The sequence below is a fragment of the Kribbella sp. NPDC058693 genome (genome assembly GCF_042715335.1).
GTDB classification, from domain to species: Bacteria; Actinomycetota; Actinomycetes; order Propionibacteriales; family Kribbellaceae; genus Kribbella; species Kribbella jiaozuonensis.
Genome location: NZ_JBHXSQ010000004.1, coordinates 1,553,726 through 1,609,503 on the forward strand (window position 1 = coordinate 1,553,726; position 55,778 = coordinate 1,609,503).

General features: G+C 68.4%; 54 protein-coding genes and 1 riboswitch (2 of these 55 running past the window's edge). Of the genes, 29 read left to right on the forward strand and 25 right to left on the reverse strand.

Annotated elements, in window-relative coordinates; translation table 11 throughout:
* The 6 genes from ACFWUU_RS33895 to ACFWUU_RS33920 all read left to right on the forward strand — a co-directional run.
* Positions 1-777: the 3' portion of a DNA-3-methyladenine glycosylase family protein gene (locus ACFWUU_RS33895; protein ID WP_380181670.1), read on the forward strand. The gene continues 171 nt to the left of window position 1, outside the view; the window shows 777 of its 948 coding nt (coding positions 172-948); the start codon falls outside the window, past its left edge; the stop codon is at positions 775-777.
* 21 nt (positions 778-798) lie between these two features.
* Complete coding sequence (locus tag ACFWUU_RS33900; RefSeq protein WP_380181672.1) at positions 799-2,046, forward strand: cation:proton antiporter; 1,248 nt, start codon at positions 799-801, stop codon at positions 2,044-2,046.
* A gap of 82 nt (positions 2,047-2,128) precedes the next feature.
* Positions 2,129-2,272, forward strand: a riboswitch (SAM riboswitch).
* A 13-nt stretch (positions 2,273-2,285) separates the two neighbouring features.
* Positions 2,286-3,545, forward strand: a complete 1,260-nt coding sequence (gene thrC / locus ACFWUU_RS33905) for a threonine synthase (protein ID WP_137252685.1) — start codon at positions 2,286-2,288, stop codon at positions 3,543-3,545.
* Positions 3,542-3,817, forward strand: a complete 276-nt coding sequence (locus tag ACFWUU_RS33910; protein WP_371407189.1) for a ubiquitin-like small modifier protein 1 — start codon at positions 3,542-3,544, stop codon at positions 3,815-3,817. The genes thrC and ACFWUU_RS33910 overlap by 4 nt, the downstream gene beginning before the upstream one ends.
* A 46-nt stretch (positions 3,818-3,863) precedes the next feature.
* Positions 3,864-4,244 (forward strand): VOC family protein, encoded by a 381-nt coding sequence (locus ACFWUU_RS33915; protein ID WP_380181674.1) that lies wholly within the window; start codon positions 3,864-3,866, stop codon positions 4,242-4,244.
* A gap of 13 nt (positions 4,245-4,257) precedes the next feature.
* Positions 4,258-5,256: a zinc-dependent alcohol dehydrogenase family protein gene (locus tag ACFWUU_RS33920; RefSeq protein WP_380181676.1), complete on the forward strand. Its 999-nt coding sequence runs from the start codon at positions 4,258-4,260 to the stop codon at positions 5,254-5,256.
* 3 nt (positions 5,257-5,259) lie between these two features.
* Here ACFWUU_RS33920 and ACFWUU_RS33925 read toward each other — a convergent pair whose 3' ends face one another.
* From ACFWUU_RS33925 to ACFWUU_RS33935, 3 genes are all read right to left on the reverse strand, one after another.
* A complete protein-coding gene (locus ACFWUU_RS33925; RefSeq protein WP_380181678.1) occupies positions 5,260-6,483 on the reverse strand; it encodes a hypothetical protein in 1,224 nt (407 codons plus the stop codon).
* A gap of 226 nt (positions 6,484-6,709) precedes the next feature.
* Positions 6,710-7,660, reverse strand: a complete 951-nt coding sequence (locus tag ACFWUU_RS33930) for a dihydrodipicolinate synthase family protein (protein WP_380181680.1) — start codon at positions 7,658-7,660, stop codon at positions 6,710-6,712.
* A gap of 20 nt (positions 7,661-7,680) precedes the next feature.
* Positions 7,681-8,805 (reverse strand): mandelate racemase/muconate lactonizing enzyme family protein, encoded by a 1,125-nt coding sequence (locus ACFWUU_RS33935; protein WP_137252691.1) that lies wholly within the window; start codon positions 8,803-8,805, stop codon positions 7,681-7,683.
* A 95-nt stretch (positions 8,806-8,900) separates the two neighbouring features.
* Between ACFWUU_RS33935 and ACFWUU_RS33940 the strand changes: the two genes are divergently transcribed.
* Positions 8,901-9,869, forward strand: coding sequence for an LLM class flavin-dependent oxidoreductase (locus ACFWUU_RS33940; RefSeq protein WP_380181682.1), 969 nt, complete (start codon positions 8,901-8,903; stop codon positions 9,867-9,869).
* Here ACFWUU_RS33940 and ACFWUU_RS33945 read toward each other — a convergent pair.
* Positions 9,831-10,853 (reverse strand): AI-2E family transporter, encoded by a 1,023-nt coding sequence (locus tag ACFWUU_RS33945; protein ID WP_380181685.1) that lies wholly within the window; start codon positions 10,851-10,853, stop codon positions 9,831-9,833. The two genes, ACFWUU_RS33940 and ACFWUU_RS33945, sit on opposite strands and share 39 nt — an antisense overlap.
* Before the next feature lie 473 nt (positions 10,854-11,326).
* On the opposite strand from ACFWUU_RS33945, the gene ACFWUU_RS33950 reads away from it, so the two are divergent.
* A complete protein-coding gene (locus ACFWUU_RS33950; protein WP_380181687.1) occupies positions 11,327-12,409 on the forward strand; it encodes a hypothetical protein in 1,083 nt (360 codons plus the stop codon).
* 11 nt (positions 12,410-12,420) lie between these two features.
* Positions 12,421-12,891, forward strand: a complete 471-nt coding sequence (locus tag ACFWUU_RS33955) for a hypothetical protein (protein WP_380181689.1) — start codon at positions 12,421-12,423, stop codon at positions 12,889-12,891.
* Between the two features lie 3 nt (positions 12,892-12,894).
* On the opposite strand, the gene ACFWUU_RS33960 is transcribed toward ACFWUU_RS33955, so the two are convergent.
* The 10 genes from ACFWUU_RS33960 to ACFWUU_RS34005 form a co-directional block, all read right to left on the reverse strand.
* Positions 12,895-13,767: a carbohydrate ABC transporter permease gene (locus tag ACFWUU_RS33960; RefSeq protein ID WP_380181691.1), complete on the reverse strand. Its 873-nt coding sequence runs from the start codon at positions 13,765-13,767 to the stop codon at positions 12,895-12,897.
* Positions 13,767-14,582: a carbohydrate ABC transporter permease gene (locus ACFWUU_RS33965; protein ID WP_137252697.1), complete on the reverse strand. Its 816-nt coding sequence runs from the start codon at positions 14,580-14,582 to the stop codon at positions 13,767-13,769. The genes ACFWUU_RS33960 and ACFWUU_RS33965 overlap by 1 nt, the downstream gene beginning before the upstream one ends.
* A gap of 203 nt (positions 14,583-14,785) precedes the next feature.
* A complete protein-coding gene (locus ACFWUU_RS33970) occupies positions 14,786-16,051 on the reverse strand; it encodes an ABC transporter substrate-binding protein (RefSeq protein WP_380181693.1) in 1,266 nt (421 codons plus the stop codon).
* A 90-nt stretch (positions 16,052-16,141) separates the two neighbouring features.
* Positions 16,142-18,163 (reverse strand): hypothetical protein, encoded by a 2,022-nt coding sequence (locus ACFWUU_RS33975; protein WP_380181695.1) that lies wholly within the window; start codon positions 18,161-18,163, stop codon positions 16,142-16,144.
* Positions 18,164-18,290: 127 nt separating this feature from the next.
* Positions 18,291-18,854, reverse strand: a complete 564-nt coding sequence (locus tag ACFWUU_RS33980; protein WP_380181697.1) for a hypothetical protein — start codon at positions 18,852-18,854, stop codon at positions 18,291-18,293.
* Complete coding sequence (locus ACFWUU_RS33985; protein WP_380181699.1) at positions 18,851-20,002, reverse strand: L-histidine N(alpha)-methyltransferase; 1,152 nt, start codon at positions 20,000-20,002, stop codon at positions 18,851-18,853. Before ACFWUU_RS33985 ends, ACFWUU_RS33980 begins: the two co-directional genes overlap by 4 nt.
* 57 nt (positions 20,003-20,059) lie before the next feature.
* A complete protein-coding gene (locus ACFWUU_RS33990; RefSeq protein WP_380181701.1) occupies positions 20,060-20,275 on the reverse strand; it encodes a cold-shock protein in 216 nt (71 codons plus the stop codon).
* Between the two features lie 26 nt (positions 20,276-20,301).
* A complete protein-coding gene (locus ACFWUU_RS33995) occupies positions 20,302-21,441 on the reverse strand; it encodes a Cmx/CmrA family chloramphenicol efflux MFS transporter (protein ID WP_380181703.1) in 1,140 nt (379 codons plus the stop codon).
* A gap of 112 nt (positions 21,442-21,553) precedes the next feature.
* Positions 21,554-21,745, reverse strand: a complete 192-nt coding sequence (locus ACFWUU_RS34000; protein WP_130443947.1) for a hypothetical protein — start codon at positions 21,743-21,745, stop codon at positions 21,554-21,556.
* Complete coding sequence (locus tag ACFWUU_RS34005) at positions 21,742-23,091, reverse strand: PspC domain-containing protein (protein WP_380181705.1); 1,350 nt, start codon at positions 23,089-23,091, stop codon at positions 21,742-21,744. The genes ACFWUU_RS34000 and ACFWUU_RS34005 overlap by 4 nt, the downstream gene beginning before the upstream one ends.
* A gap of 194 nt (positions 23,092-23,285) precedes the next feature.
* On the opposite strand from ACFWUU_RS34005, the gene ACFWUU_RS34010 reads away from it, so the two are divergent.
* The 3 genes from ACFWUU_RS34010 to ACFWUU_RS34020 all read left to right on the forward strand — a co-directional run bounded on the left by ACFWUU_RS34010 (position 23,286) and on the right by ACFWUU_RS34020 (position 26,559).
* Entirely contained in the window at positions 23,286-24,866 is a 1,581-nt protein-coding gene (locus ACFWUU_RS34010) for a PspC domain-containing protein (protein WP_137252705.1), read from the forward strand.
* On the forward strand, positions 24,863-25,504 hold the full coding sequence (locus ACFWUU_RS34015) for a response regulator transcription factor (RefSeq protein WP_137252706.1): 642 nt from the start codon (positions 24,863-24,865) through the stop codon (positions 25,502-25,504). The genes ACFWUU_RS34010 and ACFWUU_RS34015 overlap by 4 nt, the downstream gene beginning before the upstream one ends.
* A 62-nt stretch (positions 25,505-25,566) precedes the next feature.
* Positions 25,567-26,559 (forward strand): ABC transporter permease, encoded by a 993-nt coding sequence (locus tag ACFWUU_RS34020; RefSeq protein WP_380181707.1) that lies wholly within the window; start codon positions 25,567-25,569, stop codon positions 26,557-26,559.
* A 4-nt stretch (positions 26,560-26,563) separates the two neighbouring features.
* Here the strand turns inward: ACFWUU_RS34020 and rpsR are convergent, their stop codons facing one another.
* Positions 26,564-26,806, reverse strand: coding sequence for a 30S ribosomal protein S18 (rpsR, locus tag ACFWUU_RS34025; protein WP_137252708.1), 243 nt, complete (start codon positions 26,804-26,806; stop codon positions 26,564-26,566).
* A gap of 137 nt (positions 26,807-26,943) precedes the next feature.
* On the opposite strand from rpsR, the gene ACFWUU_RS34030 reads away from it, so the two are divergent.
* Complete coding sequence (locus ACFWUU_RS34030; protein WP_380181709.1) at positions 26,944-28,266, forward strand: aminopeptidase C; 1,323 nt, start codon at positions 26,944-26,946, stop codon at positions 28,264-28,266.
* Here the strand turns inward: ACFWUU_RS34030 and ACFWUU_RS34035 are convergent.
* A complete protein-coding gene (locus ACFWUU_RS34035) occupies positions 28,255-28,986 on the reverse strand; it encodes an alpha/beta fold hydrolase (RefSeq protein ID WP_380181711.1) in 732 nt (243 codons plus the stop codon). The genes ACFWUU_RS34030 and ACFWUU_RS34035 overlap by 12 nt on opposite strands.
* Before the next feature lie 40 nt (positions 28,987-29,026).
* Positions 29,027-29,755, reverse strand: coding sequence for a PIG-L deacetylase family protein (locus ACFWUU_RS34040; RefSeq protein WP_380181713.1), 729 nt, complete (start codon positions 29,753-29,755; stop codon positions 29,027-29,029).
* A gap of 43 nt (positions 29,756-29,798) precedes the next feature.
* Between ACFWUU_RS34040 and ACFWUU_RS34045 the strand changes: the two genes are divergently transcribed.
* Positions 29,799-30,869 (forward strand): serine hydrolase domain-containing protein, encoded by a 1,071-nt coding sequence (locus ACFWUU_RS34045; protein WP_380181715.1) that lies wholly within the window; start codon positions 29,799-29,801, stop codon positions 30,867-30,869.
* On the opposite strand, the gene ACFWUU_RS34050 is transcribed toward ACFWUU_RS34045, so the two are convergent.
* Positions 30,866-31,474: a ClpP family protease gene (locus ACFWUU_RS34050; RefSeq protein ID WP_137252712.1), complete on the reverse strand. Its 609-nt coding sequence runs from the start codon at positions 31,472-31,474 to the stop codon at positions 30,866-30,868. The two genes, ACFWUU_RS34045 and ACFWUU_RS34050, sit on opposite strands and share 4 nt — an antisense overlap.
* Entirely contained in the window at positions 31,471-32,070 is a 600-nt protein-coding gene (locus tag ACFWUU_RS34055; RefSeq protein WP_137252713.1) for a ClpP family protease, read from the reverse strand. The genes ACFWUU_RS34050 and ACFWUU_RS34055 overlap by 4 nt, the downstream gene beginning before the upstream one ends.
* Before the next feature lie 98 nt (positions 32,071-32,168).
* Between ACFWUU_RS34055 and ACFWUU_RS34060 the strand changes: the two genes are divergently transcribed.
* The 5 genes from ACFWUU_RS34060 to ACFWUU_RS34080 all read left to right on the forward strand — a co-directional run bounded on the left by ACFWUU_RS34060 (position 32,169) and on the right by ACFWUU_RS34080 (position 37,330).
* The gene (locus tag ACFWUU_RS34060; protein ID WP_380181717.1) at positions 32,169-32,525 is read left to right on the forward strand and encodes a hypothetical protein; all 357 of its coding nucleotides are present in this window, start codon (positions 32,169-32,171) and stop codon (positions 32,523-32,525) included.
* A 41-nt stretch (positions 32,526-32,566) separates the two neighbouring features.
* Positions 32,567-34,897 (forward strand): DNA helicase PcrA, encoded by a 2,331-nt coding sequence (pcrA, locus tag ACFWUU_RS34065; RefSeq protein ID WP_380181719.1) that lies wholly within the window; start codon positions 32,567-32,569, stop codon positions 34,895-34,897.
* Between the two features lie 108 nt (positions 34,898-35,005).
* Positions 35,006-35,566 carry a hypothetical protein gene (locus ACFWUU_RS34070; RefSeq protein ID WP_380181721.1) on the forward strand — a complete coding sequence of 187 codons (561 nt, stop codon included), beginning with the start codon at positions 35,006-35,008 and terminating at the stop codon, positions 35,564-35,566.
* A gap of 17 nt (positions 35,567-35,583) precedes the next feature.
* A complete protein-coding gene (locus ACFWUU_RS34075; protein WP_380181723.1) occupies positions 35,584-36,267 on the forward strand; it encodes a TetR/AcrR family transcriptional regulator in 684 nt (227 codons plus the stop codon).
* 82 nt (positions 36,268-36,349) lie between these two features.
* Positions 36,350-37,330 (forward strand): NAD(P)-dependent alcohol dehydrogenase, encoded by a 981-nt coding sequence (locus tag ACFWUU_RS34080; RefSeq protein WP_380181725.1) that lies wholly within the window; start codon positions 36,350-36,352, stop codon positions 37,328-37,330.
* Here the strand turns inward: ACFWUU_RS34080 and ACFWUU_RS34085 are convergent.
* The 4 genes from ACFWUU_RS34085 to ACFWUU_RS34100 form a co-directional block, all read right to left on the reverse strand.
* Positions 37,320-38,633 (reverse strand): lanthionine synthetase LanC family protein, encoded by a 1,314-nt coding sequence (locus ACFWUU_RS34085; protein ID WP_380181727.1) that lies wholly within the window; start codon positions 38,631-38,633, stop codon positions 37,320-37,322. The genes ACFWUU_RS34080 and ACFWUU_RS34085 overlap by 11 nt on opposite strands.
* Positions 38,597-39,115 carry a DUF6886 family protein gene (locus ACFWUU_RS34090; protein WP_380181729.1) on the reverse strand — a complete coding sequence of 173 codons (519 nt, stop codon included), beginning with the start codon at positions 39,113-39,115 and terminating at the stop codon, positions 38,597-38,599. The genes ACFWUU_RS34085 and ACFWUU_RS34090 overlap by 37 nt, the downstream gene beginning before the upstream one ends.
* A gap of 43 nt (positions 39,116-39,158) precedes the next feature.
* Positions 39,159-40,061, reverse strand: a complete 903-nt coding sequence (locus ACFWUU_RS34095; RefSeq protein ID WP_233714512.1) for a M23 family metallopeptidase — start codon at positions 40,059-40,061, stop codon at positions 39,159-39,161.
* A 218-nt stretch (positions 40,062-40,279) separates the two neighbouring features.
* Entirely contained in the window at positions 40,280-41,134 is an 855-nt protein-coding gene (locus tag ACFWUU_RS34100; protein WP_380181731.1) for an esterase/lipase family protein, read from the reverse strand.
* Positions 41,135-41,269: 135 nt separating this feature from the next.
* On the opposite strand from ACFWUU_RS34100, the gene ACFWUU_RS34105 reads away from it, so the two are divergent.
* The 4 genes from ACFWUU_RS34105 to ACFWUU_RS34120 all read left to right on the forward strand — a co-directional run bounded on the left by ACFWUU_RS34105 (position 41,270) and on the right by ACFWUU_RS34120 (position 45,385).
* Positions 41,270-41,689, forward strand: coding sequence for a cobalamin B12-binding domain-containing protein (locus tag ACFWUU_RS34105; protein WP_137252722.1), 420 nt, complete (start codon positions 41,270-41,272; stop codon positions 41,687-41,689).
* Between the two features lie 357 nt (positions 41,690-42,046).
* Entirely contained in the window at positions 42,047-43,369 is a 1,323-nt protein-coding gene (locus ACFWUU_RS34110) for an ABC transporter substrate-binding protein (protein WP_137252723.1), read from the forward strand.
* A gap of 196 nt (positions 43,370-43,565) precedes the next feature.
* Entirely contained in the window at positions 43,566-44,531 is a 966-nt protein-coding gene (locus ACFWUU_RS34115; protein ID WP_233714661.1) for a carbohydrate ABC transporter permease, read from the forward strand.
* Positions 44,531-45,385, forward strand: coding sequence for a carbohydrate ABC transporter permease (locus ACFWUU_RS34120; RefSeq protein ID WP_137252725.1), 855 nt, complete (start codon positions 44,531-44,533; stop codon positions 45,383-45,385). Before ACFWUU_RS34115 ends, ACFWUU_RS34120 begins: the two co-directional genes overlap by 1 nt.
* Before the next feature lie 189 nt (positions 45,386-45,574).
* On the opposite strand, the gene ACFWUU_RS34125 is transcribed toward ACFWUU_RS34120, so the two are convergent.
* Positions 45,575-47,212: a glycoside hydrolase family 13 protein gene (locus tag ACFWUU_RS34125; protein ID WP_380181733.1), complete on the reverse strand. Its 1,638-nt coding sequence runs from the start codon at positions 47,210-47,212 to the stop codon at positions 45,575-45,577.
* Positions 47,213-47,340: 128 nt separating this feature from the next.
* On the opposite strand from ACFWUU_RS34125, the gene sucC reads away from it, so the two are divergent.
* Positions 47,341-48,513 carry an ADP-forming succinate--CoA ligase subunit beta gene (gene sucC, locus ACFWUU_RS34130; protein WP_137252727.1) on the forward strand — a complete coding sequence of 391 codons (1,173 nt, stop codon included), beginning with the start codon at positions 47,341-47,343 and terminating at the stop codon, positions 48,511-48,513.
* A gap of 14 nt (positions 48,514-48,527) precedes the next feature.
* Positions 48,528-49,418, forward strand: coding sequence for a succinate--CoA ligase subunit alpha (gene sucD / locus ACFWUU_RS34135; RefSeq protein ID WP_137252728.1), 891 nt, complete (start codon positions 48,528-48,530; stop codon positions 49,416-49,418).
* A gap of 45 nt (positions 49,419-49,463) precedes the next feature.
* Here the strand turns inward: sucD and ACFWUU_RS34140 are convergent, their stop codons facing one another.
* On the reverse strand, positions 49,464-50,798 hold the full coding sequence (locus ACFWUU_RS34140; RefSeq protein ID WP_380181735.1) for a hypothetical protein: 1,335 nt from the start codon (positions 50,796-50,798) through the stop codon (positions 49,464-49,466).
* 175 nt (positions 50,799-50,973) lie between these two features.
* Between ACFWUU_RS34140 and ACFWUU_RS34145 the strand changes: the two genes are divergently transcribed.
* The 4 genes from ACFWUU_RS34145 to fes all read left to right on the forward strand — a co-directional run.
* On the forward strand, positions 50,974-52,224 hold the full coding sequence (locus ACFWUU_RS34145) for a DUF6350 family protein (protein ID WP_380181737.1): 1,251 nt from the start codon (positions 50,974-50,976) through the stop codon (positions 52,222-52,224).
* Positions 52,225-52,234: 10 nt separating this feature from the next.
* Entirely contained in the window at positions 52,235-52,861 is a 627-nt protein-coding gene (purN, locus tag ACFWUU_RS34150; RefSeq protein WP_380181739.1) for a phosphoribosylglycinamide formyltransferase, read from the forward strand.
* The gene (purH, locus tag ACFWUU_RS34155; protein WP_380181741.1) at positions 52,858-54,417 is read left to right on the forward strand and encodes a bifunctional phosphoribosylaminoimidazolecarboxamide formyltransferase/IMP cyclohydrolase; all 1,560 of its coding nucleotides are present in this window, start codon (positions 52,858-52,860) and stop codon (positions 54,415-54,417) included. Before purN ends, purH begins: the two co-directional genes overlap by 4 nt.
* 966 nt (positions 54,418-55,383) lie before the next feature.
* Positions 55,384-55,778 carry the start of an enterochelin esterase gene (gene fes, locus ACFWUU_RS34160; RefSeq protein WP_380181743.1) on the forward strand. 805 nt of this gene lie beyond the right edge of the window, so the window shows 395 of its 1,200 coding nt (coding positions 1-395); it begins with the start codon at positions 55,384-55,386; its stop codon lies beyond the right edge, outside the window.

A 55,778-nucleotide genomic window follows, 5' to 3' on the forward strand; every position in this document is an offset into this window, starting at 1 on the left:
CCGTACGGGTCGGAGGTCGAGGCCGAGGCGTGGGGAGCCGGGGCTTCGTGGGCGCTCGACGGGGTGCCGGAGTTGTTGGGGGACAAGGACAGCTGGGACGGGTTCGAGCCGCTGCCGGAGCATCCTGCGTTGGTGGATGCGGCGCGGCGGTTCCCGGATGTGCGGGTGCCGCGGACGCGGGCCGTGTTCGAGGCGATGGCGGCCGCGGGGATCGAGCAGGTCGTCACCGGCAAGGAGGCGTTCCGCGGGTGGCGGGTGCTGCTGCGTGAGTACGGCGAACGCGCGCCGGGTCCGGGTGGTCCGGACGGGCGGATGCTGTTCGTGCCGCCGGCGCCGGAGGACTGGCGGCTGATCCCGTCGTGGCAATGGTTGCGCGCCGGCGTCGAAGGCCGACGTTCGAGGGTGGTGCTGACGGCGGCGACCCGGGCCAAGGCGCTGGAACGGACGCTCGACCTGACCGACTCGGCCGAGATCGAGCGGCGGCTGCGGTCGCTGCCGGGGGTTGGCGTTTGGACGGCGGCCGAGGTACGGCAGCGGGCGCATGGTGACGCGGATGCGTTCTCGTTCGCGGACTATCACGTGTCGCGCGACGTTTCGTACGCGCTGATCGGCGAGGAGCTCGACGACGACGGCTGCGCCGAGCTGATCGAGCCGTACCGCGGTCACCGGTTCCGGGTGCAGAGGCTGTTGGAGATGGCCGGGATCCGTCATCCGCGCTACGGCCCGCGCAAGGCGCTGCCGACCCACACGCCCGGCGCGACGCATCGGCTGCGTTAGCCCGGGCACCGGGACCGCATCATGAAGATCAACGGCGACGGCCTGTATCTCGTGGCGGGCCTGGCGCTGTTGCTCGGCGCGGTCCTGCCGCGGCTGCTCCGCCGGTACGCCGTCTCCGCACCGATCGGCTTCCTCGGCGCGGGCGTGCTCCTCGGGCTCGCGGTCGACAAATCCCACCTCAGTCCGATCGTCGAGCCGGGTCTCACCGAGCACCTCGCCGAGCTGACGATCCTGGTCGCGTTGATGGGCGTCGGTCTGGCGATCGACCGCCCGATCGGGTGGCACCGCTGGAAGGTGACGTGGCGGCTTCTGCTGGTCGCGATGCCGGCCTGTATCGCGGCCGTCGCCGGTGCGGGCTGGCTGCTCGGGCTGGCGCCGGCGACCGCGTTGCTGCTCGGCGCCGTACTCGCTCCGACCGATCCGGTCCTCGCGTCGGACGTGCAGGTGCAGGGGCCGTCGACTGGCGCGGACGCCGAGCCGGAGGAGGACGACGAGGTCCGGTTCGCGCTGACGTCGGAGGCCGGGCTGAACGACGGTCTGGCGTTTCCGTTCGTCTATGCGGCGGTCTTTGGGGCTACCAAGGGTGCGTTGGGTCACTGGGCGCTCGAGTGGTTCGCCTGGGATCTGATCGGGCGGACTGTGATTGGTGTGCTGGTCGGGCTCGGTGTTGGGTGGTTGCTCGGCAAGATGGCGTTCTCCGCGCCCTCGCGGACCTTCCGGTTGGCCGACGCGCGTGAGCCTGTACTGGCACTTGCGATGACGCTGGGTGTCTACGGGCTCGCACAGGTGCTGCACGGGTATGGCTTCGTCGCCGTGTTCATCGCCGCGCTGACACTGCGCGCGGCCGAGCGGCATCACGACTTCCACGAGGACCTGCACGGGTTCGTCGAGCAGCTCGAACACATCCTGACCTGGGGCATCCTGCTGCTCCTCGGCTCGGCGATCACCGCCGGGCTGCTCCGGCCGCTGAGCTTCGCCGGTGTCGCGCTGGGACTGCTGCTGGTCTTGGTGATCCGTCCGCTGACCGCGTGGGTCGCGCTGGCGGGGACGCCGCTGGGGCGGTCCGAGCGCTGGGTGACGGCTGCTTTCGGGATCCGCGGGGTCGGTTCGGTGTTCTACCTGGCGTACGCCGGATCCGACTTCGGCACCGACCTACCGTGGTTGTGGGCGACGGTCGGGTTCACCGTCGTACTGAGTGTGGTCGTCCACGGTGTCGCGGTGACGCCGCTGATGCGGATGCTCGACGTACGCCGGGACGCCGCCGCCTGAGCGTGGTCGCGGCTGAGATCGGCGGTCTCGCATGGTGGGATCACAAGACACAATATGGACCCGATTGGGTAATCTCGGGGGCAGCTCATCCAGAGGGACTGAGGGAAACGGCCCGTTGAAGTCCCGGCAACCCTCCCCGTCGAGCCCCCGCCCGGGGCGTCTCGCGGTGGAACGGTGCCAAATCCGTCCCGCCGCCGAGATCCGGTGTTCGCGGGGAAGATGAGAGGGGAACCTCACTCATGAGCCAGACCGCCACCCACACGATCCGTGAAGGTGCCTTCGGCAACGGTACGCACCTGAGCTGTCGCGCCTGTGGGGCGAAGTCGCCGCTCGGCCCGTTCTACGCCTGTATGGAGTGCTTCGGTCCGCTCGAGGTCGGATACGAGTACCCGACGATCACCCGCGAGCAGATCGAGGCCGGACCCAAGAACATCTGGCGCTACCAGCCGCTGCTGCCCGTCCCCGTCGACGTGGCCAGCTACCCGAACACCGAGCCCGGCTACACCCGGCTCATCGACGCAAAGAACCTCGCCCGCGAGCTCGGCCTCCGCAAGCTCTGGGTGAAGGACGACTCCGGCAACCCGACCCACTCCTTCAAGGACCGGGTGGTCGCCTCCGCGCTGAGCGCGACCCGCGAGCTGGGCATGAAGGTCTTCGCCTGCCCCTCCACCGGCAACCTGGCCAACGCCGTCGCCGCGGCCGCCGCCCGGGCCGGCATCCGCTCGGTCGTGTTCATCCCGCACGACCTCGAGCGCCCGAAGGTGATCACCACCGCCGTGTACGGCGGGACGCTGGTCGCCGTCGAGGGCAACTACGACGACGTGAACAAGCTGGCCTCCGAGATCGCCGGCGAGGAGGAGGGCTGGGCATTCGTCAACGTCAACGTCCGCCCGTACTACTCCGAAGGCTCCAAGACGCTGGCCTTCGAGATCGCCGAGCAGCTCGGCTGGCGGCTGCCGGAGCAGATCGTGATCCCGGTCGCGTCCGGCTCGCAGCTGACCAAGATCGACAAGGGCTTCACCGAGCTCGGCAAGCTCGGCCTGGTCGACGCCACCGACTACAAGGTGTACGGCGCACAGGCGACCGGCTGCTCCCCGGTCTCGCAGGCGTTCCGCGACGGGTACGACGTGGTCAAGCCGGTGAAGCCGGACACGATCGCGAAGTCGCTGGCGATCGGTAACCCGGCGGACGGACCGTACGTCCTCGACGTCGCCCGCCGTACCGGTGGCGCGATCGAGGACGTGAGCGACGAAGAGGTCATCGAGGGCATCCAGCTGCTGGCCCGGACCGAAGGCGTCTTCGCCGAGACCGCGGGTGGCGTGACCGTCGCGACGCTGAAAAAGCTGATCGCGACCGGCCAGCTCGACCCCGAGGCCGAGACCGTGATCATCAACTCCGGCGACGGGCTGAAGACGCTCGACGCCGTGGCCGACCGGGTCGGCCCCAAGGTGACCATCCCCGCGTCGTACGACGCCTTCGTGAAGGCAGGCCTGCAGTGAGTGTGAGCGTTCGGGTTCCGACCATCCTGCGTCCGTACACGCAGGGCGTGTCCGAGGTCTCCGCGGAGGGCTCGACGCTGACCGAGGTGCTCGACTCGCTGGACGCGTCGTACCCGGGGATCAAGGGCCGCGTCCTGGACGAGGCGGGCGAACTGCGCCGATTCGTGAACGTGTACGTCGACGATGACGACGTACGCTTCGCCGACGGCCTGCAGACCGCGATCAAGGACGGCGGCCAGGTCTCGATCATCCCGGCGGTCGCCGGCGGCTGAGCTTTCCGGTCGTTGATCGTCCGGAATCGGCGCTAGCGTCACCTGCATGGCGACGAACTGGACGATCGGCGCGGATGCCGCCGACCCGAAGCGGCTGGCGGAGTTCTGGGCAGCTGCGCTGGATTATGTGCAGGAGCCCGGGTACGAGGATCCGGAGGGAGCCTCGATCGTGGACCCCGACGATGTCGGACCGGCGATCGGGTTCCTCCGGGTGCCCGAGCCCAAGACCTCGAAGAACCGGTTCCACATCGACATCCGGGTGGCAGGCCCGACCCGCGACGACGTGACGGCCGAGCGCATGCGCACCAAGGCTTCGGAGCTCGTGGGTCTCGGCGCGACCCAGGTCCGCGAGGAGTTCTACGGCCCCGACGTACTCGGCCACATCGTGATGCTCGATCCCGAGGGCAACGAGTTCTGCGTCGGCTGACTACGATGCCTTGATGCGCGCTGTCGTCATCGAGGAGTACGGCGTTCTGCCCGTCGTACGAGAGGTTCCGCGGCCCGAGCCGGCGGAGGGTGCGGTCGTCCTGAAGGTCGAGGCGACCGGGCTGTGCCGCAGTGACTGGCACGGGTGGATGGGCCACGACTCCGACATCGTCCTGCCGCACGTACCGGGCCACGAGTTGGCCGGGACGATCGCGGCGGTGGGCGCCGGGGTGACGGGCTGGGAGGTCGGCGATCGCGTCACGACGCCGTTCATCTGCGCGTGCGGCGTCTGCGAGCAGTGCCTGGAAGGCAACCAACAGGTCTGCCCGAACCAGCTCCAGCCCGGCTTCAACTACTGGGGCTCCTTCGCCGAGTACGTCGCCGTCCCGTACGCCTCCGTCAACCTCGTCCGCCTCCCCGACGACATGGCCTTCACCACCGCCGCCGGCCTCGGCTGCCGCTTCGCCACCGCCTTCCGCGCCGTCCACCAGATCGCCAAGGTCCGCCCCGGCGAACGCGTAGCCATCTTCGGCTGCGGCGGCGTGGGCCTCTCCGCAGTCATGATCGCCGCCGCGCTCGGCGCCGAGGTCATCGCCGTCGACACAAACCCTGAGGCTCTGAAGCTGGCAGTTCAGTACGGCGCGGCGCACGCGGCGTCGACGGTCGCGGACTTTGACGGAGTGCGTGTCACCATCGACGCCCTGGGGTCGAACGAGATCGTCCAGCAGGCTCTCCGGGTCCTGCGTCCGCGCGGACGGCATGTCCAGATCGGTCTGCTCCCGTCCGGCGTTTCCCTGGATGTCGGTCGCCTCATCGGGCAGGAACTGTCGTGGCTGGGCAGCCACGGCATGCCTGCCCACGCTTATCCGGAGATGCTCGAACTGGTTGCTGCAGGCAAGCTAAGCCCGTCGAGCCTGATCACTCGCACGATCACCCTCGACGAAACCCCCGCCGCACTGGCAGCACTCTCCGACGGCACACCTGCCGGCGTGACGGTCATCCAACCGAACTGAGTGCTACAGGCGGATCAGGTAGACCGTGGGTGGGCGGCCGGTGCGGCCGTGTTGTTGGGTGCCGGTGGGGGCGGCCAGGCCGGCGCGTTCGAGGCGTTTGAGGACTCGGCGGGCGGTGCGGAGTTGGACGGCCAGGTGGTCGGCTACGTCTTGGGTGGTGAGGCCGTCGGGGAGGATGGCGGTGAGTTCGCGCATGCGGGCGAGGGTTTGGGTGTTGAGGCCTACTCGGCGCGCGAGCAGGGGGAGGCTTTCGGTGCCGCGGGCCGTGGTCGGCTGTTCGCCGGATGGTTCGATGACGATCTCTACGTCGTCGGACATCGAGACGACACCGGCGACCGATCCGATCGACGCGGCTCGGCTGACGGCTCGGCGGGCGAGGGCCTCAGCTTCGGCGGCGGTGCGTCCGACGCCGAAGCCGACGTACGCCGTGGTGTGCCTAGCTGCAAGGTGATCGAGTAGAGGCATCCGGGAGAACTGCTCGGTCGCCTGCTCCAGCAGCCCGCGTGTGGTGACGACCAGATGCCGGCCGTCGGGGAGAGCGGCCAGGCTGCCGCCCAGCGTGATGAGGTCGGCGGCGAGGGCGTCGTCCGGTTCTGGTAGATCGATCACCCCAAGCGCGACCTGCGCATCGCCGACGTGCTGGCCGGTCGTCGTCAGCACCAAAGCCTGCAAAGTAGAGCGGATCGAGTACCGCGACGGCGCGAGCCGCACCGACGGCATCTCGTTCTCGATCAGGTGGAATGCCGAACCCAGGCAGCTGATCGCGACCTTTGTGTCGTGCTTCTCGCGTGCGGTCCGGTGGAACTCGACGATGTCGTCCGACGTCAGCCCGGGCCGGTACGGCAGCACGTGGATGTGCTCCGTCGGCAGCTTCGCCTCGATCAGCGTCTCGATCACCTCGGACCGCCGCAGCGTGTCGATCGAGAACTGCGTGACGTTGTGCCCGAGCCGCAGCAGCTCGACCAGCGCCCGCAGCAGCGTCGCGCCGTCGTACGAGACGTACATCGCCGGCCGGTCGATCACCCCGGCCTCGGTGGCGATCGTGTACGGGACGACGCCGGTGAACAGGAACGCGTCGACGTCGGAATGCGCCTGCTCGACCAGCTCGACGGCTTCGGTCTCGTGCCGGTAGGCCAGCGGGAGGAGGGCGGTCCCGCTCGGGGCGCCGACCGCGGTCACGCGCTGGACCAGATCCTCCGGTCCGACCACGCCGACCGTGAGCGCCATCAGGACACCGGCCCCGAAGCTGAGCTGATCCGCACGGCATCCTCCGACGACTTCTGGTCTGGCCCTCAACTCGCAGAATAGCGCAGCAGAGCCCCGGGCTCTTGACGTTCAGGTCTAGCTCTCTTAGTTTCGGTCAAGACCACAATTGCCGCCACCCCCTGAGGCGGCCCGCGACGGCGGCGGTGTGGTGGAGCGAAGGAGGGAGCGCGCCACCCCACTGCCCGTGCTAGGCGTGGAGCTCCTCGAGGCAGCGGATCACCAGGTCGCGTTCGCCCGGCGGCAGGTCAGGACCGTAGGGATCGTGCGCGGCCTCGGCCGGCACCAGGCCCTCCCATTCGGCTGCCCACAGCATCCGCTGCACGTACCCCTCGATCGGTGCGTAGAACGTCGCCGCCGCGAACCGGTCCAGCCGGTCCGACGCGGTCAGGAACCCGGAGTGGTCACCGGCGGTCCAAGCACGCAGTACGGCGGCCGACAGCTCCACCTGGGCGGACGCGATCCCGACGAGCGCCGTGTCCGCGCCCCACATGAACGACGGCCCGTACATGCGGTCCTCGCCGGTGATCAGCAGCTTGCCGCTGCCACGCCCGGCCCAGATCGCGTCCTGGCAGCCGATGGCCCGGTCCAGCGTCGCCGTCTTCACCCCGAGCATGGACGGCAACGACAGCAGGTCCTTGATCAGCGAAGGCGAGTACGGGTACCCGCCCGCCTCGCCGTGCAGGTAGAACCCGACCAGCGGCAGCCCGCTCTCCGCGGCCACCCGCTCGTGCAATGCCACCGCCTGCGCGTCCCCGTCCGGCAGGTCGCCGAGCGCCGCCAGCGGATAGACCATCACCGCATCCGCTCCACCCGCTGCAGCGGCCAGCGCCATCTCCACCGTCGCATCGGCCGCCTCCTGCAGCCCGGACACCTCGGCAGAGCGAGGTACGCCGACACCCGCCACGATCGGTACGTCGGTGGCCTGCCGCCACGTCTCCAGCACCTTGGCGCGGTCGCCGGGCGACAGGTACAGCCCGCGCCCGGTGTGCGCCCACACCGCGATCCCGCCCACGGACTGGGTCGTCAGCGCACCGGCGTACGCGGTCAGAGCGTCGTACGCGACGACACCGTCGGAGTCCATCGGTGTGACCACAGCGGGAAGCAGTGTGCCGCGCAGTCGCTCTACGAGTGGGTGCATCAGAGACCTCTCAGACAGCGTCAGACGGAGTGCCCGAGACCGGGCCCCTGCGGTACGTCGATCCAGCCGTCGCAGTCGGCGAACACACTCGGCGCCAGCGGGTCCTCGGTGACCATCAGCGGCCCCACCAGGTCGGCCGCGACGGTCGCACCGGGCACGGCGGCGGCCAGGTGTACGGCGGCCAGCGTGGCCACGCCCAGCTCCGGCATCGAGCCTACCTTCACCGCCAGCCCGGCAGCCTCGGCCACGTTGGCGATCTGCAGCGCACGGTGGAGTCCGCCGACCTTGAGGATCTTGATGTTGAGTACGTCGGCCGCACCGCGCCGTGCGATCTCCATGGCGTCGTGCAGCGAGTGCATGCTCTCGTCGACCATCACGCGTACGTCGAGGCGCTCGCGCAGCCGCACCAGCCCAGCCAGGTCCCAGCGGGGCAGTGGCTGCTCCAGCAGGGTCAGACCGGCGGCGCTCATCTTGGCGAGGTACGGGAGGGCTGTGGTCGCGTCGTACCCCTCGTTGGCGTCCAGGCACAGCTCGGCGTCGTCGGGGATCGCAGCGCGGACGGCCCGGATCAGCTCGAGGTCCTTGGCCGGGTCCTGGCCGCCCTTGACCTTCAGGTGCATGAACCCGCGATCGGCGTACTCCGCTGCCTCTGCGGCCATCTCGTCGAGCGTGCCGAGCCCGACGACCCACGTGGTCTGGACGCGGTCGCGGACGCTGCCGCCGAGGATGGTGTGGACCGGCCAGCCGCTCAGGCGACCGGCCAGGTCGTACAGCGCGATGTCGAGGCCCGACTTGGCGACCTGCTGACCCCGCAGCACGGCGTCCATCACCACGTGCGCACCGGCTCGGTCGAGCGGGTCGCGACCCACCAGCGCCGGGGCGAGGTGTTCCTCGATCGCGGCCTGTACGCCGGCCAGCGTCTCACCGGTGTACGCCGTCATCGGTGAGGTCTCGCCGATCCCGACGGCCCCGTCGGCGGTGTGCACCTCGACGACCAGGCTGATGAGCTCGGTGCTGATCCCGCTGCTGATCTGGAACGGGCGGCGGTACGGCGCGCTGACCACGCGGGTCTTGATCGCGCTGATCGGCCCGGACGCCGCCGATGCCCCGTCCGGCAACCCCGCCGGTTGTGCTGCAAGACTCATAACCGGCTCCTAGGGTCGCAATCTGAGCGGAAAGCATTTACGGTCAAGACCGTAAATACCCTGAGCGCTCTCTGTCAACGGAAGGTGGCACCCCGATGCGGCTGGGTCTCTATCTGAACCTCTACGGCACCCCGGACGAGCGGCCCCGGTTGGCCGACGCGGTCGAGCAGGCGAAGCTGGCCGAGCAGGCCGGGTTCGAGTGGGTCGTGCTCGGCGAACGGCACCTGCACCGGCCCGGGTACCACGAGATCCTCACCTCGATGACGTGGCTGGCCGCGCACACCTCCCGGATCGGGATCGCGACGGCGGGGATCGTGGCGCCGCTGTACGACCCCGTCGTACTGGCCGAGACGCTGGCGCATATCGACGTACTGTCCGGCGGGCGGCTGACGGCGGGGTTCGTGCTCGGGTACCGGCCGGAGGAGTTCGCGCTGTACGGCGTGACGCAGTCCGAGCGGGTCGCGCGGTTCGAGGAGGGGCTGGAGATCCTCACGCGGCTGTGGACGTCGGACGAGGTCACGTACGACGGGAAGTTCACGAGCATCCAGGACGCGTACCTCTCGCCGCGCCCGGTGCAGTCGCCGCGGCCGCGGATCTGGAACGGCGGGCGGGTGTCCGCGGTGCTGGAGCGGACCGCCCGGATGTGCGACGGCTGGACGACGTCGTTCAACGAGCTGGACGCGGACCTGCCGGCGAAGATCGCGGAGTACCTGTCGTATCGCCGCGGTGAGGGGACGCTGGGGCAGGAGGTCATCCTGTGCCGGGAGGGGTACTGCGCTCCCACGTCGCAGGACGCCCGGGCGGCACTCGAGGAGCCGTTGCGGGACCTGTACGACGCCTACACCGGGTGGAAACGGACGTCGACGGATGTCAGCCGGTACACCCAGGGCTGGGACGACATCGTCGACCGCAGTGTGATCGGCTCGCGCGCCGAGTGCGCTGAACGGCTGGCGTACTACGAGGAGATGGGCGCCGACGGGATCATCCTGCGCATCCAGCCGCCGGGTATGTCGCAGGCAGACGCGCTACGAGCCATCGAGTCCTTTGGGGCCGTCGTTGCTTGAGATCAGGCCGTTCACCCAGCGGGTGGACGGGTCTGCGTCCAGGAGCAGGGCCTTGGCCAGCAGGGAGAGGGGGATGGCGAGGATTGCCCCCAGCGGGCCCAGGACCCAGCCCCAGAAGACCAGGGACAGGAACGTCAGGGTGGTCGACATACCGACCGCGTCGCCGACGATCTTGGGTTGGATGATCGACTGGAAGACGAAGTTGATCACGCAGTACGCGATGATCACCCACAGGAGCGTGGTCCAGCCGTTGTCGAGCAGGCCGAGCAGCGCCGGCGGGACGACGCCGATGATGAAGCCGATGTTCGGGATGTAGTTGGTGATGAACGCGAGCAGGCCCCACAGCCACGGCAGCGGGATGCTGAGCAGGTAGAGCACGCCGACGTCCACCACGGCGACGATCAGGCCGAAGATGGTGGAGACGACGAGGTAGCGCGTCGTACCGCGGGCGAAGCTGGTGAGGGCGCGGGCGATTCCGGGGCGGTGTTTCGCGGCCTCGGTCAGGCGTGCGGTGAAGCCGTTGGCGTCCATGCCCATGAAGAACAGCAGGATGATGATGAAGCCGAGGTCGGAGAACACTCCGAGCAGCTTGGTCAGCCAGGTCTGAAGGATCCCGAGCGCCTTGCCGAGGTCGAGCGCCTGCAGTACGCGCTGGATCTCCTGGTTGCCGATGCCGCGGTGCGCCAGCCAGACGCGTACGTCGTTGATGAGCTGGCCGAAGGTGTCCTGGTACGTCGGAAGCAGCGTCGCGAGCCGGGCGAGCGAAAGGGCCAGGGCGGCGGCGAGGCCGAGCAGGAGAGAGATCACCACGACGAGGGCGACCAGGGCGGCGATCCAGCTGCGGACGCCGCGCCGGATCAGGAACCGGCGGAGCGGGCTGACCGCGATGGTGAGGATCAACGCGAGGAACACCGGCCCGGCGATGCTGGAGAACCCGTGCAGCCCGCCGGCGGTGATGATCGCGCCGGCAGTCCCCAGCAGCACCACGACACCCCGCGGAAGCGACCACGAGCCCGCCGTGGCCCCCTCCGGCGGCGGTTCGTGCGAGCCAGCAGCAGCTTCCGCCTGCGGCGGTTGAGGGGAGGGTTCAGCCGCAGGTGGGCTGGTTGGCGAGGGGGCGGGCGTGGCCGGGGCGGGTGGTGGTGGAGTCTCGGGGGAGTTGGGCATGGTGTCGCTCTCCTCCGCGTCGGACCAGGGGTTCGAACATGTCGGACATCCGGTCAGGCGGCATCACGCGTGTCGGAGGAGGCGGCAGCGGGCGTCGTACCTAAAGGGTGAGCCGGTCCCGCCGGTGCCGCAGACCCGGTCGGCCACCGCCCACCCCCGGATGAGCCCCGGCCCGCGTCATCCGCCCTGGATGACCCCCCGGATCGTGCCGATCGGAAACCCCCGGGTTGAGGTGAGGCCCTCGAGACGGTTCCGGTCGTAGCCTGAGTCGGACGGGATGGGGGTGGCGGATGGACGTCCAGGTGGTGTTCTGGGCCGTCGTACTGGCGCGCTTCATACTGCCGTTCTTCATCCTGAAGTATCCGTTGCCCGCGATCATCGCCTGTCTGCTCCTGGACGGGGTCGACCAGACGATCTTCCAGCTCTTCGGCGTCGACCCGCCGAACTACCAGAGCTACGACAAGGCGATGGACGTGTTCTACCTGTCGATCGCCTACCTCGCGAGCCTGCGCAACTGGACCAACCCGGCGGCGGTCAAGATCAGCAGGTTCCTGTTCTTCTACCGCCAGGTCGGCGTGGTGCTGTTCGAGCTGACCGGTCTGCGGTTCCTGCTGCTGGTGTTCCCGAACACGTTCGAGTACTTCTTCATCGCGTACGAGGGTGTGCGCGCCCGGCGGAACCCGAACCGCTACGGGTTCCGGTTCTGGGTCAAGGTCGCGGCCGGGATCTGGATCTTCATCAAGCTGCCGCAGGAGACCTGGATCCACATCCTGAAGCTGGATCTGACCGACACGATCCGCGACGTGCCGTGGTTCCTCCCCGCGCTGATCGTGGCGTTGCTGGCACTCGCGGCGGTCGTGTGGTTCGTCGTACGGCCGCGGCTCCGGCCGCCCGACTGGACGTTGCGGCTGAGCGCCGACCCGCTGCCCGAAGAGATGGACGAGGCGAGCGAGCGGATGGCGTACCGCGCGGCGCACAACCGGGTGTTCGACTGGGCGGCGTTCGAGAAGATCGTGCTGATCGGGCTGACCAGTGTGATCTACGGGCGGGTGCTGCCCGGCGTGGAGACCAGCGACCTCAGGCTCTTCCTGGGTATCGCGTTCTTCGTCGTCCTGAACTCCGCGATCGGGCTGTGGAGCGCGCGGCGCGGGTACGGGTGGGACTCGGCGACGTTCTCGTTCGTCGTCCTGCTGGCGATCAACATCGCGCTGGTCTTCGTTGCGGACCTGCTGCTGACGCGGGGGAACGGAGACCTGTCGCTGCCGGACACGCTGTTCTTCGTCTTCCTGGTGACCACGCTGACGATGCTCTACGACCGCTACCACCCGGTCAGCGAGTACCGCGCCACTGCGGCGACCAAGGCCGCGAGCTGAAGGAGAGCACCATGCCGGAGCCCGACGAAACCCCTGGCGGTACCCATCGACGGCCCGGCGAGGTCGAGGTGCCGGAGTGGCCGAGCCGCTGGGTCGGCTGGATCCTGTTCGCCGGCGTGATGATGATCGTGCTCGGCATGATCCACGCGTTCCAGGGCTTCGTCGCGATCTTCGACGACACGTACTTCCTGGTCCGCCCACGCCGCCTGGCGATCCACCTCGCCTACGACAACTGGGGCTGGATCCACCTCGGCGTAGCCGTCTTCGTCCTGATCTCCGGCATAGCCCTCCTCAACGGCCGCGTCTGGGGCCGGGTCGTCGGCGTCATCGTCGCCATCGCCAGCCTCATCCTCAACATGGCCTTCCTGTCCGCCTACCCCATCTGGTCCACCATCACCATCGCCATAGACGTCCTCATCATCTGGGCCCTGACAGTCCACGGCGACGAACTCCACCAAATGCTCAACAAGCCCAAGCCGTGAGGCTCAGGCTTTCAGGCCGGACATGGCTATGGAGTCGGTGAGGTAGCGCTGGAGGAGGCCGAAGACCAGGAGGCTGGGGACGACTGTGATGGTGGCGCCGGCCATGACCTGGTTGATGGGGACGGCTTGGGTTTGGAGGGTGGCGAGGCCGACGGTGAGGGTTTGCATCTTGCCGGACTGGCCGATGACCAGCGGCCAGAGGAAGTCGTTCCAGTGCCAGAGGAAGACGAAGATCCCGAGCGTCGCCAGCACCGGACGGATCAGCGGTACGACGATCATGGTGAAGATGCGCCACTCGGACGCCCCGTCGATCTCCGCGGCTTCGAAGAGCTCGTCGGGCAGCTGCATGATGAACTGCCGCATCAGGAACACCGCCTGCGAGTTCGCCAGCGTGGGGACGATCAGCCCCCAATAGCTGTCCACCCAGTCGAGCCGTGAGACCAGGATGTACGACGGAATCAGCGTCGCCTGGAACGGGACCATCAGCGTCGCCAGGAACGCCCAGAACATGATCTCCCGCCCCGGGAACTTCTTCTTCGCGAACGCGTACCCCGCCATCGACGCGAACAGCAGCACGCAGACCACCGAGATCAGCGAGTAGAGCAGCGAGTTGACCGTCCACCGCGGGATGTCCGAGCTCGACAGCACCCGTGAGAAGTTCTGCAGCGTGAAGTTCGACGGATTCAGCGCATCCGGAAACGTCCGCCCACTCGGCGGCGCGAACGCGACCAGCACCATCGCCGCGAACGGCACGATCGTCACGATTGCGGTCAGCGTCAGCAACGTCGGTAGCGTCAAGCGGGCCGCCGTACGCCGTCCGACCGCCTTGGTCTCGCTGACAGCCCGCACCGGCGGGCGTTCGAGCACGTTGACCATCAGTCGTCCCTCCCGACGAGCCGGCGCTGTACGAGCGAGACGATCAGCACGATCAGGAACAGCACCAGACCGATCGCGCTGGCGTAACCGAAGTCGAAGAACTTGAAACCGCTGTCGTACAGGAAGTACACGAGCGAGTAGCTGGACCGCACCGGCCCGCCGCCGGTCATCACGTACATCGCGTCGAAGACCTGGAACGACCCGATCGTCTCGATCACCAGCACGAAGAACAGCACCGGACGCAGCTGCGGCAGCGTCACGTACCGGAACCGCTGCCACGTCCCGGCGCCGTCGATCATCGCCGCCTCGAGGTACGACTTCGGCACCGCCTGCAGGCCCGCGAGCAGGATCAGCATCGAGTACCCGAAGCCCTTCCAGGCCGAGGTGACCGCGATCGACGGGAGCACCGTGCTGGACTGGCTGAGGAAGTCGATCGGGCCGATGCTGACCAGCCCGAGTACTGCGTTCAGTAGGCCGTCCTGGGCGTCGTAGATCCACTTCCAGATGACCGCGGCGAGCACGATGCTGGTCACGTACGGGAGGAAGAAGACGCCCCGGAAGAACCCGCGCTTCCACACGACTTGATGGAGCAGTACTGCGGTGCCGAGCGAGAGCAGGACCGTCAGGGGCACGAAGATCACCGTGTAGGTGACGGTGACGAGCAGCGCCTCGTGGAACACCTTGTCCGACAACAACCGCGTGTAGTTGTCGAGGGCAATGAAGTCCCACTTGCCGCTGATCCGGTAGTCGGTCAAGGACAGCAGAAACGCGCCGATCGCCGGCAGGAACCGGAACACCAAGAACAGCAGCAGCATCGGCGCAACAAACAGCAGCCCCACCCATGGTCGACGGCGCGGTCCGCCCCGCCCTGCGGGCGAGGCGGACCGCGAAAAGGCGGAGTGGAGGCGTGAGCCGAAGCTGCGGGGGTCGGGGGAGGTATCGCCGGCGGCGACCGACTGCACCGGCTGACCGGGCACGGGTCCCGCCCGACCCGTGCCCGGCACCTGGCGTGCCTCCGTCAACGTTGTCTCGACAGGAGGTCGTTGGCCTGCTTGGCGGCGTCGTCGAGGGCCTGCTGGGGCTGCTTCTTGCCGGTCAGCACCGCCTGGATCTCGGTGCTCAGCATCGACATGATCTGGCGCGCCGACGGGTTCGCCTCACCCGGTACGGCGTACTGCAGCGCGTCGTGGAACTTCGCCACGGTCGCGTCCGTCGACTCGGACTTGGCGTCGTTCCGCGGCGAGTAGAACCCGGACGCCTTGCTCAGCCCGTCCAGCTGCGCCGACTGCTCCATGAACGACAGGAACTTCTTCGACGCGTCGACGTTGTCCGACGCCGCGTTCAGCACCAGACCACCCGGGATCCCGTACCCGACCTGCTTCTTCCCGGTCAGCGGTGAGCCGATCTCGACATTCCCCGCGCCCCAGGTCTTCGTGACCGTCGCCACGTCGGCCGGCACGCTCGTCATCGCCATCGCGACCTGACCCTTGCCGAACGGCGAGTCGGCGACCACGTTGCCCGCGGTCAGCGCGGTCTTCGGGATCGCGCCCTGGTCCCACAGCGACTTGAGGAACGTCAGCGCCTCCAGCCCCGGAGCCTGGTTGAACGTCACCGACTTGCCGTCGTCGGCGAACACCTTCCCGCCCGCCTGCCACAGCAGCGGGTAGAAGTTCAGGTTCAGCGTCGCCTCCGGCGAGGCCGAGTAGTCCAGCGTCGAGAACCCGGCTGCCTTCAGCTTCGGAGCGGCCGCCTTGATCTCGTCCCAGGTCTCCGGTGGCTTCGCGATCCCGGCCTTGGTCAGGACCGTCTTGTTGTACATCGTCGTCGTGACCGTGTGATAGATCGGTACGCCGTACACCTTGCCCTCGACGGTAAGGCCGGGGATCGCGGCCGGCAGGAACTTGTCCTTCTCCGGCTCGACCACGTCGTCGACCGGCTCCAGCGAGCCGCTCTTCACGTACTGCGGGATCTGGTCCGGGATCATCAGCAGGACGTCCGGGCCCTTCTTGCCCGAGAACGCCGCCGCGACCTTCTCCTCCCGGTTCGCCCACGGCTGCGCCTCGATCTTCAGGTCGATCCCGGAGTTCGCCGCCTCGAAGTCGGTCTCGACCTTCTTCCAGTAGGTGTCGCTGGCCGCCTGGTCGGCGATCACCGGGTACATCCAGAGCGTGACGCTCTTCTTCGAGTCCGAGGAGCCCGAGTCGCCTCCGCCGCAGGAACTGAGCGCGGCGGCGAGAACGAGCGCCGTGAGTGGTGCCGCGATGCGGCGGACGGTCGATTTCATCGCACCCCCAGGGTGTCCGGAAGTCAGGGCCGGAAGTAGTTGCGGCGAATAACGGTCAGGACCGAAAGTAGCCGGGGTGAAATTCTGCTGTCAACGGCTGATATCAATCCGGAACAGCTCGGAACCGCTCGTCATCAGCAGTTGGTGGTCTCCCCGGACCCCGAGCCGCCGGTGCGCGTGCTCGACGAACAGCGTCGGGACGGCCTTCTTCCCGGGCTCGATCCGGTAGATCTTGTTCAGGTCGATGCTCACGTACACCGCCTCCCGCGTGGACACGATGTCCCCGCTCGAGGTCGTCGTACCGAGCGTGAAGGACTTCTTCAGCTTGCCGCTGTCCGGGGCCAGCGCGAACACCGTCTTGCCGGCCACGCCCCAGAGCAGCCCGTCCGGGCCGATCGTGACCGACGAGACCGTCGCCGCGCCTGGCACCGGCACGGTTTCCCAGAGCTTCTTCTTCTTGGCCACGTCCCACGCGAATACTGTGCCCGCTTCCCGGGTCGGCGGTGTGGTGGTCAGCCCGCCGGCGATCGACGTGCCGCCGTACACGATGCCGCAGTTCGCGGTCAGCCCGAAGACCGACTCGTCCTGTACGACGTTGCGGTACTTCTCCGCCGTACCGGTCTTCGGGTCGTAGATGACCAGCGCGCCGCCGAGCCGGTCGCCGTCCGGGACGGTGCCGACCGCGATATTGCCGTTCACCTCGGCCAGCGCGCGGGCGCGGGTCTGGAACAGGTCCGGCTTCAGGTTGAGCGCCTGGACCGGGTTGTCCGGCGTACCGGGCGGTCCGGGGGAGTACTCCGGACTGCTCCACGGCTTCGACGTGTCATATGAGTAGAGGCGGGCCTCCGGATAGGCGCCGACCCAGACCTTGCCGTCCGAGCCCTCCATCAGCGCCTCGACCTGGGAGAACCGGTTGAACGTCGCCGCGCCGGTGTCCGGGTTGACGACCGACACGCCGCCGTTGAGGAACCCGCCGGCGTAGATGTTGTTCTTGCCGCCGGCGACGGACAGGATCTCGATCGGCTCGCGCCGTACCTTGGTCTGGAAGATCTCGGACTTCCCGGTCTGCGGGTTGTACCGGAACTCCTCGCCGCGCCACAGCGTGCCGACGACGCTGGTGCCCGGGTAGTCCGGCAGGTTCAGGTCGGCGTACCCGATCGAGCGGGCGTTCTGGATCCGGCCGGTGAAGGTCAGGCCGGTCCCGGTCAGCGTCTTGGTGGCCGGGTCGTACTTCTTCAGCTCACTCGCCTGGATCATGTACAGCGAACCGTCCGCGCCGATCGGCGAGATGTCCAGGCCGTGCTCGTTCGCGATCTCGTCGACCCAGGTCCGCGACGCGATGTCCCACACGTACATCGGGCCGGGGAACGCCGTGCTGACCCGGGTGTAGACGCGGCCGCCGCGGACGTTGAGGTCGTAGACGACCTTGTCCTTCGGATCGCCCATCGTGGGCGGTGCCGGGATCTCGGTGACCGCGCCGCTGGCCACGTCGACCTCCTGGAAGTACGCGTCCGGCTCGGTGCCGGTGTAGAGCTTGCCGTTCGCGTAGTCGATGCTCTTCACGTACCCCTGGCCGGCCTTGATCGTGCCGTAGTCGCGTACGGCGCCGGTCGCGTGGTCGTAGCTGAACACCCGCCCGTGCGGGTAGGTCCCGCCGTACACGTTGCCCTGCTCGTCGACGGTGATCCGCAGGATGAACGTCTCGGCCGCCAATGGCCGACCCAGGTCCTCGGCGGTGGTCGCGCCAGGCTTCAACCGATAGAGATGGCCGTTGTTGTACGTGCCGGCATAGATCGTGCCGTCCGGCGCGGCCGCGACCGCGTAGCTGCCGTCGGCGCCGGGCAGCGCCGCGGACAGCAGGCTGTCGCCGGTGGCCGGGTCGATGGCGTTCAGGTACGCCGGGCTGCCGCTGGACACGTTCCAGATCGCGGTCTTGCCGTTCGGGCCGGGCGCGACCGTACCGCCGATCAGGAGTACGTCGGACAGCGGGACGCCCAACGAGGTCAGGGTCGCTGTCGGCGGCTGATGACCTGCCTCGGCAGCGGGAGTGGTCAGAGTCGTGACGAGTACGGCGGCGAGTGCCACCGCGATGAGCGAGCGGGCTGATCGCATGCGATGCCTCCGGGGTGCCGTATTTACGGTCCTGTCCGAAAGTGAAGCTCTGACCGCATCGCGAAGTCAACGTTTCGGGACAATTTGCCACTACTGGCAGCAGCAGCTCCGGTTTCGGCCTCGGCCGTTAAGGCTGCGGGATCGCCGCGAGCAGGTTCTGCAGCTTCTCCCGGGTCGCGGCGAAGTAGCTGTTCTCGCGATGCAGCGCACGATGGAAGGCGGCCAGCTCCGCGGACGAGATCGTGTTCGAGAACGTGCTGATCTCGGTCAGGTCGAGGCGCCGGTTGAACAGGTGCACGGTGTCCCGCCAGCGGTGCAGCAGCCCGACCAGGTCGGCATCGCGGTGAAGCCCCAGCGCGCCAGACACCAGCGCGAGATCGACCGCGGACACCACCAGCCGCGGGTACACCTGCCGACTCGTGGGTGCGTCAGGCGAGAACCGCTCGTCGTTGAGCAGCCGGGTGTTCTCCTGCAGTTCGTCCACCACAGCCCGCAGTACTTCGGTACGCCGCTCCGCCTCGGCTGTGAGCCGCTCGACGAAGATGCCGCTCAGCCCGGCGACCAGCGTGAGGGTGTTGACGGCCGGTTCCCAGCGCGAGTTCCCCGGCCAGAAGAACCAGATGATGCCGAGAACGAACGCCACCCCGAGCAGCCCGTACGTCACCACGGTGACGACGGTGCGCCGGGTCATACTGCCCAGATGTCGTCGGCGAGGCTGTGTGCCGCCTCGCCGGCCGCGTCCGGTGCGAGCAGGAGCAGCTCCAGGCCGAACGGGTTCGGACGGCGGGTGTACCGGAACTGGGACTGGATCGCCTCGACCGGTGTCAGCTGGCAGGCCTCGGTGAGCCGCTTGAGCCGGGTGGTCGAGTACTTGCGGGTGGTGTAGAGCCGGATCGTGTCGCCGATCGGCAGCACCACCTCGGTGTGGTCCGGCAGCTCCATCCGGATCTCGCTGTCGGTGTCGTTCTGCCAGAGGATCTTGACCAGTAGCGCGTCCTCGTCCTCGACCTCGCCGATGAACTTGACCCGGTCGTTGTTGATCTTGAGGTCGGTGTTGTACCGCAGGGCGCTGGTGACGAACTCCGCGAACGCGCGGGTCTGGTGGTACTCGTCGGCCGCCGCGTCCGCGGTCTCCTGGTCGAGTCGGGTGGTGCTGGCCACCTCGAGCAGCAGCCGGTCCTGCGGCCGCAGTACGCGGGTGAGGGTGCTGAGCAGCTCCTCGTCGCTCTCGAAGTTGGCCAGCGTGTTGCCGGTGAGCGTGAACAGGATCGGATCGTTGCCGACCAGCCGGGCGAGCATCTGGGCGAGCTCGTCCATGTTGTCGGCGATCGAGAAGTCCAGTTGCACGGGCAGCACGTGGGAGACCGGGAAGCGGGCGCCGCGGACGGGCTCCAGCGTGCCCATCCGCAGCATCTCCGAGCTCATGTCGACCGGGATGTAGTACATGCCCGGGTTGTTCCGGCGCATGTCGCTGAGGATCGTGCGGTCCTTCACGCCGGTGCCGACGCCGAGGCTGACCAGGTGGAAGCCGCCGTCCTCGACGTGCGGGCGGACCTTGCGCCAGTGCCGCAGGAACGACTCGGCACCCGCCTTCATGACCAGGTAGAACGGGTCGTTGGTGGCGTTCGCCCAGGCGATCGTCGGACCGATACCCCAGTACGAGAAGCCGGACGTGATCTGCTTGCCGTCACCGGTCGTCGAGACCGGCCCGCGCAGGTCACCGGTCAGCGTCGCGAGCTTGTCGGTCTGATCCTCGCCGACGAGCAGCAAGGACCAGGCGAAGTCGTCGTCGGCCAGCGCATGCTCGAGCTTCCGGATCACGGGTACCGGCTCTGCCACGTCTCACCCCTCACACGATGAGACGTCAGGCTATCGGTTGCCGGACCAGACCGCTGGTCAGATCGGCGTGACTGCGTCTGCTTCCCGGCCCTTGGGGCCGTCGACGATCTGGAACTCGACCTGCTGGCCGTCCTCGAGGGTCTTGTACCCGTCCGACACGATCTTGCTCCAGTGCACGAACACGTCGTCCACCTCGCCGCCGCCACCGGTCTCGACGGCAAGAAAACCGTAGCCCTTGTCGGCGTTGAACCACTTCACGGTGCCGCGCACCATCGGAACTCCTCGACCACGGAACCCACTTATCCGGGCCCCTCGCGATGAACAAGCCTAACCGAGCCCGCCGCCACGCAGAGCGCGGTGCCCACCAGCGCGGCGCTGACCCACAGCGGCCCGCGGAACCCGGCGGCCCCGATCGCCAGGCCGCCGAGGACAGGCCCCGCGGCCGCTCCGACGTTGAGCGCGGCGGTCGCGAGTCCACCGGTCAGGACTGGGGACTCGGCGCCGGCGTACAGGACGTAGGCGATCAGCGTCGAGCCGATCGCGAAGGACAAACCGCCTTGCAGGAAAGCCAGAACGACGGTCGGTACGACGTGCGCGGCGGTCAGTGCGAACGCACACCAGCCGAGCAGCAAGATGCCACCGGCAACCAACACGAGCAGGTGGTTGCCGCGATCGGCGTACCGGCCGGCGACGGTGACGCCGGCAAAGGATCCGAGACCGAAGAGCGCGAGCATCAGCGGCACCCAGCCCACGCCGAGACGGGTGACTTCGGTCACGACCGGCGCCAGATAGGTGAACGAGCAGAACGTCGCACCGTTGACGAGCGCCCCGAGCAGCAGCAGTACGCCGAGCCGTCGGCCGACCCGGAACCGCCCGATCGTGGCCGGACCGGTCCCGCGGGCCGGGACCGAGCGCAGGATCGCGATCAGCGCAGGCAACGAGATGATCGCGACCGCCCAGAACGCGGACCGCCAGCCGAAGGACGAACCGAGCAGAGCACCAGCCGGTACGCCGACGATGCACGCGAGCGTCGTACCGCCGAGCAGAACCGAGGTCGCACGTCCCTTCGCGTCCGGGCGGACCAGACTGGTCGCGGTCGCGAGCGCGACGGCCAGGAATCCCGCGTTCGCGAGCGCGGCCAGGATGCGGGTGATCAGCAGTACGACGAAGCTGGTCGTCAGCGCGCCGACCACGTGGACGGCGAGGAAGACGGTCAGTGTCACCAGCAGCGTCCGCCGTCGCGGCCAGCGGGCGCCGAGGACCGCGATCGCCGGAGCGCCGACGATCATGCCGAGCGCGAACGCCGAGGTCAGCCAACCGGCGGTGGGAATCGCGACGCCCAGGTCCTGGGCGATGTCCGGGCCGAGCCCGGAGAGCATGAATTCAGAGGTCGCCTGGGCGAACACGGCCAGGCCGAGCAGGTACAGCACGAAAGGCATGGAGATACTCCCGTAACCATCGATGGAATGCGTCATCGGTGGTTACGGTCTGTCGGCCTCCGGGCTGGACATGCCGCGAGCCTAGGGAACGGCGGGGAAGCCGTCCATCGAGTTAACCGCGGCGGGAGGCGGCCAGGCCGAGGACGCCGGCTGTGACGAGGAGGAGGGCGCTGGTGACGCCGAGGTCGTCGGTCTGCAGGACGCCGTTCTCGGTCAGCATCCAGATCGTGGCCGCGCCGGTCAGGACCGCGCCCGTCACGACACCGGGAACGTCCGGCTTCGTCTTGCGTGGCTGCTGGCTCATCCGCGCTCCACCTTGATGCTGCCCAGCCTGACATCCAGGTCCAGGGTGACCTGCTGCGGGCCGGCTTTGCCGTCCGTGCCCAGGTCGTTGAGGTTCAGCTCGGCATTATGTCCGCCCTGGTGCTGGTTGAGGAAGGCAACGTCTCCCATTTCGGCCGACAGGTTGCCGGTCACGTCGACGTTCGAGGGCAGCTTGACGATCACTTCGCCGGCACCGCCGTGGACGTCTACCTTCGCGCCCGGGCCGAACTTCGCCTTGGTCAGGTCCAGATGCACCGACCCGGCGTCGAACTGGTAGCTGGTCCCGGTCGCGGTGATGGTCTGGCCGACCGGCGCGACGTAGTTGGTGTCGGCGAAGTTGCGCGGCACGTTCGGGAACACCGTGCTCGCCACCGCACCGGCCGCGAGCAGGATGCCCAGCGGCAGCAGGGCCAGCGTGCGGCCGACGAACCCGCCGAGCAGCATGCCGGCGCCGAGCGTGGCCAGGCCGATGACCAGCATGGTCGCCGTGGAGGCGCCGGCCAGCGCGGCGATACCGATCGCGAGACCGGTCAGTACGACGACGATCGACTTGATCCCGCGCATGCCCTTGGCGGGCGGTCCGGCGGGCTCGGTGCTGACCGGCGGGGTGGTGCCGGCCGGCTCGTCGACGTACAGGCCGAGAGGGTCGTCCTCGGTCCACACAGGCTGGACCGGTTCGACGGTGCGGTCCTGGGGTCGCTGTGTGGCCGAGGACGACGGACCCGCCGGGGGAGCTGACGGGTCGTACTGGGTGGTGCCTTGAGGAGACGCGTACGCCGAAGTGGCCTGCTGGACGGGCGTGGTGTCCTGCGGGCGACCGGTCCAGTTGGTGTCCTGGCCGGTCCAGTTCGCGTTCGGACCGCCCATGTACTGGCTGCGCCGGCCGCGGCCGATCCCGCCGTTCTTACGCTGCTTGGCGACCACGAAGATCACCGCGAGCACGATCAGCGGACCGGGAACGAACCGGCCGAAGTCGAACGAGGACATCATCGCGATCGCGGCGAACACACAGGCGCCGATCACGACCGGCCACAGCCACGGGTGGTCGGGACGGACCCGGTCACCGAGCAGACCCTGCGCCGCCGAGCGGTCGCTGCCCTCGTCGGGCATCAGCACCCAGGCGGCGATGTAGAAGATGATCCCGGGACCGCTGAGGATCAGTACGGCCATCACCACGCGGATCAGCACGGGGTCGATGTTCAGCGCGCGGCCGATGCCGCCGCAGACACCGGCGACCCAACGGTCCGACCTGCTGCGCCGCCACGTCTGCGGGTTCTGCAGGCGGTCGCGGTCGAACCCACCGGGTCCACTCTGGTTCTGCTCCATGTCATCGATACTCACACCACACGCGGGCGCGGAACATCGGGATGCACCCTGACGATCCCCCGAGTCCGGCCGGGGCGGGCGGGGGCTTCAGGGTTATCCCCGAGCCGCCCCTGAGCCAGGCGCGCGGGCGTTGAGGAGGCGGCCGGGGACAAGCCTGCTGGTGTGCGGCCCGTCCACATGTGACGATCGTTGTGATGAGCCAGCCAGCAGCCGCGCCGCCGGGCGGGACCTCCACGAACGGAGGCCAGCCCGAGCAGCCGCCTGCCCAGTCTGCACAGTCCGGGCAAGAGCAGTGGCGCTACAAAGGCTGGGGTCCCGAAGGCCCCGGGCAGTACCAAGGCCCGTACGCCGCCTACGCCGCCCGCATGGCCGCGGAGCAGGCCGCCGGCACCCACCACGCCGGCAGCCACCAGTACGCGCCGGGAGCAGGTGGCGCGTGGACGCCCCCGCCGTACGGCCAGTCCGGATCGGCCGGTCCCGGGGCGGCGCTCCCGCCTCGGCAGCCGACGGACCCGCCTCGCCGGGCGTACCGGCGTACAGAAGGTCGTGTCGTCGCGGGTGTGGCCGGCGGGATCGCGGACCACCTGGGCGTATCGGACACCATCGTTCGCCTGGTCCTGATCGCGACCACAGTCTTCGGCGGCTTCGGCGTACTGATCTATGCAGCTCTCTGGTTCCTGATGCCGCTCGCGCCGGACAACATCCCTGGCGCGCCCGGCCTCGCCGCGCACACCCGGAGCGGAATGCGCTCCGACGAGCCGCCGCCACCGGTGGCCGAGGCGAAGCAGCGGAAGCGGGAGAAGAGCCGCGGCCAGCTGCCCGCGTTGGTGGCCATCGGCATCGGTCTGTGCCTGCTGCTGCAGGTGGCCGGGTTCGGGATCGCCGGGAAGCTGTTCTGGCCGCTGGTGTTCGCTGCGACCGGTCTCGCGCTGATCTGGCGGCAGGCGGACGAGAACCAGAAGGACAAGTGGACGCAGGACATCCGCGTCCCGATCCTCGGCCTGGTGCTCGGCAAGGGCGGCTGGAAGTCGCTCATCCGGATCGCCGTCGGCCTGATCCTGATCGGTACCGCGGTCACCCTGTTCCTGGTCCAGAACGGCCGGCTCTCGATGGTCGGCGACGTACTCATCGCGCTGCTGCTCGCCGTCGTCGGCATCGGTGTCATCGCCGGGCCGTGGGTGCACCGGCTGAGCCGCGACCTGAACTCCGAGCGGGCCGAGCGGGTCCGCTCCCAGGAGCGCGCCGACATGGCCGCGCACCTGCACGACTCGGTGCTGCAGACGCTCGCGCTGATCCAGAAGCAGGCCGAGGACCCGAAGGCCGTCACCCGGCTGGCGCGCTCGCAGGAGCGCGAGCTGCGGTCCTGGCTGTACGACGAGGACGACACCACCGACCAGACCATCGCCAGCGCGGCGAAGCGGGCCGCGGCCGAGGTCGAGGACTCGCACGGCGTACCGATCGAGGTGATCACGGTCGGTGACTGCGACCTGACCGAGCCGCTGTCGTCGATGGTCCGGGCCGCGCGCGAATCGATGGTGAACGCCGCAAAGCACTCCGGAGCTGCGAAGATCGACGTGTTCGTCGAGGTCGACGGCGACCGGGTCGAGATGTTCGTCCGCGACCGGGGCAAGGGTTTCGTGGTCGACGAGGTGCCGGACGACCGGCTCGGCCTGCGACACAGTGTGATGGGCAGGATGGAACGGCACGGCGGCCGCGCAACAGTGCGGTCCGATCCGGAGACGGGGACCGAAGTGCGACTGGAGATGGACAGATGAGCAGCAGGCGCGTTGTCGTCGTCGACGATCACGACATGTTCCGGGCCGGGGTACGCAGCGAGATCGGCGCCTCGGTCGACATCGTCGGGGAGGGATCCGACGTCGACACCGCGGTCAAGGCGATCGTCGGCACCGAGCCCGACGTCGTACTGCTCGACGTGCACCTGCCCGGCGGCGGTGGCACCGAGGTGATGAAGCAGGTGCACCAGCGGCACCCGGACGTCAAGTTCCTCGCGCTGTCGGTGTCGGACGCGGCCGAGGACGTGATCGGCGTGATCCGGGCCGGCGCCCGCGGGTACGTCACCAAGAACATCTCCGGCACCGAGCTGATCGACGCGATCAACCGGGTCGCCGACGGTGACGCGGTGTTCTCGCCGCGGCTGGCCGGCTTCGTGCTGGACGCCTTCTCCGGCGCGATCGACATCGCCTCGGTGGACGAGGATTTGGACCGGCTATCCCAGCGTGAGCGCGAAGTACTGCGGCTGATCGCGCGCGGCTACGCGTACAAGGAAGTCGCCCGCGAGCTGTTCATCTCGGTGAAGACCGTCGAGACCCACGTCTCCTCGGTACTACGGAAGCTGCAGCTGTCCAACCGGCACGAGCTGACCCGCTGGGCAACCGACCGACGCCTGGTCTGACCTGAACTGCCCCCTTCGGGGTAATCTCCACCAACCGGGTGGGGATTGGAGGGGGCAGGGTCATGTTCCATTACGTGCTGCGACGGGTGGCGTCCGCGATCAGTGTGGTCGCGGTCACTCTGGCGGCGACGTTCGCGCTGTTCTTCATCGCGCCCACGGATCCCGCGGCGGCGATCTGCGGTGAGCGCAAGTGCCCGCAGTCGCGGTACCTCGAGATCAAGAAGAACCTGCACCTCGACGAGCCGAAGGTTCAGCAGTTCACCCGGTACGCCGCGGGCATCGTGGTCGGCCGCGACTTCGAGACGTCCGGCGTGGTCCAGCACTGCTCGGCGCCGTGCCTGGGCTTCTCGTTCAAGAACGACCGCCCGGTGACCGGCACGCTGATGTCCAGGCTGCCGGTGACCGCCTCGTTGGTCCTCGGGTACGGCGTACTCGTGCTGACCATCGGCGTGACGGCCGGCGCGATGTCGGCCAGACGACGCGGTACGCCGGGGGACCGTCTGCTGATGAGCGGCACGCTGCTGATCAGCTCGGTGCCGTACTACATCGTCGGGCTGATGGCGGCGCTCTACCTGACGATCCTCTACCCGATCCTGCCGAGGAGCGGCTGGGTGTCGCCGCTGGAGAACCCGTGGCACTGGTTCACCGGCCTGGTGGCGCCGTGGGTGATCCTGAGCGTCTACGGCTGCACGGACTACGCCCGCTACTCCCGCGGGTCGATGGTGGAGACGCTGAACGAGGACTTCATCCGGACCGCTCGGGCCAAGGGGCTGTCGGATCGGGTCGTCACCTACAAGCACGCGCTGCGGGCCGGGCTGATCCCGGTCGTCACGATCTTCGGCCTGGACCTGGCCGCCAGCCTGTCCGGCGCGATCTTCACCGAGAAGATCTTCGACCTGCCCGGGCTCGGCGTACTGGCGCTGGACGCCGTCAGCGACTACGACCTGCCGCTGATCATGGGCTCGGTCCTGCTCGGCTCGGTGCTACTGGTCGCGATGAACCTGATCGTCGACCTCGCCTACAGCGTGATCGACCCCCGGGTCAGGCTGCAGTAGCTGATCAGCGGCCGGCGGACGTGTACGGCAGCAGGGCCATCTCGCGGGCGTTCTTGATCGCGCGGGCGACCTGTTTCTGCTGCTGCACCGACAGTCCGGTGACCCGGCGGGAGCGGATCTTGCCGCGGTCGGAGATGAACTTCCGCAGCAGCGCGGTGTCCTTGTAGTCGATGTAGGTGATGCCGTCGCGGTCCAGCGGGTTCTGCTTCGGCTTGCGCTTTCCGGTCGGGGCCGGGCGTCGGGGCATGGCACCGCTCCTTCTTGAATGTCGTTTTCAACTAGCGTAGCGCAGGTGTCCATCGGTGGCGCGTTTCGGCCAGGGCATGGATTCGCCACCCCGATACCGGCGGTCCCGGCTTGGTGGCTGTTATACCGTCGACTCTTATGGAGCGGAATCTCACAGCCGATCAGCTCGCGCTCTTCGAGAAGGAGTTCGCGTCGAACCCGCAGTACCGGGTGATGCAGAACGCCGTCACGCAGACGCCGGTCAACAGCATTGCCCTCGACCGTCAGGTCGTCACCTCGATCGACCATTCGGTGTCGAACCTTCTGGACGACTGGAAGGTGACGAACCAGAAGAAGAGCGGCCGGTGCTGGATGTTCGCCGGCCTGAACCTGCTCCGGGTCGGCGCGGCCGGGAAGCTCGGGGTCAAGGACTTCGAGTTCTCGCAGAACTACGTGCTGTTCTGGGACAAGTTCGAGCGGGCCAACTTCTTCCTCGAGGCGATGATCGAGACCGCCGACCGGGACGCCGACGACCGGACGGTGGCGCACCTGCTGTCCGACCCGATCAGCGACGGCGGCCAGTGGAACATGTTCATCGCGATCGTCCGTAAGCACGGCCTGGTGCCGAAGTCGGCGATGCCGGAGACCGAGAGCTCGTCCGCGACGGCCCAGCTCAACGACGCGCTGCGCAAGCTGCTGCGCCAGGGTGCGCGCGACCTGCGCGCGCTCGAGGGTGACGAGGCCCGGCGCGAGCGCAAGCGCGAGATCCTGACCACCGTGCACCGGGTGCTGAGCATCCACCTCGGCACGCCGCCGCAGAAGTTCCTGTGGCAGTGGAAGGACTCCGACAAGGGCTTCCACCGTGACGGCTGGACGACGCCGCTCGAGTTCGCGGCGGAGTACGTGCAGCTGCCGGTCGACGACTACGTCTGCCTCGTCCACGACCCGCGCTCGACCAGCCCGGTCGGCAAGACCTTCACCGTCGACTACCTCGGCAACGTCATCGACGCCCCGCCGGTGGTCTACCTGAACGTCGAGATCGACCTGATGAAGCAGCTCACCCAGGACGCGATCGTCGGCGGCGAGCCGGTCTGGTTCGGCTGCGACGTCGGCAAGCAGATGAACTCCGACCTCGGCTTCTGGGACGCCAAGCTGTACGACTACGGCTCGGTCTACGACACCGAGTTCACCCTGGACAAGGCCGAGCGGCTGGTCCACCACGAGACGCTGATGACGCACGCGATGCTGTTCACCGGTGTCGACCTGGTCGACGGCAAGCCGCGGCGCTGGCGGGTCGAGAACAGCTGGGGTGACGAGAAGGCCGACAGCGGCTTCTGGACCATGAACGACTCGTGGTTCGGCGAGCACGTCTTCGAGATCGCCGTACGCCGTTCCGCGCTGCCGGCCGAGCTGCAGGCCCGTCTGGACGACGAGCCGATCGTGCTCCCGGCCTGGGACCCGATGGGCGCCCTAGCGGATTAGTCCCAGCGCCTCGGCCGGACGCTCGAGGGTCGGCAGGTGGCCGGCCCACGGGAGGTGGATCCGCTCCACCGTCGGCAGCCGTTCGGCCAGGTAGTCCGCGCTGTTGGTGAAGAACGCGAAATCATGCGCGCCCGTGATCAGCCTCACGGGCGCGCTGATCTTTTCCGGCTCCACCGGGTACTCCTCGTTCTCGACGTCCCCGGCCGCGAGCTGTACGTCGTACGCACGCCGCTGCATGGTCCTGAGCAGCGCTCGCGCCTCGTCGTCCGCCTCCGGACCGATCCACCGCTGGACGGTGAGCTCGGTCGCACCGTCGACGTCTCCTGCCTCCAGGAGGGCGTTCTCCTCCGACCACAACGCCCGCAGGTTGTCGTCGGGTACGACGTTGTCGGTCGGCGCGCACAGCAGCACCAGCCGGTTGAACCGCTCCGGCGCCCGGCTGGCGACCTGCTGTACGACGTACCCGCCGTACGACGCTCCGACCGCGGTAACGCTCTCCACGCCCAGCTCGTCGAGCAGCGCGAGCACATCGCCGGCATCGGAGTACTTCGCTCCCGGCTCCAGCGGGGTCTCGCCGTACCCGCGCAGGTCCAGCGTGATCACGCGGTGGTCCGCCTTGAGCTCCTCGACCTGCCTGGCCCACATCCGCGCATCAGCCACGCCCGCGTGCACCAGGAGGAGATCAGGTCCGTCGCCGGCAACTGCGTGAGAAATCGTCATGCCCGCACCCTGACTGGTCGGGCGACGGGCTGCAAACCGATTAGCGCATCCGGATGACGGTGAAGGCTTCGGCGTAGTGGTTGGGCGGGAAGCCGGCGGCGGTGGCCACGCGGTTGAAGTTGGCCCGGATGCCCTTGAGCAGGCCTTCGGGGTCGCGGTGCTGGCTGGTGTGGGACATCAGCGCGGCCAGCTTCTGGTCGAAGGTGTCGGTGATGTCGACGTGGTGGTTGATGTCCGGGTGGTCCATCATCCACAGCTCGTCGACGTCCCAGGCCTCCTCGGCCACGTCGGTGTACGCGTACGGGTTGCCCGCGGCTGGGTAGAACGCCCGTACGGCGGCCTCGGCCGCGGCCAGGTGGTCCGGGTGGGAGACCTGGAGGCGGGACCACACGCGCTCGGGCGATTGCGTGAGCAGGCGCTGCGGACGGACCGTGCGGATCACCCGGCTGATGTCGCGGACCAGCTCGAACGTCGGCTCGACCGCGCCGTCGTCGTACCCGAGGAAGTGCAGGTCGTGGACCCCGACGTGTTCCGCGGCCGCGGTCTGCTCGGCCCGTCGTACGGCGGGAATCTCGGCCCGATCCCGCTCCGGCTCGAAGCCGCCGGCCTGACCGTCCGTGACGATGCAGTAGTGCACGTCGATTCCGGCCTTGGTCCACACTGCGACCGTGCCGGCGCCGCCGAAATCGATGTCGTCGGGGTGCGCGACCACCACCAGCACCCGCTCGATTTCGCTGTCCGGTCGCGGATTCGCCTCAGGCACGGTCACTCGGCGAGCCTATCCGTTTGCCTGGATGGGCACAGTTGAATTCATGGAGTTCGGTGGCACGTGCGATCCGCAGGACGCCGGCCTCGACCCGGACCTGCTGACACAAGCGATTGAGTTGATCGAGACCCGCGGAACGATCGCGCAGCTGTGCGTTGTCCGCGACGGTCGGGTGGTCGTCGATCGCTCCTTCGGGTGTCCACCGGACGCGTTGTTCTGGCTCTTCTCCGCAAGCAAGCCGTACCTCGCTGTGGTGATCCACCAGCTCGTCGAGTCCGGCCGGCTGCACCTGGACGACGCGGTCGCGGCGTACTGGCCGGAGTTCGGGGAGAACGGGAAGCGCGAGATCACCGTCCGCCATGTCCTGCGGCACCGGTCCGGCGTGACGAATGCCGGCTCGTACGTCGGTGAGGTCCGCGCGATGACCGACTGGACCCGTTCGCTGCAGCGGATCGAGGAGTCCAAACCCCGCTGGCCGATCGGCACCGTCGCGTACAGCCCGCTCGCCTTCGGGTTCATCCTGAGCGAGGTCGCCCGGCGCTGCAGCGGCATCCCGATCCACGAGCTGGTACGACGATTCGTCCTCGAGCCGCTCGGGGTCGCCGACACGTACCTCGGGTTGCCCGACGACGTGTGGGACCGGCATGTGCCGATCCGTGCGACCGGTCCGCTCGGGCCGTTCATCCAGTCCGTGGTGAATCGGCGCAGTACGCGCGAGGCCGTCGTACCGGCGGCTGGGATGTCGACGACGGCGCGGGATCTGGTCACGTTCTATCAGGCGTTGCTCGGCGGACATCTGCTGCGACCCGAGACGCTTGCGGTGGCGTGCGAGCCGAGCAGCGAAGGTGATATCGACCGGACAGCGCGGGCGCCGATCCGTTGGTCGCAAGGGTTTCAGCTCGGTGGACCGCGGTGGATCGAGGGCGCGTCGACGTCGCTCGGATCGCTGAGCAGTCCGCGGACGTTCGGCCACAACGGGAGCAACTGCTGCATCGGGTGGGCCGACCCGGACCGCCAGATCGCGTACGCGTACCTGACCAACCGGGTCGGCCGTCCGACCGCCGACCTCACCCACCACGCCGCCGTCGCCGACAAGGTGCTCGAGGCGGCCGGCTAGGCGAGTGCGGGCACCTGGAGCCGCTCGGTGATCACGTGGTCGACGATGCCGTACGACTTGGCACCTTCCGCCGTCAGCACGTGGTCCCTATCGGTGTCGTGCCGCAGCTGCTCGATCGTCTGACCGGTGTGCCGCGCCAGGATCGACTCGACCTGGCCGCGGACCCGCACGACCTCGTCGGCCTGCAGGATCAGGTCCGGGATCGTGCCCCGGCCACTCGCCGCCGGCTGGTGCAGGACGATCCGCGCATGCGGCAGTACGGCGCGACGCCCGGCCGCACCCCCGGCCAGCAGGACCGCTCCGGCCGAGATCGCCTGCCCGACGCAGAACGTGGCGACCGGCGACTGGATGTACTGCATGGTGTCGTAGATCGCGAGCATGGCGGTCATGTCGCCGCCCTCGCAGTTGATGTACAGGTTGATCTCCTGCTCGGGCTTGTCGACCTCGAGGTGCAGGAGCTGTGCGATCAGTGCGTTCGCGACGCCGGCGTCGATCGCCGTACCCAGGTAGATGATGCGTTCGCTGAGCAGGTGCGAGTAGACGTCCATGATCCGCTCGCCCCGCGGATGCTGGGCGATCACGTTGGGGATCGTGTAGCTGCTCATGCCGCTACCTCCTTCAGCTTCGGCATGACCTGGTCGAACGACTCGACGATGTGGTCGATGAAGCCGTACGTGCGGGCCTGGTCGGCGGTGTACCAGTGGTCGTGCAGCGAGTCCTCGTGCACGGTCTCGAACGGCTGGCCGGTGTCGTCGGCGATCAGCCCGAGCACGGTGTCGCGGATGTGCCGCAGGTCGTTGGCCTGGATCTCGATCTCCACCGCGGAGCCGCCGATCCCGGCCGAGCCCTGGTGCATCAGGATGCGGGCGTGCCGCAGGGCGTAGCGCTTGCCCGGCGTACCGGCCGACAGCAGGAACTGCCCTGCGCTGCAGGCCAGCCCGATCGCCAGCGTCGACACGTCGCACGGCACCAGCCGCATCGCGTCGCGGATCGCGAGCATCGACGGCACCGAGCCGCCCGGCGAGTGGATCCAGAACGCGATGTCGGTGTCCGGGTCCTCGGCCGCGAGCGTCATGATCTGGGTGGTCAGGAGGGTCCCGAGGTCGTCGTCGAGGGCTCGGTCCAGGACGACGATCCGCTGCCCGAGCAACCGCTGCCGGGCAGTCTCGTTGAACAACGGCGCTTTCATGTCTTCTGCCATGTCATCCACCCTGACGCGGGCGGAACGCCGTACCCCAGCTTTTCTGCTCACGGCAAGTCTGCCCACAGCAAAGCTGATGCTGTGGCAGGCTCCTGCGGGTGATTCTGACTGACGAGTTGTCCGAGCAGGAGCGTGTGCTGCTCGAACTGACGGCGACCCCGGCGGCGACGCTGCTCGGTGCGGCGTCGATGATCCTGCGTACGACGCTGTTCAGCGAGGACCCGGCGGCCTGGGTGGACATGTGGCAGGCGCGTCCCGACCTGGCCCGGATCGAGTGGTCGGACGGGCCGGAGCTCGCCGACGTCGTCGCGCACCTCGCCGCGAAGGACTACGAAGGCACGATCGAAGGCGTCCCGGGGCTGCGGATCACGTCGTACGACGACAACTCCGCCAAGCTGCTCTGGCTCGGCGCGGCCACCCCGGTCGTGCTCCACCTCACCCGCCAACTCTCCTAGCTTTCGGTAACTGTCGGCGGGAGCGCCTAAGGTGTTGAGTGATGACTACGCTGTTCTCGCCTGATGAGCTCCCAGTGCCGCTGGAGGAGCCGAAGACGTCCCGGACCGACCCGGATTCGCTGCTCGAGGGGCTGAATCCGCAGCAGCGCGCGGCCGTGGTGCACAGCGGCAAGCCGCTGCTGGTGGTGGCCGGTGCGGGCTCGGGCAAGACCCGGGTGCTGACCCGGCGGATCGCCTACCTGCTGGCGGCCCGCGACGCGCACCCCGGGTCGATCCTGGCGATCACGTTCACCAACAAGGCCGCCGCGGAGATGCGCGAGCGGGTGGTGGAGCTGGTCGGGCCGCGGGCGAAGCTGATGTGGGTCTCGACGTTCCACTCCTCATGTGTGCGGATCCTCCGCCGCGACATCAAGCGGTTCGGGATCAGCTCGACGTTCTCGATCTACGACGACACCGACTCGCGCCGGCTGATGACGCTGGTCTGCCGCGAGCTCGACCTCGACGTCAAGCGGTACAACCCGCGCGCCGTGCTGAACTGGATCAGCACCCAGAAGAACGAGTTGATCGACCACGAGACGGCGGCGGCGAAGGCCGAGAACCATCTCGAGGAGACGTACGCCGAGTGCTACCGGACGTACCAGGAGCGCCTCGCCCAGGCGAACGCGCTGGACTTCGACGACCTGCTGATGACCACGGTCAACCTGCTGCAGGCCTTCCCCGAGGTCCGTGAGTACTACCGCCGCCGCTTCCGTCACGTGCTCGTCGATGAGTACCAGGACACCAACCACGCGCAGTACACGCTGATCCGCGAGCTCTGTGGCGAGGATCCGGCCGCCATCAACAATTCAGATGGCAACGGTCCGACCGCGCCGCCGGCCGAGCTGATGGTTGTGGGCGACTCCGACCAGTCGATCTATGCGTTCCGCGGCGCGACGATCCGCAACATCCTCGCGTTCGAAGAGGATTTCGCCGGCGCCGAGACGATCCTGCTCGAGCAGAACTACCGCTCGACCCAGACGATCCTGTCCGCGGCCAACGCGGTGATCGCCCGCAACGAGGGCCGGATGGCGAAGAACCTCTGGTCCGACCAGGGCCAGGGCGAGCAGATCGCGGTGTACGTCGCCGACAACGAGCACGACGAGGCGCAGTTCGTCGCCGATGAGATCGACCGGCTCACCGACGCCGACGGGATCAAGCCGTCCGACGTCGCGGTCTTCTACCGGACCAACGCGCAGTCCCGCGTCTTTGAAGAGGTCTTCATCCGCACCGGCCATCCGTACAAGGTCGTCGGCGGCGTCCGGTTCTACGAGCGCAAGGAGGTCCGCGACGCGCTCGCGTACCTGCGCGTGCTGACGAACCCGGAGGACACCGTCTCGCTGCGCCGGATCATGAACGAGCCGAAGCGCGGGATCGGCGACCGGGCCGAGGCGGCGATCGAGGCGCTGGCGGCCCGCGACCGGATCTCGTTCGCGGCCGCGATGCGCCGGGCCGAGGACGCGCCGGCGATGGCATCGCGCTCGGTGAACGCCGTACAGGCCTTCGTGGACATCCTCGACGAGCTGACCGCGATGGTCGACTCGGGCGCTCCGCCGGACGACATCCTCGACGTCGCGCTGCACCGTTCGGGGTACTACGAGACGCTGCAGAAGTCCCCGGATCCGCAGGACGAGACCCGCCTGGAGAACCTGGACGAGTTCATCTCGGTCGCGCGCGAATTCGTCGAGGAGCGGACCGCGGCCGGTGAAGCCGCCGATCTACAGGCGTTCCTCGAGCGGGTCGCGCTGGTCGCCGATGCGGACCAGATCCCGGACGCGGCCACCGACGGCGTGGTCACGCTGATGACGCTGCACACCGCGAAGGGCCTGGAGTTCCCGGTCGTGTTCCTGACCGGCATGGAGGACGGCGTCTTCCCGCACTCGCGTTCGCTGACCGATCTGAAGGAGCTCGAGGAGGAGCGCCGGCTCGCGTACGTCGGCATCACCCGCGCCCGGCAGCGGCTGGCGATCTCGCGGGCCGCGGTGCGTTCGGCGTACGGCGCTCCGCAGCACAACCCGCCGTCGCGGTTCCTGGAGGAGATCCCGGGCGAGCTGCTCGACTGGCGGCGTGATGAGTCCGCGATCACCCGCTGGTCCGGTACCGGGACGGTCCGCGGCAGCGGCATCCCGAGCCGGTACGAGCCGGCCCGCCGGAGCGCCTCCGACAAGCCGGTGATCAGCCTCAACCCGGGCGACCGCGTCGTACACGACACGTTCGGGATGGGCACGGTCGTCGTGGTCCGGGGCGAAGGTCAGCAGGCGCAGGCCGATATCGACTTCGGCTCCGAAGGCGTCAAGCGGCTGCTGCTCCGGTACGCGCCGGTGGAGAAGATCTGAGTCGGTAAGGCAAGTCCGCGTCAACCTTTCGGACGTTTGCGTTGCATCTGCGCCGGAGATTGAGACAATCAAGGATCTTCGGCCCCCTCCCCGGAAGTGTCCTCCCTCATGTCCAAGTCGGCTGGCAGCAACCGCCGGATCATTCTGGCGGGGGCCAATCCTGGGCTGCGGCTGTTCGACGAGAACGGCAAGGTGACGGCGTACGCCTCGATCTGGATGGTCGACTGGTCCATCCGCGGCTCGGGTACGGCGGTCGTGCTCTGGTTCGACGGGATCGTCCGGGTGGTCTCCGAAGACGTCGACCTCGCCTCCTGGCTGGAGCGGTACTTCGTCCGCTCGTTCCTCGAGGTGCAGGGGCTGCCGTGGCATGAGCCGGCCGTCGAGCGGGATCTGGTCCAGGTGTCGATGAACCTCGCGGACGGGCTGAGCGCGAAGGCGGCCGACATCCAGATCGAGATGGGCGGCGTACTCGACCGGCGGCTGTTCGCGACCGACAACTTCCAGCTCGCCGAGGGCAACCACAGTCTGAGCCTGGTGATCGCGCCGGTCCGGTCGGCGACCGTCTCGATCGGCGGTGCGTCGGTGCCGGGGTTCGTGCAGGTCGACGGGTCGCCGGACAAGCCCGGATCGTCCGCGTTCCTGACCACCGCCGAAGTCTGGCAGCGCTGACCCCTTACGCTGTACGAATGGCAAGTCAGGCGCCGGTGCCACGCGTACCGCTGAGCCGGGACCGGGTACTGCGGGCCGCGGTCGAACTCGCCGACGCCGACGGCCTCGACGCCGTCACGATGCGCCGGATCGGTGAAGCGCTCGGCGCCGAGGCGATGTCGCTGTACTACCACGTCGCCAACAAGAACGACCTCCTCGACGGCATCGTCGACGTCCTGATGGCCGAGCTCAACGAGGCCGTCGACCGCCTGGTCGTGGTCAACGACTGGAAGGCCGCGATGCGGCACCGCATCCTCACCGCGCGGGCCGTGATGCTCCGGCACCCGTGGGCGCCACGACTACTGGAGAGCCGTACGACGATGCGCCCGGCCGTGGTGATCTACCACGACCGGCTCGTCGGGCTGATGCGGTCAGGCGGGTTCTCGTACGACCTCGCCCATCACGCGCTGCATGCGCTCGGCAGTCGGGCACTCGGGTTCAGCCAGGAACTGTTCGACCCGGGGAACGCCGCCCCGGACCCGGACGCCGACGCCCGGATGCTCGCCGACCTGGCCGCGCAGGTGCCGAACCTGGCCGGCATGCTCGCCGAGGTCGCGCACGACGACCCCGACTCGACGATCGGCTGGTGCGACGACCAGGAAGAGTTCGAGTTCGCGCTCGACCTGATCCTCGACGGCCTCGACCGGCTCGCGTCCCGCTAGAACTCTTCGCCCGACCCCTTGACGTTTCTTACGCCGTAAGTCAGCCTTACGACGTAAGACTTACAACGTAAGGGGCGGGATCATGAAGGCCATCGTTCAAGACACCTACGGCTCACCCGACGTCCTCCGCTTCGCCGACGTCGACACTCCCAGGGCGACCGGCGCCCAGGTTCTCGTCCGCGTCCAAGCGGCCGCACTCAACGCCCGCGACTGGCACGTCCTGCGCGGCGATCCCTACATCGCCCGCCCGTCCGCCGACCTCGGCTGGCGCCGTCCGAACGACCGCATCCGCGGCACCGACTTCGCCGGCACTGTCGATGCGGTAGGCCCCGAAGTCACCCGTTTCCAGCCCGGCGACGAGGTGTACGGCGACGCCGCCGGCGCCTTCGCGGAGTACGTCTGCGCTGCCGAGAACCGGATCGAACGCAAGCCCGCCAACCTCACCTTCGAGCAGGCCGCCGCAACCCCGCTGGCCGGACAGACCGCGTTGATCGGCATCCGCGATGTCGCGAAACTCCAACCAGGGCAGGAGATTCTGGTCAACGGCGCCTCCGGCGGTGTCGGCACGTTCGCCGTCCAGCTGGCCAAGGCGTACGGCGCCAACGTCACCGGCGTCTGCAGTTGGCGGAATCTCGAGCTGGTCCGATCCGCCGGAGCAGACGAGCTGATCGACTACACCACGACCGACTTCGCCCGCTCGGACCGCCGGTACGACGTCGTACTCGACCTGGTCGGCAATCGCTCGCTGTCAGACCTCCGTCGGGTCCTGAAGCCCGGTGGTCTGTTGGTCTTGTCCGGCGGTGGGGTCTACCAGGGTGGAAGTCTGTTCGGCCCGATGGGCCTGATGATCCGCGGCACACTGCTGGCGCCGTTTGTCGGCCGTCGGATCGTGTTGCTGACGGTCAAAGCGAGCCAGGAGAACCTAGTGACCTTGCGCGAGTTTGCCGAGGCCGGGAAGGTCGTGCCGATCATCGACCGGACGTACCCGCTGGCCGCGACGGCCGACGCGATGCGTTATCTGGAAGGCGAACACGCCCGCGCGAAGGTCGTCGTCACCGTCTGAGTGCCCACCAGTTGTCCATCCGCTCCACGACGCGCGGATCGCCGCCCAGCACCCGCTGGAGCCGGAACAGGTACGCCGCGATCCCGGCCGCGCCCTGCATCCAGCCGACGCCGGGCGGCAACACCGGATCCTCATTGCGGTGCTCGGTGAATCGCCAATAAGCGTGGCTGCCCTCGTGATGCGCGTGATCGAGCAACGTGTCACCCATCAGCACGGCGAACTCCAGATCCTGAGCGTCGCCGGTGTCCAGGAATGCATCGCCGACGCCGGCAGTACCGCAGCAGCGGCCGTCGTTGTCCCAGAAGCCGGGGTGCAGTCGCTCGGGAATCCCGGAGTACCGGACGCTGTCCAGACAACGCCGGTGCCACGTCGCGGGCGTTTCACCGGCTACCTGTTTCACGTCGGCGTACTCGAGCGCGCTGAACAGCAACGCCGTCCCCGCGCCGCCGTGACACCAGTTGTAGGTGAACTCGTCGCCGTGCCGCTCGGCCCACGGGATCACCCGTGCGACCCGGAAACCCTTGTCGTCGTTGATCCCGATGCTGACCAGATGCTCGGCCCCGCGCTGGGCCACGTCGATGAGCTCGGGCCGGCCGAGGTCCACGCCCGCCACCGCCAGCGCCGTCGCGATCCCCGCCAGGCCGTGGGTGAAGTTCGGCATCTCGGTCGGCTCGTCGGACCGGAACCGCCGCGACACGAACTGCCAGTTCACCCCGGTCGGCAACTCTTCCTTCTCACCCAGGACCACGTCGGCCGCGCGCGATGCAAGCGCTGAAGCGTCGTCGCCCCGACGCATCGCCCACAGCCCGCCGAGAAGGACGGCGGCAGTTCCGAGCGTCACATCGTTCCCGAACGCACCCGGCTCGTACCGCGGTTCGTCGAGGAACTTCTCCGGCCAGCCCTCATCGGTTGCGATGTTCCGGATCCGCTGCAGTGCGGCGTCCGTACCCGGCTCCCCGAGCGCGGTCAGGATCCCGATCGAGCTGACCAGCCCGTCGAAGAACGTGGTCGACCTGTTTTCCGGGATGACCGCACGGATCCGGTCGGCGATCCCCGTCGCCAGGTCCTGCTCGGCGGTCGTCCACGGCCGAGCCAACCGGATCTCGGCCAAGGTGTAGGCGAGCCCGCCGATCCCGCTGTGCATGCCGTCGATGTACTCAACAGGTTTCTCACCACCCGCGGCCTCGGGGATCCACGGACCGCTGTCGTCCCAGCGGACCTGGTTCCGCACCCACGCCCAGGCCGCCTCGGCCACATCGCCGTACGTCATGGCTTGGCGTTCCGCATCCGGATGCCGCTCCACTCGAGCGTGCTCGCGACAACCTCGGCCCAGAAGTCGTGCAGCCGATGCAGCACCCGCAACTGGATGCCCGCCTCGTCGTGCAGCGCGAACAGGTCGCCGACCCGTTCGGCCGGGCCGAGCGGCCGGACCTCGGTCGTGGCGACGACCGCAGCGTCATGCTCGACGAACTCGTCGGCCGGGAGCCGGTACGCGTACAGCTCGACCGAGCGGATCGCGTCCAGCCAGCCGTACTCGACGGCGTGTACGCGGGTGCCGGAGCCGGCGCCGATGATGCGGTCGCGGTCCTCGGGAGTCGTCGCGGGGCCCACCCACGCCATCGCGCGGGGGCACTGCCGCGGGAACCAGTAGTCGGGGGCGCGGTCGTGGCCGACAGCCCAGACGTACGGCGTGACCTTGCCGTTCGTCCTCGCGACGTGCGGACGGAAGGTCGTGATCGTCGGATCTTCGGAAAAGTGCAGTACCTCGCCGGCAGCCGGGCGCATGCGCCGCAGCTTAGCCGCGAGACCTGCTCACTGCTCGGGTTTACTAGCCGGCGGTGTACGGGTTGAGGCCGCAGTGGTTGCGGAGCCACGGGTCCGGGTCGACCGCTGCGCCGCCGTCCGGGTGTACCTCGAAGTGCAGGTGCGGGCCGGTGGTGTTGCCGGTCATTCCGACCGCGCCGACCTGGTCACCGGCGTACACGGTCTCGCCGACCGACACGCTGAACTTCGACATGTGGTTGTACCAGGTGACGGTGCCGTCCTCGTGCCGGACCTGGACCTGACGCCCGTACGGACCGGCCCAGTCGGCGAAGATCACCACGCCCTTCATCACGGCGCCGATCCGGGTGCCGATCGGGGCGGCGAAGTCGAGGCCGGTGTGGTTGTGGGCCCAGCGGCTGCCGCCCTGACCGAAGGTCGCGGTGATGTGGTAGCCGGTGACCATGATCTGGCAGCGGGTGGCCGACTCGCGGGCGGTCTTCTCGGCCAGCTCGGCCTTCGCCTTGGCGACGGCCAGGGCGCTCGCGCGCTTGGCGGTCAGCGCCTGGGTCGCGGTCAGCTTCGCGGCGCGGGCCTTGGCCAGCTGCGCTGCGGCGGACTGCTTCTTGGTGGTCGTGTCGGCCAGCTGGACCCGGGAGGAGTCACGGGTGGCGAGCTGGCGCGCCTGGATGCGTGCCGTGGTGATGCCGGACAGCTGCTGACCGCTGTTGAGGCTCAGCGCGGCAAGGTTGACCGCGGAGTTCGCCTGGGTCGGCGACGCCAGCGTGCTGGCACTGAACCCGACTGCTCCGGCTGCCGCGGCGAGCGCGGCGGTCAGACCGACGATCTGGGTACTGCTGGGGGTATTACGCCTGGCGACGCGATGCTTGGCACTGTGACGTCCTGCGCCGGGTTTGCGCGCAGCGTTGCCGGGCGTGACGCGGTCTCCCGCGGCACGGTGCTGGGACACAACGTGGCCTTTCGGTCACAGGGGAGGGGCTTTGGAACGAACTAGGGGGGCTCGTTCCTCCCTTGCGGGGGTTTATTCCCGCTAGGGACCTGACGCACGATAACGGATCAGTCACGGGGCCACAAACCCTGTCCCGGCGTTTTCCGCCTCTCCTTCACGAAACCTTTGCATGCGCGCCTGCACGTGCATCTGCCGCGAGCGCTCAGGAGCCTGACCGGTCAGGCAGTTTTGGGCTGTTCGTCGAGATGGGCCAGCATCCCGGTGATCTGATGCACGACCTCGCCGTGGAACGGCAGTGACAGATGGCCCACGCCGTGGATTCGAAGGTTGCTCGCCAGCAGGTCGGGATGCCGGATCCGGGCCCGCCGCTGCGGCACGATCAACTGGTCGACGTCGCTGTAGAACGCGACGAACCGGGTACGGCAGTCCGGCGCCGGCTCGGCCAGCTCGGCCATCAGGTCGCTGTCCGGCCGGACCTGCTTCACCAGCGGCCACGGCAGCAGCTTGGCCGCGATCGTGCCCTGGTGCGGCGTACCGAGGGTGACGCAGGTGTGTACCCGCTCGTCCCCGCCGAGGCGCTGGATGTAGTACCGCGCGATCAGCCCGCCCAGGCTGTGCCCGATGACATGGATCTGGTCCGACCCGGACTCCTCGCAGATCGCCTCGATCTCCTGGCCCATCCGCTCGGCAGTCCGGCGTACGTCGAGCGTCAGCGGCGAGTACGAGAACGTGTGGATGCTGCTGAACCCGCGACGGACCAGTTGCCGACGCATCAGCGCGAAGATCGTGTGGTTGTCGATGATCCCGTGCGCCAGCAGGATCGGCGTACCGGCGGCCCGTACGTCGCTGACCAGCAGGCCGCGCTGGGCGGGACCGAGGCCGGCCAGGTTCAGCCGGGACGGGAGCGCGCGCTGGGTGCCGTTGATCAGGCCGAGCGGATACATCGCCAGGTGCGTGGTGAGCCAGCCGAGCTCGACGGCGGCACCCTGCAGCACGCTGGGCGAGAGTGCGGAGCGGGCGCCGTACGCGAGTCCGTCGAGCGCGCCGCGGAGGTCGTCCTGCCAGGAACCCATGGGCGACTCCTCACAAAAACCAGACCCCCCGATTGGTCCGATCTCTTTCCACGGTAACCGGTTCCCATCGCGCGTGGCGGGGAACACACGGCTCCGTGTCTTATCCGTGAGGTTCACACCGGTTAGCCTGCGAGCATGCCTGCTACGAGCCCGTTGCGCGTCGTCGTCGCCAAGCCCGGTCTGGACGGTCACGACCGCGGCGCCAAGGTCGTGGCCCGCGCGCTGCGCGATGCCGGCATGGAGGTCATCTACACCGGACTGCACCAGACCCCGGAGCAGATCGTCGAGACGGCGATCGCGGAGGATGCGGACGCGATCGGGCTGTCGGTGCTGTCGGGCGCGCACATGACGCTGTTCAAGCGGGTCCGTGAGCTGCTGACCGAGCGGGACGCCGAGGACATCGTGGTGTTCGGCGGCGGGATCATCCCGGACGCCGACCTGCAGCCGCTGGCCGAGCTCGGCGTACACAAGATCTTCACCCCGGGCGCGACCACCACCGAGATCGTCGAGTGGGTCCGCGGCAACGTCGGTGACGCGTCGGCCTCTCCGGCCTGAACTCTCTGCCGCCGAAAGTCCGCTATACCGCTACCGGAGTCCCGGATCCGCTCCGGAGCGTGATGACGACTGCCCGGAGTCGTTCTGAACAGTCCTGCCCGGTTCAGCCAGGTTACTAATCGGTAATACCGAATCGTTAGGAAATGCCCGGTTGTGCGGGCTTCCCAAACGCGGTCGCATACAGCCATGCGGCTGTCCGTTTCAGAGACCGTCGAGCCGGGCTGTGTGTGGCACAGAGCACACCGGCCCCACTCTCGGTTACTGTCCGGACAGGGCGGATCGCAGTGCGGTGGGGGACTGTGAACCCCGCTGACGCAGACCCAAAGCGACGTCCCATCGGGAGAGGGCAGGTAAACGATGAGGTTTGAACGATCACACACACGCAAGGCGGCGTTCCTTGCCGTCGCAAGCAGCCTGGCGCTGCTCGCAACGGCGTGTGGCGGTGACGACGGAAGCAGTGGCAGCGGGGGCAGTTCGTCGGCCAACGCGCTCGAGGGCCGAGGACCGATCACCCTTGCCAGCGGCAAGGACACGTCCGGAAACCTGCAGAACCAGCTCAACGCCTGGAACGCGGCTCACCCGACCGAGAAGGTGGAGCTCAAGGAGCTTCCCGACGACGCGGACGCACAGCGGCAGCAGATGGTCCAGAACGCGCAGAACCAGTCCGACGCGTACAGCGTGCTGGTGATGGACGTCGTCTGGACGTCCGAGTTCGCCGCCAACCAGTGGATCACCCAGATCCCCGAGGACAAGGTGCCCGACCTGGGCAAGCTGGTCCCGGCGACGGTGGAGACCGCCAAGTACCGCGACAAGCTGTACGGCGTGCCGATCACCTCCGACGGTGGTCTGCTCTACTACCGCAAGGACCTGCTGACGGCAGCCGGTATCACCGACGCGCCGAAGACCTGGGACGAGCTGCTGGCCGACTGCCAGAAGGTCGCTGCGACCCCGGGCGGCAAGGGCCTGAACTGCTACGCGGGCCAGTTCGAGAAGTACGAAGGCCTGACGGTGAACTTCTCCGAGGCGGTCAACTCCGCGGGCGGCCAGATCGTCGACAAGGACGGCAAGCCGAACGTCGACACCCCGGAGGCGCTGGCCGGTCTGCAGGAGCTGCAGAACGGCTTCAAGACCGGAGCCATCCCGAAGGCCGCGATCACCTACAAGGAAGAGGAGAGCCGGCGCGCGTTCCAGGACGGCAAGCTGCTGTTCCTGCGTAACTGGCCCTACGTCTACTCGCTGGCGAACAAGACCGACGGTTCGTCGAAGATCGCCGGCAAGTTCGCGGTCGCGCCGCTGCCGGGCAAGGACGGCCCCGGTGTCTCGTCGCTGGGTGGTCACGACTACGCGATCAGCTCGTTCGCCAAGAACAAGGCGACCGCGGTCGACTTCATCAACTTCATGGCCAGCGAAGCCCAGCAGAAGGACAACCTGTCGAAGACGTCGCTGGCGCCGACCTGGGCCTCGCTGTACGACGACCCGACGCTGATCAAGCAGTTCCCGTACCTGCCCCAGCTGAAGGCCTCGATCGCGTCCGCCCAGCCGCGGCCGCGGGTGGTCAAGTACGGCGACGTGACGGCGGCGATCCAGCAGGCGGCGTACGACGCCCTCAGTAAGGGGACCGACCCCAAGACGGCGCTGTCGGGCCTGCAGACCAAGCTCGAATCGCTCATCACGCAATGACCGATGTGCCGGGGCCGGTGCGCGGTGAGTCAGTTGCCGCGTACCGGCCCCGGCCAGTCCCTGCCCGGGTTCGCCCGGGAAGCAAAAGGAGGCGCAGGTGACTGCAACCGCGCCGGTCGCAGAACGGCCGGCCAAGGAACCGAAGCAACCGAAGCGACCGCAACGGTTCAACGAGGGCACCGGCCGGCTCGCCGCGCTGCTGCTCTCCCCGACGCTGCTCGTGCTCGGGCTCGTCGTACTGTTCCCGATCATCTCGGCATTGCGTGAGTCGTTGTTCACGAGTGGTACGAAGCTCGACGAGAACGGCTTCATCGTGAAGGGCTCGACGTTCGTCGGGCTCGACAACTACCTGGACATCTTCAAGGGCGACACCGGCGACCGGTTCTGGAACGCGTTCTACAACACGACGTTCTTCACCGTGGTCTGTGTCGTGCTGGAGACCGTGCTCGGCGTCGCGATGGCGCTGATCATGCACAAGGCCTTCAAGGGCCGCGGCATCGTCCGGGCCAGCATCCTGGTCCCGTGGGCGATCCCGACCGTCGTCTCGGCGCTGCTGTGGAAGTGGATCTTCCAGGCCGACGGCATCGCCAACCAACTGATCGGCACCCAGGTGCTGTGGTCCACCGAGGGCTGGCAGTCCAAGCTGTCGGTGATCATCGCCGACACCTGGAAGACGGCACCGTTCATCGGCCTGCTGGTCCTCGCAGGTCTACAGACCATCCCGGCCGAGGTGTACGAGGCGGCCAAGGTCGACGGCGCGAGTGTCTGGAAGACCTTCACCCGGATCACGCTGCCGCTGGTGAAGCCGGCGCTGCTGGTGGCGGTGCTGTTCCGGATCCTCGACACGCTGCGGATCTTCGACCTGCCGTTCGTGCTGGTCGGCCCGCACAAGGACTCGGTCGAGACGTTGTCGATGCTCGCGTACGACGAAGCGTTCAATACCAGATACGGGCCGGCGGCCGCCTATGCGACGGTGCTGTTCGTCTACGTCGCCGTGGTCGCCTACGCCTTCGTGAAGATTCTCGGAGCTGACGTGATCGGTGAAGCCCGGGCCCGCAAGCCCGGTGGCGGTGGCGGCGGCAAGCGCTGGCGCAAGAAGAACGCGGTGAAGGGCTCGGCCGACATCTCGGTCGGCGCCGCTGCCATGGGAGGTGGACAGTAATGGCTGCCGTTGCTCCCCAGCCGGCCGAGGCCGGACCGCTGCGCCGGTGGGCGCCGCTCCTCGGCGTCGCGCTGATCGTGATCTACTGCCTGGCGCCGTTCTACTGGATGGTGGTGTCGGCGCTGCGCCGGCCGTCCGACCAGTTCTCGAACGCGATCATCCCGTCGCCGTTCTCGATCCAGAACTTCAAGGATGTCTTCGCCGGCTCGAACGGTTTCGGCCGAGGCCTGCTGAACAGCCTGATCGTGGCCGGCACCGTGACGATCCTGACGCTGATCATCGGCATGGTCGCCGCGTACACGCTGGCCAGGCTGGACTTCAAGTTCAAGAACGTCGTACTGGCGATCATCATCACCACGTCGATGTTCCCGGGGATCTCGCTGGTGATCCCGCTGCTGAAGCTGTTCATCGACATCAAGTGGATCAACACCTACCAGGCGATGATCGTGCCCAGCCTGTCGTTCGCACTGCCGCTGGCGGTGTGGAACCTGACCTCGTTCTTCCGGCAGATGCCTCAGGAGCTCGAGCAGGCGGCGATGGTGGACGGGTGTACTCCGGCGCAGGCGTTCCGCAAGGTCATCATCCCGTTGGCCGCGCCCGGTGTGTTCACGACCGCGATCATCACGTTCATCGCGGCCTGGAACGAGTTCCTGATCGCGCTGAGCATGACCAACAAGAAGTCGATCCAGACGGCGAACGTGATCATCTCGCAGTTCACCGGTACGACCGGCCGGGACCAACCGTTCGGCAGTCAGATGGCCGCCGGTGTGGTGGTCACGATCCCGCTCGTGATCGCCGTACTGCTGTTCCAGCGCCGGATCGTGGCCGGCCTGACGGCAGGCGGCGTGAAGTGAGCTGGCGGGACCGGCAGGACCGGGATCGCCGGGACCGGGAGGACCGGGACCGGCGGGATCGCGAAGACCGCGACCGCCGCGACCGGGAGGACCGGGACCGACGGGACCGGGAAGATCGGGACCGCAGGCGGTAGAACTGGCAACAAGAAAACGGCCGGAGCCTTTGTGCTCCGGCCGTTTCTCGTTGGATCAGACTTCGAGCCAGACCGTGGTGTCCAGCGGCAGTACGCCGCCTGCCAGCGGCTCGCTGGCCAGCAGGACGCGCTGGTGCGTCGGCAGGGTGACCGGTGCGTCGCCGATGTTGACCACGCACCGGAAGCCCGGTTCGCGGGTGAACGAGAGCACGCCGGCCGGGGCGTCGGCGTCCCAGACCAGACGGCCTTCGCCGAGGGCAGGGTGGTCGCGGCGGATCCGGAGTGCCGCCTTGTAGAGGCTCAGGTGGCTGTCGGGCTCGCTGGCCTGCGACTCCGCGGTCAGTCCGACCCAGTCCGCAGGCTGCGGGAGCCAGGGCTGGCCGGTGCCCGGGCCGAAGCCGAACGGCGGCTGCGTGCCGGACCACGGGATCGGGACCCGGCAGCCGTCGCGGCCGCGGACCGTGTGGCCGGAACGCTCCCAGGTCGGGTCGTCGAGCACGTCCTCCGGCAGGTCCTCGACCTCGGGCAGCCCGAGCTCGTCGCCCTGGTAGATGTACGCGCCGCCCGGCAGCGACAGTTCGAGCAGGGCAGCGGCCCGCGCCCGCCGCAGTCCGAGCTGCAGATCGGTCGGTACGACGCCCGCGCCCTCGAGGGCATCCCGCTTGTCGCGGCCGTACCGCGTGCGGTGCCGGATCGTGTCGTGGTTGCTCAGCACCCAGGTCGCCGGCGCTCCGACCGCCCAGAGGTTCTCGGTGGTGTGGTCGATCACCTCACGCAGGTCCTTCGCGTCCCACGTGGCGCGCAGTGCGTCGAAGTTGAACGCGGACTGCAGCTCGTCCGGCCGCACGTACTGCGCCAGTCGCTCCGCCGGGGACAGCCACGCCTCCGCCACGAAGACGCGGGCACCCTGCGGCGTATCGGCGTACTCGTCGGCGATCGCGCGCCAGCGCTGGTGGATGGTGTGCACACCGGGCTGGTCGTAGAACGGGTTCCCGACGTACTTCTCCCGCGTCGGCTCACCGTTGTGCAGCGGTACGTCGGGCAGCGTCGCGTCCTTGGCCATCGAGTCGGCCACGTCGATCCGGAACCCGTCGACGCCGCGGTCGAACCAGAACCGCAGGATCGAGTCGAACTCCTCGATCACCTTCGGGTTGTCCCAGTTCCAGTCCGGCTGGGAGATGTCGAACAGGTGCAGGTACCACTGCCCGTCGTCGATCTGCTGCCAGGCGCCGCCGCCGAACGCGGCCGGCCAGTTGGTGGGCGGCCCGCCGTCCTTGGAGTCGCGGAACCAGAACAGGTCGCGCTCCGGCGAGCCCTTGCCCGCCGCGAGCGCGGCCTTGAACCACGGGTGCTCCCAGGAGCAGTGGTTCGGTACCAGGTCGATCAGGATCCGCAGGCCCAGTGCGTGCGCCTCGGCGATCAGCGCGTCGGCGTCGGCGAGGGTGCCGAACTCCGGGTTGATGTCGCGGTAGTCCGAGACGTCGTACCCGCCGTCGAGCAGCGGGGACGGGTACCAGGGGCTGATCCAGATCGCGTCGACCCCGAGGTCGGCGAGGTACGGCAGCCGGGCGCGGATGCCGTTCACGTCGCCGGTCCCGTCACCGTCGGCGTCGGCGAACGAGCGCGGGTACACCTGGTAGACGACGGCGCTACGCCACCAGTCGTCAGCTGGTCTGGTTGCTGGATCACTCATGTGACCTAGCCTGACACGAGAGGCCGGGGAGGTTGTGATGGTCGTCTCAGCCAGGACCCCGGCTGTTGCTCCGGTCACCAGGGTGGCTAGTGTCAGGAGCCCGTACAGGCGAGAGAGGGACCACACTCGTGGATCTGATGGAATTCCAGGCGAAGACGGTCTTCGCCAAGCACGGAGTGCGGACGACCGTGGGTGCGGTTGTCACGACTCCGGAGGAAGCCCGCGCGGCGGCCGAGAAGATCGGCGGCCGGGTGGTCGTGAAGGCCCAGGTCAAGACCGGTGGGCGCGGCAAGGCAGGCGGCGTCAAGCTGGCCTCCAGCCCGGACGAGGCGGAGGAGAAGGCCCGCGAGATCCTCGGGCTGGACATCAAGGGTCACGTCGTCAAGATCCTGAACATCGTCCCGGCCGCGGCGATCGCCGAGGAGTACTACTTCTCGTTCCTGGTCGACCGGGCCAACCGCAACTACCTCTGCATCGCCTCCGCCGCCGGCGGGATGGAGATCGAAGAGGTCGCGCACACCAACCCGGACGCGGTCGCGCAGATCTCGATCGACCCGGCCACCGGCGTCGACGAGGCGAAGGCGCGGGAGATCGCGGAGGCCGCGAAGTACCCGGCCGACGTGATCGACGCCGTCGTACCGGAGATCGTCAAGCTGTACGAGGTGTTCATCGCCGAGGACGCGTCGCTGGTCGAGGTGAACCCGCTGGTCAAGCTCGAGGACGGGAACGTCGAGGCGCTCGACGGCAAGGTCACGCTGGACGAGAACGCGGACTTCCGGCACCCGGACCACGCCGAGTTCGAGGACGTCTCGGCGGCCGACCCGCTGGAGGCGGCGGCCAAGGCCAAGGGCCTGAACTACGTGAAGCTGGACGGTTCGGTCGGCATCATCGGCAACGGCGCGGGTCTGGTCATGTCCACGCTCGACGTCGTCGCGTACGCCGGTGAGGAGTTCGGTGGCCAGAAGCCGGCCAACTTCCTCGACATCGGCGGCGGCGCCTCCGCCGAGGTGATGGCGAACGGCCTGGAGATCATCATCTCCGACCCGCAGGTGCAGAGCGTGTTCGTGAACGTCTTCGGCGGGATCACCGCCTGCGACGCGGTTGCCAACGGCATCGTCCAGGCGTTCGAGCTGCTCGCCAGCCGCGGCGAGGCCGTCACCAAGCCGCTGGTCGTCCGGCTGGACGGCAACAACGCCGAGGAGGGCCGCCGGATCCTCGACGAGGCCGGCCTGGCCGGTCTGGAGCGGGTCGACACGATGGACGGCGCCGCCAAGCGCGCCGCCGAGCTGGCTGCGAAGTAAGGGATCGCCGAACAATGTCTATCTTCCTGACCAAGGACAGCAAGGTCATCGTCCAGGGCATGACCGGCTCCGAGGGCACCAAGCACACCACCCGGATGCTCGCCTCGGGCACCAACATCGTCGGCGGCGTGAACCCGCGTAAGGCGGGCCAGAGCCAGGACTTCGACGGCAAGTCGGTCGCGGTGTTCGGCACCGTCGCGGACGCGGTCAAGGAGACCGGCGCGAACGTGTCGGTCATCTTCGTCCCGCCGAAGTTCACCAAGGACGCCGTGCTGGAGGCCGTCGAGGCCGAGGTGCCGCTGGTCGTGGTGATCACGGAAGGCGTTCCGGTGCACGACACCGCCGCGTTCTTCGCCGCCGCGCAGGCGTCCGGCAAGACCCGGATCATCGGCCCGAACTGCCCCGGCATCATCACCCCGGGCGAGTCGAACGCCGGCATCATCCCGGCCGACATCGCCGGCCAGGGCCGGATCGGTCTGGTGTCGAAGTCGGGCACGTTGACGTACCAGATGATGTACGAGCTGCGGGACTTCGGGTTCTCGTCGGCGATCGGTATCGGTGGTGACCCGATCATCGGGACCACGCACATCGATGCGCTGAAGGCGTTCCAGGACGACCCGGACACCGACGCGATCGTGATGATCGGTGAGATCGGTGGTGACGCCGAGGAGCGGGCGGCCGCGTTCATCAAGGAGAACGTGACCAAGCCGGTCGTCGGCTACGTGGCCGGCTTCACCGCGCCGGAGGGCAAGACGATGGGCCACGCGGGCGCGATCGTGTCCGGCTCGTCGGGTACGGCGGCCGCGAAGAAGGAGGCCCTCGAGGCCGTCGGCGTGAAGGTCGGCAAGACGCCGACCGAGACCGCCAACCTGATGCGCGAGATCATGCAGGGTCTGAGCAAGTAGTACTTCGGGAAGCGGGGCCTGTTCCTTCGGGAGCAGGTCCCGTTCCTATTTGTAGGCCGCCGAGCGGTCGACGGCGCGGGCGACGGTGTCGTTGAACGCCGTGTCGGTGATGTCCAGCTCCTTCAGCACCGGGAACAGCACGTAGACCATCCGGTCCCCGGACCCGGCGACCCCGATCCGGTAGATGTACTTCTTCCCGTCACCGGTGTCGTACGTCGCCTTCCAGCTCTCGCCCTTGATCGTGCTGGTCTGGATGTTGCCGGTCGACTCGACCTTCGCGTTCGACACGTTCTTCTCGCACGAGTCGACGTTCTTGCGGATCTGGCTGAGGTAGCTCGCCGCCGCGTTCGCGGTGGGGAACTTGGCGACCGTGTCGTCCAGGCCGAACTCGGTCGGCACCTTCGCCTCCGGCGTCACGTACGTGACCGTGCCGAACTTCGTCGCCTTGGCCTTCTTGAAGTCGATCTTCTCGCAGCCGCCACTGCTGTTGCCCTTCGCCGCCGGAGCGCTCACCCACGGCTTGTTGATCTCTTCCAGCAGCGGTAGGTCGACCGAGGCCATGAACCCGGGCGCGTCGACGTTCGGCAGCAGGGCCGGCTTCGCGACCGGAGCGCCCGTGCCGCAGCCGCCGGACTGGGCGCAGACCTTCTTCGCCGCGGCGTTCGCCGTGGCCAGTACGAGGTCCGGCTTGGGCGGCGTGGCGGCCAGGGTGTCGTGCTCGACCACCATCGTGGCCTGGCCGGCCAGCGTGACCGCGACGGTCTTGTACTTCGTCTTGGACCCGGGCACCTGACCGAACACGGCGATCACGCCACGCTCGCCGACGCCGGTCGTCACGTAGCCGGACGACAGCCGCGTCTGCGGGGCGGTGCACTGGCTCAACCAGTGGACGACCGAGTTGTAGGTCTTGAGTGCGGCGGCCTTGTCGTTCGACACCTCGACGTACTGGACGGCGGTGTCCTTGGTGGTGGCGTTCTGGAAGGTGCGGACCCAGGTCCGCAGGCCGGCCGGGTCGGCGAACCGCTGAGCCTGGCAGACGAACGCGGTGTCGGGCGCCGAGTTGCCGTCGGCGGTCTTGGTGACCGCCCAGGTGCCGGTCGCGCCGAGGGTCTTGGCGCCGACGGCGTCGAGCAGTGCCTTGTCGTCGGCGAGCACGTTCGAATCGTTCGACTTGTCGTCCGAGACGCTGCTGCCGGCCTTCGGGTCGGGCGTCTTGTCGCCGCCGAAGGCGTTCAGCGCGGCGACACCGCCGCCGCCGACCAGCACCACGACCGCGACGCCTGCGGCGATCGTCTGGTTCCTTTTGCGCGCCTTCTGGCGACGCGCCTCCCGGGCAGCGGCGCGACCGCCGCCGCGTGATGCACGGTGGGAACCGGCCAAAGCTCGACCTCCTGACTGATTCCACCCGACAGTACCGGGTAGACCAACGCCGCTCCCACTCCGCTACCACCTGCCGAACAGGCACGAACTGAGCGTGAGCAAGCGGGCTGAAGTCTCCCACATCCGGCGTGTCAGGACGAGTGGCGTCCGTGCGCGGGGAGACGATGGGAGCCAGATGACCGACATGCTGAGCCGCCCGGGCGCCCGGGACGGTGAAACGAGTGCTACGCCCGCGTCGGAGATCGCCGCCCAGACCAAGCCTTTGCTTGTGTCGGCCGTGATCTCTGCCGGGGCGTGCCTGCTGACCGGTCTGCTCACCTGTGCCGCAGTTGCGGTGATCGGTTGGCTCGGCGCGACCTTCGGCGGCGCGTCCGGCGCGGTCCGCGCGGGGGCATCGGCATGGCTGGTCGCGCACAAGGCAGGTGTGACGATCGGTACGGGCCGGATCAGCGTCGCACCGCTCGGTCTGACCTTGTTCTTCGCCTGGTGCCTGTACCGCGGCGGCAAGTCCGCGGCCCGGTCCAGCGCGGCCGATCGGACCAGGGACCTGATCTCGCTGGCCGGAGCGTTCGCGCTCGTGTACGGCCTCGGTGCGCTGGTCGTGGCGTTGCTCACGTCCGACGGTGCGCTCAAGGTGTCGCCGCTGTCGGCGTTCCTCGGTGCGTTTTCGCTGGCGCTGATCTCGGGTGTCGCCGGAATTCTGGTCGAGTCCGGTGCAGCGGCAGATATCGCCGACGCGACACCGGCCGGTCTGCGGGATGTGGTTCCGGCGGCGTTGGCCGCAGTACTGACTGTGATTGCGGTCGCCTCGCTGCTGTACGGCGTACTGCTCGCGGTCCATTTCTCGCGGATCACCGGGATGCTCGAGCTGCTGGATGCGGGCGTGATCGGGTCCGTCGTACTGTTCGCGATCTGCCTGATGCTGGTGCCGAACGTGGTGCTGTACGTCGTAGCGTTCCTTGCCGGGCCTGGATTCCAGCTGGGGACCGGGACCACGATCGCGCCGACCGGGGTGGATGTCGGGAACCTGCCGGCGTTTCCGCTGCTGGCCGCAGTACCGGCTGACGGCGCGACTCCGTCGTACCTGCTCGTGCTGACGGCGTTGGTGCCGTTGCTCGCCGGTGCGGTCGCGGGGATGGTCGTCGTACGGCGAGGGCTGGTCCAGCGGGACTCGGACGTGCTGGGGTGGGATGCGTTCGCGCTGCGGGGCGCGATGGCGGCGCTGCTCGCAGGGATCATCATCTTTGCGCTGCTGGCGATGTCGGGTGGTTCGGCGGGGCCGGGGCGGATGTCCTCGGTCGGGGTTCCGGGGGCGTTGCCGGCGGCCGGCGTACTGGCTGCGGGGATGGCGATCGGGGCCGCGATCACGGCCGCCGTGGCCGCCTCCCGCCGACCGGCTGCGGAAGAGGCTGACGCGGAACGATAGGCTGCCCGCCGTGACTTCTGCTTCTGATTCCGCTTCTGCGCGCCTTGTCGTGCTCGTCTCGGGATCGGGATCGAACCTGCAGGCCCTGCTGGACGCCTGCGCGGACCCGGCGTACGGCGCTCAGGTGGTCGCCGTCGGTGCGGACCGCGAGGGGATCGCCGGCCTGGACCGGGCCGCGTCCGCCGGAGTGCCGACGTTCGTGCACAAGGTGAAGGCGTACGCCGAGCGGGCGGACTGGGACCGGGCGCTGACCGCGTCGGTTCTGGAGCACAAGCCCGATCTGGTCGTGTCGGCGGGCTTCCTGAAGCTGGTCGGCGACGACTTCCTGGCCGCGTTCGGCGACCGATACATCAACACCCACAACGCGCTGCTGCCGGCGTTCCCCGGGATCCACGGTCCGCGGGACGCGCTGGAGTACGGCGTGAAGGTCGCCGGGGCGACGCTGTTCTTCGTGGACGGCGGCGTCGACACCGGGCCGATCATCGCGCAGGTCGTCGTACCAGTTCTGGACGACGACACCGAAGAAGACCTGACCGAGCGGATCAAGGAGGTCGAGCGCCGCCAGCTGGTGGAGTGGGTCGGCCGCCTGGTCCGCGAGGGCTGGACCATCACCGGACGAAAGGTTCGACTGAAGTGAGCACCGACCGCAGGCCGATCCGCCGGGCGCTGATCAGCGTCTACGACAAGACCGGTCTGGAGGAGCTCGCTTCCGCGCTGCACGCCGCCGGTGTGCAGATCGTCTCCACCGGTTCGACCGCGGCCCGGATCGCGGCAGCCGGCGTACCGGTGACGAAGGTCGAGGAGCTGACCGGGTTCCCGGAGTGCCTGGACGGGCGGGTGAAGACGCTGCACCCGATGGTCCACGCGGGCCTGCTGGCCGACGTACGGCGGGATGAGCACGTCGAGCAGCTGCGGGAGATGCGGGTCGAGCCGTTCGAGCTGCTGGTGAGCAACCTGTACCCGTTCAGCGAGACGGTTGCCTCGGGCGCGTCGGTGGACGAGTGTGTCGAGCAGATCGACATCGGCGGGCCGTCGATGGTGCGCGGTGCGGCCAAGAACCACGCGAACGTGGCGGTCGTGACGTCGCCTTCGCAGTACGCGTCGGTTTATGCGTCGCTCGGTGAGGGTGGGTTCTCGCTCGAGGAGCGGCAGCGGTTGGCTGCGGCGGCGTTCGTGCACACGGCGGAGTACGACATCGCTGTTGCTTCGTGGATGGGGTCGGTTCTTACCGATTCTGGTGAGGGCTCGGGCTTCCCGGCGTGGGTCGGGTCGGCGTGGGACAAGTCCGCCGTACTGCGGTATGGCGAGAACCCGCATCAACCGGCGGCGCTGTACCTGAACGGGCGGGGCGGGCTGGCTGCGGCGGAGCAGCTGCACGGCAAGGAGATGTCGTACAACAACTACGTCGACGCTGATGCGGCACGGCGTACTGCGTATGACTTCAGCGAGCCGGCGGTTGCCATCATCAAGCACGCGAACCCGTGTGGGATTGCCGTGGGCAAGGACATCGCCGAGGCGCATCGGCGGGCACACGAGTGCGACCCGGTGTCGGCCTACGGCGGTGTGATCGCGACGAACGCGCCTGTGTCGGTCGAGATGGCCAAGCAGGTCGCGGAGATCTTCACCGAGGTGCTGGTTGCGCCGGCGTTCGAGGACGGTGCGGTCGAGATCCTGCAGGGCAAGAAGAACATCCGTCTTCTGGTGGCGACGGCTGTCTCTTCGGACGAGACGGTGGAGATGCGCGCGATCAGCGGCGGGTTGCTGCTCCAGCACCGCGACCGCTTCCAGGCACCGGGCGACGACCCGTCTGCGTGGACGCTTGCTGCCGGCGAGCCTGCGTCTGAGGCTGTCCTGGCCGACCTCGCCTTCGCCTGGAAGGCCTGCCGAGCGGTCAAGTCCAACGCGATCCTCCTCGCGTCGGACGGTGCTTCTGTCGGCGTAGGCATGGGCCAGGTCAACCGAGTCGACTCCTGCCGCCTGGCCGTCTCCCGAGCCGGCGACCGCGCCCCCGGCTCCGTCGCCGCCTCCGACGCCTTCTTCCCCTTCCCCGACGGCCTAGAGGTCCTCATCGAAGGCGGCGTCAAGGCAGTAGTCCAACCCGGCGGCTCCATCCGAGACGAAGCCGCAATCGAAGCCGCCACCAAGGCCGGCATCACCATGTACTTCACCGGAACCCGCCACTTCTTCCACTAACTGTTCGACGCCCCCGGCGATGCGGGGGTGAGTGAGTAGCCCCCGCACGCTCCGCAGCCGTCTCTCGTCGCTTCGCTCCTCGGCACGGCTGCTGCGCGCGCTACCCACCCACCCCCGGCTCATCGCCGAAGCCTCTTTGCCGGCTATCGCCGGGACCTTCCTGCTGCCGCCGGATGCTGCCGCGGCGCGTTGCGGGCCGCCGCCCGCGGGTGTGAGCTGGGGGACCCCGCGTGTCCGGATGCCGCCAGGGGTGTTCCGGCTGTCGCCGAGAGTTTCCGCTGCCTCCGGGGGTTTCCGTTGTCTCCGGAGGTTTCCCGCTGTCGCGGGTATCTCGCGGCTGGCGCCAGCGCTCCGCTGTTGCGGGTCTCTCGCGGCTATCGCCGGTGGTGTTGCAGCTGTCGCGGTGCTGTGGCTGCGAGCGCGGTTGGCGGGCTGCGGCTCGCGAGCGGGAGTTGGTGGGCTGCGGCCTGCGGGCGGGGGCTGGTGGGCTGTGGCCTGCGGGCGGGGGCTGGTGGGCTGTGGCCTGCGGGCGGGGCTAGCGGGAGATGGCGGGCGGGAGATGGCGGGCAGGAGATGGCGGGCGGTGGCGGGCGGTGGCGGGCGGTGGCGGGCGGCGGTGATGGTGCGGTGGGGCGCGGTGCTGGCTCGCGTACCCCGCGGGTTTTTGCTGGTGCATCCGGTGTAGCTGTCGGGGCATTCCGGCGTACACGTGGATCTTCCGGCTCGGGCCGGTTGTTGCTAGTAGGTGCGCGCTGCCCGGCGTTTGGGTGAGGCTTGCTGGTGCGCGGGTGCTTGCCGCATCGGGCTGTTGTGCTTGGGCTTTTGCTGGGTATCTGTAGACGGAGCCCTTTCAGCTTTCGCCACTCGCTGGACCGGGTGCTGGCGATAATGGGCTGCGGCGGGGACCGCCGCTTCTGTCGACGCCCTGGGGTGAGGTAGTTGTCTGATCGGGTTGATAGTCCACGGTTGCGGGAGCTTGATCCGGGGCGGGCTGCGGAGTTCTGGGATGAGGTTGGCGGGCAGGGGGCGCCGATGGTGGAGTCTGTGGTGGATGGGGGTGGGGATGTTTGGCTGACGTTTCTTTATCGGGCTGCTGAGGCGGTCAGCAGTGTGGCGGTGTTTGGTGGGCCGGCCGGGTGGGAGGCGCCGGGGAATTTGATGCGGCGGCTCGATGGGACCGATGTCTGGTATCTGACCTTTCGGGTTGGTGCGGACCTTCGGTGCACCTATCGGCTGGCCATCAGCGACGGGGACGGGGCGGCGGTTGAAGCCGAGGACTGGCAGGAGCGTACGGCGGATTGGTTCACGGATCCGCTCAACCCGGCGACGTTCGTCTTTCCCGAGGACGAGTTCCTTGGCTC

What these genes read in the sequence shown, in the direction of transcription:
- ACFWUU_RS33900 (WP_380181672.1), top strand. Translation starts at nt 799, where the DNA reads ATGAAGATCAACGGCGACGGCCTGTATCTCGTGGCGGGCCTGGCGCTG.
- thrC (WP_137252685.1), top strand. Translation starts at nt 2,286, where the DNA reads ATGAGCCAGACCGCCACCCACACGATCCGTGAAGGTGCCTTCGGCAAC.
- ACFWUU_RS33915 (WP_380181674.1), top strand. Translation starts at nt 3,864, where the DNA reads ATGGCGACGAACTGGACGATCGGCGCGGATGCCGCCGACCCGAAGCGG.
- ACFWUU_RS33920 (WP_380181676.1), top strand. Translation starts at nt 4,258, where the DNA reads ATGCGCGCTGTCGTCATCGAGGAGTACGGCGTTCTGCCCGTCGTACGA.
- ACFWUU_RS33925 (WP_380181678.1), bottom strand. Translation starts at nt 6,483, where the DNA reads ATGGCGCTCACGGTCGGCGTGGTCGGACCGGAGGATCTGGTCCAGCGC.
- ACFWUU_RS33930 (WP_380181680.1), bottom strand. Translation starts at nt 7,660, where the DNA reads ATGCACCCACTCGTAGAGCGACTGCGCGGCACACTGCTTCCCGCTGTG.
- ACFWUU_RS33935 (WP_137252691.1), bottom strand. Translation starts at nt 8,805, where the DNA reads ATGAGTCTTGCAGCACAACCGGCGGGGTTGCCGGACGGGGCATCGGCG.
- ACFWUU_RS33940 (WP_380181682.1), top strand. Translation starts at nt 8,901, where the DNA reads ATGCGGCTGGGTCTCTATCTGAACCTCTACGGCACCCCGGACGAGCGG.
- ACFWUU_RS33950 (WP_380181687.1), top strand. Translation starts at nt 11,327, where the DNA reads ATGGACGTCCAGGTGGTGTTCTGGGCCGTCGTACTGGCGCGCTTCATA.
- ACFWUU_RS33955 (WP_380181689.1), top strand. Translation starts at nt 12,421, where the DNA reads ATGCCGGAGCCCGACGAAACCCCTGGCGGTACCCATCGACGGCCCGGC.
- ACFWUU_RS33960 (WP_380181691.1), bottom strand. Translation starts at nt 13,767, where the DNA reads ATGGTCAACGTGCTCGAACGCCCGCCGGTGCGGGCTGTCAGCGAGACC.
- ACFWUU_RS33965 (WP_137252697.1), bottom strand. Translation starts at nt 14,582, where the DNA reads ATGCTGCTGCTGTTCTTGGTGTTCCGGTTCCTGCCGGCGATCGGCGCG.
- ACFWUU_RS33970 (WP_380181693.1), bottom strand. Translation starts at nt 16,051, where the DNA reads ATGAAATCGACCGTCCGCCGCATCGCGGCACCACTCACGGCGCTCGTT.
- ACFWUU_RS33975 (WP_380181695.1), bottom strand. Translation starts at nt 18,163, where the DNA reads ATGCGATCAGCCCGCTCGCTCATCGCGGTGGCACTCGCCGCCGTACTC.
- ACFWUU_RS33980 (WP_380181697.1), bottom strand. Translation starts at nt 18,854, where the DNA reads ATGACCCGGCGCACCGTCGTCACCGTGGTGACGTACGGGCTGCTCGGG.
- ACFWUU_RS33990 (WP_380181701.1), bottom strand. Translation starts at nt 20,275, where the DNA reads ATGGTGCGCGGCACCGTGAAGTGGTTCAACGCCGACAAGGGCTACGGT.
- ACFWUU_RS33995 (WP_380181703.1), bottom strand. Translation starts at nt 21,441, where the DNA reads ATGCCTTTCGTGCTGTACCTGCTCGGCCTGGCCGTGTTCGCCCAGGCG.
- ACFWUU_RS34000 (WP_130443947.1), bottom strand. Translation starts at nt 21,745, where the DNA reads ATGAGCCAGCAGCCACGCAAGACGAAGCCGGACGTTCCCGGTGTCGTG.
- ACFWUU_RS34005 (WP_380181705.1), bottom strand. Translation starts at nt 23,091, where the DNA reads ATGGAGCAGAACCAGAGTGGACCCGGTGGGTTCGACCGCGACCGCCTG.
- ACFWUU_RS34010 (WP_137252705.1), top strand. Translation starts at nt 23,286, where the DNA reads ATGAGCCAGCCAGCAGCCGCGCCGCCGGGCGGGACCTCCACGAACGGA.
- ACFWUU_RS34015 (WP_137252706.1), top strand. Translation starts at nt 24,863, where the DNA reads ATGAGCAGCAGGCGCGTTGTCGTCGTCGACGATCACGACATGTTCCGG.
- ACFWUU_RS34020 (WP_380181707.1), top strand. Translation starts at nt 25,567, where the DNA reads ATGTTCCATTACGTGCTGCGACGGGTGGCGTCCGCGATCAGTGTGGTC.
- rpsR (WP_137252708.1), bottom strand. Translation starts at nt 26,806, where the DNA reads ATGCCCCGACGCCCGGCCCCGACCGGAAAGCGCAAGCCGAAGCAGAAC.
- ACFWUU_RS34030 (WP_380181709.1), top strand. Translation starts at nt 26,944, where the DNA reads ATGGAGCGGAATCTCACAGCCGATCAGCTCGCGCTCTTCGAGAAGGAG.
- ACFWUU_RS34035 (WP_380181711.1), bottom strand. Translation starts at nt 28,986, where the DNA reads ATGACGATTTCTCACGCAGTTGCCGGCGACGGACCTGATCTCCTCCTG.
- ACFWUU_RS34045 (WP_380181715.1), top strand. Translation starts at nt 29,799, where the DNA reads ATGGAGTTCGGTGGCACGTGCGATCCGCAGGACGCCGGCCTCGACCCG.
- ACFWUU_RS34050 (WP_137252712.1), bottom strand. Translation starts at nt 31,474, where the DNA reads ATGAGCAGCTACACGATCCCCAACGTGATCGCCCAGCATCCGCGGGGC.
- ACFWUU_RS34055 (WP_137252713.1), bottom strand. Translation starts at nt 32,070, where the DNA reads ATGGCAGAAGACATGAAAGCGCCGTTGTTCAACGAGACTGCCCGGCAG.
- pcrA (WP_380181719.1), top strand. Translation starts at nt 32,567, where the DNA reads ATGACTACGCTGTTCTCGCCTGATGAGCTCCCAGTGCCGCTGGAGGAG.
- ACFWUU_RS34070 (WP_380181721.1), top strand. Translation starts at nt 35,006, where the DNA reads ATGTCCAAGTCGGCTGGCAGCAACCGCCGGATCATTCTGGCGGGGGCC.
- ACFWUU_RS34075 (WP_380181723.1), top strand. Translation starts at nt 35,584, where the DNA reads ATGGCAAGTCAGGCGCCGGTGCCACGCGTACCGCTGAGCCGGGACCGG.
- ACFWUU_RS34080 (WP_380181725.1), top strand. Translation starts at nt 36,350, where the DNA reads ATGAAGGCCATCGTTCAAGACACCTACGGCTCACCCGACGTCCTCCGC.
- ACFWUU_RS34090 (WP_380181729.1), bottom strand. Translation starts at nt 39,115, where the DNA reads ATGCGCCCGGCTGCCGGCGAGGTACTGCACTTTTCCGAAGATCCGACG.
- ACFWUU_RS34100 (WP_380181731.1), bottom strand. Translation starts at nt 41,134, where the DNA reads ATGGGTTCCTGGCAGGACGACCTCCGCGGCGCGCTCGACGGACTCGCG.
- ACFWUU_RS34105 (WP_137252722.1), top strand. Translation starts at nt 41,270, where the DNA reads ATGCCTGCTACGAGCCCGTTGCGCGTCGTCGTCGCCAAGCCCGGTCTG.
- ACFWUU_RS34110 (WP_137252723.1), top strand. Translation starts at nt 42,047, where the DNA reads ATGAGGTTTGAACGATCACACACACGCAAGGCGGCGTTCCTTGCCGTC.
- ACFWUU_RS34120 (WP_137252725.1), top strand. Translation starts at nt 44,531, where the DNA reads ATGGCTGCCGTTGCTCCCCAGCCGGCCGAGGCCGGACCGCTGCGCCGG.
- ACFWUU_RS34125 (WP_380181733.1), bottom strand. Translation starts at nt 47,212, where the DNA reads ATGAGTGATCCAGCAACCAGACCAGCTGACGACTGGTGGCGTAGCGCC.
- sucD (WP_137252728.1), top strand. Translation starts at nt 48,528, where the DNA reads ATGTCTATCTTCCTGACCAAGGACAGCAAGGTCATCGTCCAGGGCATG.
- ACFWUU_RS34145 (WP_380181737.1), top strand. Translation starts at nt 50,974, where the DNA reads ATGACCGACATGCTGAGCCGCCCGGGCGCCCGGGACGGTGAAACGAGT.